Here is a 47,218-nt window from a genome sequence, read left to right as displayed (position 1 = left end):
TGGGGTGTAGGGTGTAGGGTGTAGGGTGTAGGAGTGTAAGGGAGAAAAATTAATTCTTTCTTCTTCCTGAACTCCTGATAGCGCAGCGTGGCGTAAGCCATACTCCTGATAGCGTAGCGTGGCGTTAGCCATACTCCTGAACTCCTGAATTTCCTACTCATCAAAAATTCTTGCTGGTTGCATATCCGTTCTGTGGCGAATTTGCTAAATTGTTGTTCGTGGGTGAAACACAGAGGTTAGGAAGAAATGGGTGTCGAATCAACTACTGATGAGATTGTCAAAGTGCCTCCAAATGGGCATAAAGCTGAATTGAAAAGCCAGAAGTTAAAGAAACTTCTACCATCTCCTGCCACTACGACGACGGGAGATTTACCCCGTGTGTGGAAAATTGAGGATAGTGAAGACTTATACCGGATTGAAGGTTGGGGAAGACCTTATTTTTCGATTAATGCGGCTGGAAACGTGACAGTTTCTCCCAAGGGCGATCGCGGTGGTTCTTTAGATTTGTTTGAATTAGTCAATGCCTTAAAACAGCGTAATTTGGGACTGCCGCTGTTAATTCGCTTTTCTGATATTTTGGAAGACCGAATTGAACGTTTAAATGCTTGTTTTGCTAAAGCGATCGCTCGTTATAACTATCCCGGTGTTTATCGTGGTGTATTTCCCGTCAAATGCAACCAAGAAAGGCACTTAATTGAAGATTTGGTGCGTTTTGGCAAACCTCATCAATTTGGGCTAGAAGCAGGTTCTAAGCCAGAATTAATGATTGCTCTAGCTTTGTTAGATACTCCAGGGGCATTGTTAGTTTGCAATGGTTACAAAGACCGAGAATACATTGAAACAGCAATGTTATCCCAAAGGTTAGGACAAACGGCAATTATTGTCATTGAACAGATTGAAGAAGTTGATTTGGTAATTGCTGCTAACAAGCAATTAGGAATCAAGCCCATTTTAGGGGTACGGGCAAAATTAAGCACCCAAGGCATGGGACGGTGGGGAACTTCCACAGGCGATCGGGCTAAGTTTGGCCTGACGATTCCTGAAATTATGGAAGCAGTTGACAAATTACGGGAAGCTAATTTACTTGACTCCTTACAGTTGTTACACTTCCATATTGGTTCACAAATTTCTGCCATCAATGTGATTAAAGATGCCATCCAAGAAGCCAGTCGTATTTACGTAGAATTGGCGATGTTAGGCGCAGATATGAAATATCTGGATGTTGGTGGTGGCTTGGGTGTAGATTATGACGGTTCTCAAACCAATTTCTACGCCTCCAAAAACTACAATATGCAAAACTATGCTAATGATATTGTGGCAGAGTTAAAAGATACCTGTGCTGAACGTCAAATATCCGTACCTACACTGATTAGCGAAAGTGGCAGAGCGATCGCCTCCCATCAATCAGTCCTCATCTTTGATGTACTTAGCACCAGTGATGTCCCCCTGGAACTTCCAGATCCACCACAAGAGGGAGAATCACCAATCATTAATTATTTGTGGGAAACTTACCACTCTATTAACCAAGAAAACTATCAAGAGTTTTACCACGACGCGGCTCAATTTAAGGAAGAAGCCATTAGCCGTTTTAACTTAGGAATTTTGCGACTCAGAGAACGAGCTAAAGCCGAGCGACTTTACTGGGCTTGTTGTCGGAAAATTTTGGAAATTACCAGACAGCAGGAATACGTACCCGACGAATTGGAAGACCTAGAGAAAATCATGGCTTCCATCTACTACATCAATCTTTCTGTGTTTCAATCAGCACCCGATTGTTGGGCAATTGATCAACTATTTCCGATCATGCCCATACATAAGCTAGATCAAGAACCTACACAACGAGGAATTTTAGCAGACCTAACTTGTGATAGTGATGGTAAAATTGACCGCTTTATTGATTTGCGAGATGTCAAATCAGTTTTAGAACTGCACAAATTTAAACCTGATGAACCCTATTATTTAGGAATGTTCCTCAATGGAGCTTACCAAGAAATTATGGGTAACTTACACAACTTGTTTGGTGATACCAACGCCGTTCACATTCAACTAACACCCAAAGGCTACCAAATTGAACACGTTGTGAAGGGTGATACCATGAGCGAAGTAGTTAGCTACGTGCAGTACGACTCCGAAGACATGGTAGAAAACATCCGCCAACGTTGTGAGAAAGCCCTAGAAGAAAACCGCATCACCTTAGCAGAATCTCAGCGACTGCTACAAACTTATGAGCAAAGCCTCAGAAGATATACTTACCTGAATAGTTAGGATTGGTGCATTGGGCATTGGGCATTGGGCATAGAAAAATTAATCAACTTTTGCCTTTTGCCTTTTGCCTTTTGCCTATTCCCTATTCCCTATTCCCTATTCCCTAAATTGAATTTGTCCCTAACAATTCCGCGATCGCTTGGCGTTCAATAGGAGTATCAGCTGGTGGAGCTTGACGAGCATCTGTAATCAGCCAGTCTAACGCGGCAGCTTGAACATCAATCGCTGCTCCAGTTTTATCCACACAGTAACGTCCAAATACCAATTTATCCACCAACCGCACACCTGGTCCCAAACGCGACCATTCAAAAATCACGCTGTTGTCTACAGTTGCACCACTACAAATCCAGCAATTAGGACCAATCATCGCCGGACCAACTATTTTCGCACCGTCTTCAATTCTGGTCATACCACCAATGTAAACCGGGCCAGTGATATCCACCTTATCCCAGTTAACTGCTACATTTAAGCCAGTGTAAATACCAGGAGCAACTTCATTCCCAGGAATTTGCACATTTTTAATTTCTCCTAGCAATACACCGCGAATTGCTCGCCAATAATCAGGGACTTTCCCAATGTCTACCCATTCAAAATCCATCGGAATGGCATAAAAAGGTGCATTGATTTCCACCAGTTTGGGAAACAAATCACTTCCAATATCATACTCAACCCCAGAGGGAATGTAATTAAACACCTCTGGCTCAAAAATATAAATACCTGTATTGATATTAGTGCTAAGAGCTTCTTCTGTTGAGGGTTTTTCTTGGAAAGCTTTTACCCGATGATCATCATCTGTTACCACCACACCATAACTGGAAACTTCTTCCTTGGGGACAGATTTAGTAATGATAGTAGCAATTGACCCCTTAGCTTTATGCCACTTCACCGCAGCAGTTAAATCTAAATCAATCAAAGCGTCACCACATAACACCACAAAAGTATCATCAAAAAAAGGGGAAAAGTCTTGAATACGCCGCATCCCTCCAGCCGAACCAATTGCTTCTCCTACAAGTTTACCGTCATCATCAATTTTGCCTTCAAAAGAATAAGCAATCTGCACACCAAACCTTTGACCATCGCGGAAATAATTTTCTATTTCCTCAGCCAAATGGCTCACATTGACCATAATTTCGTCAAATCCATGTTGGCGCAGCAGTTCCAATAAAAACTCCATCACTGGCTTTTGCAAGATAGGAATCATTGGTTTGGGAATTATATATGTAATAGGACGTACACGAGTACCTTTACCCGCTGCGAGAATCATTGCTTTCATAAAAAACCTTACGGGAATTTGGACATCCAGTAGCTGTAGCCCTGGGAGAAAAATGGTTCACTAAATATCGGGAAGAACAGTAGGCACAAAGGTTTCAACCGAGTGTTTAGCAGGTCTTTAAGCGACCCAAGAAGAATGAATCTTCTGAAATGGGACTAGTAAAACCGACGTTCAAGCTCGTTTAAAACTAATTATGATAGTCCTCTTTCTAGCGTGACGCTGATGCGAACTGCTTGAGCCAGGGGAGTATCAACGGTCAGTTATCTTTATCAATTTACTAGGATTCTGGGTTTTGCTGACGCAAAAGTTTAGTTGATGGGATTGCAACCGCTGGCTGAAGTAGGTAAACGAATTTTGATCTCCTGGTAAAATTCTTCTTGAAATAGCTCTACTTTCGATTGAGCAGATAACAATAGTAAGGCCCAAAAAACGCTCACTATGTCACCATGTTCTGATTCATGGTACTCGCCGTTTTTATTCGGTTGCTTTGTTTTAGTCCATAACTGTACAAGTTCTTCTAGATTTAAACTTTGTTCATCTAAATTTAGATCCCTTGCGAAAAGATGCAGCACCTGTTCTAGTTCTAAAGCGACTTCTGTCAGATTTTCTTGGTGAGCTAATTCCAGCGCCTCCCGCATAGTTTGCATACTGGGCTGACGCTTAGGACGGTGAGGTTTACTAGCTTTTTCTACCCGTTTTAGCTGGTTAGCCATAATCTGCAATTGCGTGATTAACTCTTGTAGAGTCACACGGCGTTTTGACGGTGGCATTGCTGCTGGACGACGGCGCAACTGTCGCTCTAATTGCAGACGCTGGATAGGATATAATCCCCCATCTTCACCGTCTAATAGGGAATCATCAGACACATCTTCTATAATATTATCTACTGTTGACAATTGCATTAAAGTATTCGCTTTGAATAATACAAGCATTGATGCTGATAAAAAAGCCTGCCCAGATTGGGACAAGTCCGCTTCATAACCTCTTGCTGTTACCTTTGGTGTCATTAATTCTAAGTAGCGGTCAATCACCTCAATCACCTGTACATCCCAAGGATCTATTTCTCCCTTTTCTGCTTGGTCAATCAGGTGTGTAATTGTTTCTAATAGTTGGTTAGCATCCATTCATTTTATGAGAGAATAGGGGATAGTGAAGAAGCAGGGGGAGCAGGGGAAGCAGGGGAAGATGAATAACCTAATGCCCAAGGCCCTATTTATTTATTTTCACTAGATTTTGATTCATAAGTAACCGTAAAATTTGATACGTAATCATTATGTTTGTTGTTTTTAATAGCGTCAAATGTGCCTTTGATAGTACCGGCTACAGGTACAGCAACTAATGTTCCTAATAAACCCGCGATTTCAAATCCCATCAAAATAGATATAAAAATCCATAAAGGGTTGAGTCCAATAAAGTTACCGAGTAACTTGGGTGCTAAGAGATTATCCTTAATTTGCTGCATGATAATTGCCACTGTTGCGACTGGAAATGCTAACCACCAATTTTGCAGTAATACCAAAATTGTGACTAAACCAATCCCTAAAGTCGCTCCAACAAAAGGAATAAGTTCGGAAATACCAATCACAATCGCAAATAATAGGGCAAATGGTACTCTCAGAAATAGGAAAATGGGAGTGAGAACTACCACCATGAACAGTCCCAGCAATATTTGACTGAGGAAAAAGTTCTGGAAATTCAACTGTAATGATTTACTGAAGGGAGTACCAATATTAGAGGGGAGAAGATTAATTAGACCATACCATACACGATCTCCATATAGCAGCATATAAAAAGCTAACACGACTACTAAAACTACGTTCAGTAATCCTGATAAAAGTGTTCCCGCAAATCCCACCGCACCGGAAGCTATCTGTTGCACCAGGCTTTGGATATTCGCATTAATTTGAGTAGTTACTAAACTTAAATCAATATGTATGCGTTTCTGACGCGCTAATATTTGTAATTTTCCCAGGTTATCTTGACTAGAAACTAACCAGTCAGGAATTTTATTTAAAAGCTGGATTGTTTGATCAATTACCATTGGTACAAGGGTGACACCTAAAATTATTAACAAAGTTAAAGTAATGATTAAGACTATAATCACTGCGTGAGTGCGATTAATTCTAGCCTTTTCCAATAATTTAACTGGGTAATTGAGCAAAAACGCCAAAATAGCTGCAATACTCAGGATAGTAATTGGGTGCTGAAAATAACGAAACAGCATTGACAGTAGCCAGACATTAAGAGCGATAATCGGGCCACTCAGACCATAAATTAATAAAGTTTGAAGGGAAGCTGAACGGCGCATCTGATGTAATGTCTAGGCAGGTGACAGGTGACAGGTGACAGGTGACAGTGAATAATTAAATTAATTACCAATTACTAATTACCAATGGATAGAAGCATTGCTGACCTTCGCAAAGACTATACTTTGCAAGATTTGAATGAAAAAGAAGTTGACCCTAATCCTTTTATACAATTTAAATTCTGGTTTGAGCAGGCTCTAGCAGCACAATTACCTGAACCTAACGCTATGACTTTGGCTACATCTTCTCCAGATGGTAAACCCTCAGCCAGAATGGTACTGTTAAAAAATTTTGATGAACGGGGCTTTGTGTTATTTACTAACTATAATAGTAACAAAGGCCAAGAAATCGCTGCAAATCCCCATGCTGCCTTAGTTTTCTGGTGGGCGGAATTAGAACGCCAAGTGAGAATTTTGGGGACTGTAGAAAAGATTTCCTCAGAGGAGTCTGATGGTTATTTTGAGATGCGTCCACCAGGAAGTCGCTTAGGTGCATGGGCTTCTAATCAAAGTGAAGTAATTCCCAGTCGGGAAATTTTAGAAGCACAATTGCAGGAATTTCAGCGCAAATATGAAAATCAGGAAGTTCCTAGACCACCTCACTGGGGAGGTTTTCGGGTTATTCCCCAGGAAATTGAATTTTGGCAGGGACGTTCTAGCCGTTTACATGACAGGTTGCTTTATACTCGTTTGAATGATGGGGGTTGGAAGATAGAACGGTTGTCACCCTAATTTTTTGTAGCGGGCAAGATGCCCGTACCACAATTTCATAAAATACTATTGGGGTCAATTCCTAGTTCCCGTAAGATGCCCGTACCACAATTTCATAAAATACTATTGGGTGTCCAATCTGGAGAAATTAAAAAATTATTGGGTACTTCATCTTCAGCAGTAAAGGGAATATTTGACCATGTAAAAACTGCGATATCAGGAACTACTGAACGGACACCAAAACTACAACGCAACTCAGGAAAAGCATAAGCTATTTTTTCAGATTCGGTGATATCATTAATACTATTGCTTAGTCTTAATTGTAATCGGCTATGTTTTCCTTTAGGCATGGGTTTAGTGATAATTTTCCCATTGATATATTCTTTAACTGGTTTTGTTTCTGGTAGGTTGAGAAATTCTGCTAAAGTGAGGGATTGATTAATTACTAAGGAAAGAGGTTGCAGACGAAATTTTGCAATTTCATCCTCTACATCCCTAAATGTTGGTTGTCCTGATTCTCACCATCTGCATCTATCTGCGTTCATATCCTGAAAATCCTGATTCAGACAAAATACAACTTCTGAAAATTTAGATCAATCTTCAAAAACCATCCTGGACATCCTGATTCAGACTACTCTAACCGCCAAATTTTGATAGTGTTGTCCCAACTCCCACTAACCAAAGTCTGACCATCGGGACTGATAGCTAGGAACCAAACCAAGCCAGAATGACCAGTGAGGGTAGATTTCAATTCTCCTGTGGCTAAGTTCCAAATTTTGATAGTGTCGCTAACCCTATTTTTTGAGTTGTGCGATCGCTTAACCAAATTTACGGAAACTTTTTTAACTCTTAGCGTCTTAGCGTCTTAACGTCAGCTACCTTAATAATTCTTAACTTCATTTCCCCAAAAAAGCCAGATCAAGGGTTTTACCTCAAAAATTATTGAGAATAGTGTCAATAAACCCAGCGCAATTACAAGGGTCTTGACTTCTTACAGGGTCATGTTATGATGGTATTGAAAATAATCCAAGGGTTGCTTATTGCTAAAATCAGGATACCCAGGATTTTAGGAATTATCAGGATGTTGTTTGATAATAGTAGGTTTTTCTAAAAGGATTTTTTTGTCAGAATCAGGTGGTTATCTGCCTTCCCAAAATTCCCATCCAGAAAATTAAAAACCATATATATAGGCGCGCACAGATTCCCACTTATAGCATCAGTGTACAAAATTATTTACAACTTGTCAAGTCGAAAAGGAGCGATTGCGCGGAGCGTAGTCCTGGAGGCGATTAGCTACGCCAGTGCCGGAGGCAATCACTAAAATCCTGTAAATCCTCAAATCCTGGATATCCTGATTCAGACAATAAAATTCTTTTAATCCTTTAATCCTGATGCTAACAATGTATATCTCAAATAAAAACCGCCCCACACAAACAGAATAATTAATAAAGCCCCGATCCCCAATAAATTAGGAAGCCAAAAAACTACTTCAATGTGGTTTAACTCACCTGGTTTGAGTTTCCATACTAGCTGATTTCCATTTTTTTCTGGTTGGATAGCATCTGCGGTTTGTGGAATATTCTTCATTCCCCAAGGTGTCTGCAAGCTAAAATCTAAATTAATAATTGAACCTGTACCTGTTAACCCAGTTGCTTTGCTGGTAAGTGCAGAAAGAGAACGCAAATCTAAATCATATATTAAATGATTTCTCGATAAAAGTAAAAAGTTATTATCCTTTACGATTAAGTTGGAAGCAATTGTTGGTATTTCTGAATCTTCAGAGACTGTCTGGGATTTTTGAGAAATGCGATAATTAAAAAAACCACTAAATTTGTCTTGCAACTCTTGACTGTTAGTAAAGGGAATTTTCACAATTACTTCTTCTGGAGAAATGCGCTTTGCTGAACCTGCTAATTTCCGCGCTCTATTTTCTAAACTATTTAACCAATCGTAAACATAATCACCACTAAAACTAGTTAAGTTTTCAGATAGTTTAATATGCTGTACAAATTCACCATTATTAGTGTTATTAAAGTCAATTCCTAAATCATATTGAACACAACCTGATAATATTAAAGATGTACATATTATCAAAAATGAAAAAATATGTATTGGCAATGGCAAACTTCTTTTAAAACCTAATTTAAATAAATTTATGAATCTCAACTTAAATACTTTTTTGGAAAAATTAGCTATGTTCATAAATTTTATTCTCCATTCACCTCTTTACTGTCATCTGTCATACCAATTTTCTGTGAGGCTGCATAGAATTATTACATCTATTAATCAATCTTTATCTGTGTTCATCGGCGTTCATCAGCGTTCAATTATTCTGAATATTTTCTTCTATTTGGTATCATCTACTTAAAAACTTAACCAACCTAGATAGAAAATTGTTAACCCAACAGCAATTAAAGCTACCCAGATAAAACGATTATCCTTTGTATTGACTTGACTGAGATCAACATATTCTGGTTCTTTCAACTTCTGTGGAGAGGTAGATTTTTTAGACTTGGCCGTGACAAATTTTTTGGAGTCGTTATCAGCAATTGTGCCAAAATCTGGAATTTCCGTCATCCACTCTTTTGGTCTTTTCAGCTTAGGAGCTTTTAAAATATAGACCAATCTCTTAGCTTGTGACCTAGTTTCGTAATGGGGATGACGGGAGAGTTGTTGACAAAGTGCGATCGCATCTTCAGAACGTCCAGCAGCTTCATAAGCATTCACCAACCAAATATCTACTTCACCGGCGAAGCGTGTATTCTTGGCTAATAACGCACTAGCTTGTTCTAAATTATCCACTGCTTGACGATATTGTCCATTTTCAAAGGCATTTTTTCCAGCTTGGTAACGAGATTGAGCAATTTCTATACTTTCTGTAGTCATGAGTCAGTTGTCAGTTGTCAGTTGTCAGTGGGAAAAGGCAAAAGACAAAAGGTAGAATGTTAATTTCCCCAGTCCCCAATCACCAATCACCAATCCCCAATTACTAAAATTATGATTTAAACTGAGAACCGAGAATCATTGTGCCAATCCCTACATCTGTAAAGATTTCTAACAGTAAGGCGTGGGGAATGCGACCATCAATGATGTGTGCTGCTTTAACTCCTTGAGCGAGCGATCGCACACAGCAATTTACTTTAGGAATCATACCCCCACTAACTATTCCATCGTTAATCAATTGACGAGCTTCTGGAATATCTACTTTGGGAATTAGGGTAGATGGATCTTTGTAATTTTTTAATATGCCTCTGGTATCAGTCAGTAAAATTAACTTCTCTGCTCCTAATGCAGCCGCTATTTCCCCAGCTACAGTATCAGCATTAATGTTATATGCTTGTCCATTATCGTCAGCAGCAACACTAGAAACTACGGGAATATAGCCATTACTAGCTAAAGTTTCTAATATCTTGATGTTAACATTACTAACTTCCCCAACAAAACCGATACCTTCATCACCTTGGGGACGAGCAGTAATTAAGTGTCCATCTTTACCACAAAGTCCCACAGCCTTACCACCAGCTTGGTTAATTAAAGCGACAATTTCTTTATTCACACGACCGACTAACACCATTTCTACCACATCCATTGTCGGTGCATCAGTAACGCGCAAACCATTCTTAAACTGTGCTTCAATTCCCAGTTTATCCAACCAACTGTTAATTTCTGGGCCACCACCATGTACTAAAATTGGTCGCAGGCCGACGCAGGATAGAAATACGATATCGCGGATAACTTTATCTTTGAGGGTGCTATCTTTCATAGCCGCACCTCCGTATTTGACTACAACGGTGCGACCTGCGAATTGTTGAATGTAAGGTAGTGCTTCGCTGAGGATTTCTACGCGATTCGCTTCAGCTTGCCTGATATACTCGGTATCATTCACCATCATGAAAATTTGTGCAAGACGTAGATTACCAATACATTTTAGACAAAAGCGTGCATTATCTCTTATCTACACCCTACACCCTACCCTCAGATGATTGTGAATCTTGAGTTTTGAGAACACTAGGAATTGCTTCTAGAATGCGCGTGGCAATTTGTTCTGGTGTTTCTGATGGGGTGATGGTAATGTGTAAGTCTGCTTGAGAATAAAGCGGTTGACGTTGTTGGAGGAGCGATAGCAATTTTCCTTCAGGGTCAGAATCTTGTAAAAGCGGTCTTGTATCATCCTCCGCTAGACGATTTAACAAGATTTCCACTGAGGCATCCAGCCACACTATCAACCCATGACGCAAATAGCCCCAATTTTCTTGACGGAGAATAATACCCCCACCGGTAGCTATAACCAATTTAGTATAGGCACAAACTTGACCTAAAACATCGCTTTCTAACTGTCGAAATGCTGCTTCTCCTTCGGTGGTAAATATCTCATTGATAGATTTTCCCGCAGCTTTAACTATCACATCATCAGTATCTATAAATCCATAACCAAGTTGCTGTGCTAGTAACCTTCCTACAGTCGTTTTACCAACACCCATCATGCCAATTAAATACAGGTTGACTCCTCTTAATAAGTTATTCACTAATGTCTTCACTCCCGTTAACCACCCCTAATTTTATCTGATCAACTGCACTTAGTTTCAGTAAGTAGTAGATTGAGAGTCTTTTTCTTTTAAGCGTTCAATTATATAGTCTCTCCAGACTTGACTGGGGGCTAAACTTGCTGCTTTGGTATCAATAAATGATCGTCGCTGGAGTAATTCTAGCGTTTCCAAAATTAATATTTTTCCTAATCTTGGTGACGTTCCGGGTATAATGTGAGTTGTTAAAGTTATTACAGAATTACACTCTGGATTAAGTACCAGCCAGTACATAATATATTTTTCTAACTCAGACAAGCGATTAAACTGCTGGTCTAAAATTCTGCGAATATCGCCAAAAACCGGAGTACCCTGTTTTATAAACTGATAAATACTACCACCAAATAAATCTTGAATGGTGGTGGCCACTAATTTCAAAAATAACGGATTACCAGCATACCAATCAATCAATACGTCAGATTCTGTAGAGTCTAATTTTGCCAATCCTTTAGCTTCAAGGATCTCCAAGCTTTCTATTTTGTTTAAACCAGTCAATTTTAAAGAGCGCACAGGCAGTTTTTTACCTTCTATTACCGCAATTTCTGGTAGTTTTTCCCGACTAGTTAACAATAAGCAGCTTTGATGTTGGGATTCTCCTATTCTTCTAATTAACTCACCGTAACCTTCATAACCTCGTCGATATTGAATTTCTGTCGGCAGATCAAGTTTACTGGTTGTTACAGAATTACCACTATTACTGGATAAAATCGAGTCAACATGATCGAAAACTAGCAGACAACGTACTTTGCGTAAAGCATTAATCAATTGAGAAATTTTAGTATTGAGAGTTGCGGTTGTGTCTATCTGCCAGTTTGGTGATAATGTCTGCATCAGTTCTAGTAACATTGCATCTATCTTAGGGCAGAGATGTAGCGATCGCCAAATCACAAATTCAAACTTATCTTCAACCTCTTGAGCTAACTTGACAGAAAAAGCAGTTTTCCCAATTCCACCCATCCCCAAAACTACAACCAACCGACAACCTTGTTGTACAATCCATTCTGAGACTCTGGTGAGTTCCATTTTCCTACCACAGAACCTAGTGACATCAACCGCCTCACCCCAATCTTGAATTTTTGTCACTTCCACATTCAGTAAACCAGCTTCTTGTACTTTGGTATTGTTGAGCAAAGTAGTGATTGGTTTGACTGGAAACCAATTTTTTTTATACCCTGCTTTTTCTAATAAATGAGTTACATGACTCCAATTTTTTACCTTAACTGAATATCCTGTTTGGTTACTCAGCAAATCTTCTATGTATTTATATACTCCATTAGAAAGATAAACTCTGACAGTGCTGCTATTGCGACTTTGATAAACTTTAGTTGCTATTTCCGCAGGACTACAACCACAAAGCAAACCTCTCAGCAATTTCTTTTCCACAGGTGTGAGAGCTTTTCTCTTTGCAGAAGCTAAGTCTACATACAATTTCTCTAAATCCCAATTATTTTGTGCTTCTATAAATTCTTCTTCTGTTGGTCGGGAATCTACTAACGGCATTATTGTTAATATTTTCGTGATAGCTACGTTAGCGATATACTAACGTTTATTCTATAAAGACCTGATAAACTAATGATAAATTTATAACGAATTTAATAACAGTTGTTAGGTGCATTTTTATTTATTACTTAGGTATCCTTAAACTTAACGTAAATTTCATATATCTTGTTGGAAACTTTAAGGAAATAAATTCTGTCCATATAAAAAGGTGAAATGAGTTTTACATAAAAGAGAGTTGTCAATAACACAGTGTTATAGTTCTCAAATCCTAGTGTTACGAGATAACGGGTTATCACCTACCTAGTCAGATATCTGGGAAAAGTGCGTTTGGGAAGACTGAGAAAAGGTTAAAGCATTAGCTCTTTACTCCCTCTCTAATACCTCTTCCTACACTTCTGTGACAGGTCTGATGGCTAAATGTCTTATACCGTTTCTTTATGAGGCGGCGCTAAATTTCTTTAGCTCTTTCTTTGTGTACTTTGCGTCCTTTGCGGTTAGTTATAGAATTCGGCGCATCTTTATACAACCACGTTTTGATCAGGATAAGCGTTAATTAATAAATGTGATATGAATGAGGTATCAACGATGACTCGAATTCGAGACATTGTGCAAACAGCTTTTACAACTGGCTATTTAACTTTGCAAGCAGAAAACCAACTCAGACAACTGTTATCTACCCGATATGACTTTGAAGATTTTAATGCCTTTATGGCTTTGCAGGAAGCGGCAATGATGGGTGAAATTAAGCAGGAGTCACGGGAGTATCGGGAGCAGCGTCAATTGAAGACGGTGAGGTAACACAACTTGGGATTTTAGATCGGAAATTGTAAAAGAGGAAAACTGTTTTTCTCTTCCTCATCAACCGTAAATCACTTGCGTGGTTTCTCTGTTCTAGCGTCGAGTAGGTTTGTTGTCATCATCAAAATCGTCGTCTTCAAAAAAATCCCAATCATCATCTGTTGGATCAGCAGTTGTCTTGGTTGGTGGTTGATAAGGAGGGATAATTACTCGGTAATCAGCATCGTAAATGGATTCACTCTTTCCCACCCCAGTATTTTTAGGTTCTTGGGAACTGTAGGAGTAAACTGAATCAGAATGGGAACTATTTTTAGGTGGTTGCTGAGGTGCGTAGGTTTTAGAACTTGCGGTTTGTGGTGATTGATCAAAATCCCAATCGTTATTTTGGTTAGGATCTATATCCCAATCGTCAAACTCGTTATTGGTAGTGTAATCGGTCGTACTTGCTGGTTTACGTGGATTTTCTTCCCTCGCATTTTTATTGATACGCGGTGCAGTGGCTGTTGATTTAAACGAGGTGGTTGATGTCTGTTGACCGAAATAATTACCTACTTTCAACAAGGTAACTATCAAAACAGATGTAAAACCGCCAGCAACAATACTAAATAAAATCCATAAACTTAATGGTAATGGTTGAGTTCGCATCCCCAAAAATACCAGGGCAAGAGCAGGCGAAAAATTTTGGACTAATAACAGTGTTAGTCCTGCCAGCACCACTAGTAATAAAATTAAGCGAATTATAGACATTTTTATCAGTTGTTCATAAATAGGCAACAGGGAACAGGGAACAGGGAACAGCTAGAAGACAAAACAGTTTTTTTCTCCTACACCCCACACCCTACACCCTACACCCTTTAACGATGACCTTCCCAACGTTGAATAGGGATACAATCAATATCTAATTGATCTAAAGCACGGGCAACTACAAAATCAACTAAATCTTCTATAGTTTTGGGGTTGTGATACCAAGCGGGAATAGCGGGAACAACTCTAACTCCTGCTTCTGCTAGGGTTGTTAAGTTCCGCAGGTGAATCAGGCTAAAAGGTGTTTCCCTGGGGACAATAACTAGCTTACGTCCTTCTTTCATTTGCACATCGGCCGCCCTTTCTAGTAAGTCTGAACTTAAACCTACTGCGAGTTTTGCTACCGTACTCATGCTGCATGGCATGATGATCATCCCCAGAGTTTTGAAAGAACCACTAGCAATACCAGCACCCACATCACTCCAAGAATGACAGCGTAGTTTCCCAGATAAGTTAACTCCCGCTTGTTCTCGCCAAAATCGCTCTTGTGCTTCAATATCTGCTGGCATCCGGATATCTTGCTCCGCTTGCCAGACCATATAAGTTGATTTTGAAGCCACAAGTTCAATGTTGTACTCGGCTTCCAGCAGAAATTTGAGAGCGCGAACGGCGTAAATCAGGCCAGATGCACCTGATATGCCTAATATTAGTGGTCTTGTATTAGTTGACACGCAATTATTGGGAAACTGATCAAATTAATTGAGGCATTAGGCATTAGGCATTAGGCATTAGGCATTGGGCATTGGGCATTGGGCATTGGGCATGGGATAGAGGAGGAATTTTTACCTCCTGCCTCCTGCCTCCTGCCTTCTGCCTCCTGCCTTCCTTAAGCAAGAAATCTATTCATCTTCGTCGTATAAATCCAAGTCCAGCGCATCTATCTGATCTGGTAAATAGGTATCTGATGTATCTTGATTGCCTATTCCCACTCCCAAGCCTTTAGCTATACCATCGGCACCAACTGTAACTAAATCTATTTGCTGGCGATAGTAATCTACGCTTTTGACTTGTACGGAGACGCGATCGCCCAGTCGATAGGAGGCACGATTTTTGCGGCCAAACAGTGCTTGTTGTCTAGCCCGGTATTCGTACCAGTCATCTTTGAGAGAACTGACGTGAACTAGTCCTTCTACCCGTAAAGGTGTACTCAGTTTAGAGCCGATTTCTAACTCTGTGGCTGGGACTTCGATTTCGACAAAGAAGCCGTAGGATTGAACTCCAGTAATTACACCGGGAAAGACTTGACCAATCCGCTGTTTCATCAATTGAGCTTTTTGTAATCCGGCTAAATCGGCTTCAGCTTCTTGGACTTCTTTTTCTCTGTCATTAATCTGAACCAGCACCCTGGTTAAATCACTTTGCAGTTCTTGTTGCAGTTCTGGAGGGAGGACGTTCCAGTTAATTTCCAGATGAGAAGAGGAATGGCGCAGGTTCACACGCTCTTTCACACGGGTGTTGCGGCGATCGCGCCCGTATTCCAGTAAAGCATGATACACTCTTTGCATCAGTAAATCGGGATAACGCCGCAAGGGAGAGCTAAAGTGTAGATACTGTGGTAGAGCTAAACCAAAGTGTGTACTTCTGGCAGTGCTGTATACAGATGGCTTGAGAGTATCTTGTAATAAGTAAGTGAGGACTTGCTCTGATGGTGATTCAGTAAAAGCTCTAGTTAAGTGTTGATAATCTAGAGGTTGAATTTCCAACTCTGGATCGAGTGTCAACTCTACACCTAAATTAATGGCTAACTTCAGCATTTCTTGAACATCTTCAGGATCTGGTGTTCCTTGGACTCGCCAAATAGCGGGAACTCCCAAGGCGCTGAGGTGATCTGCCATCAGTTCATTGACCAACAGCACATACTCTGTGAATAGCGATCGCACGGGTGAGTCATTCAGTACCACAGCCCCCATGATCCCCTCATCATGGTAAGGATTTTGGCTGGGTGGTAAATTCAATTGCAAGCTACCACGAGACAGCCGAGCTTGTTTAGCTGCTTTAGCCAAGGTGGCCAAGTCATTTAATATCTCGATACTTTGGGCAGATACTTTTGTGGATTCACCGCTGATAACTGCTTGTGCTTGTTCTTTGCTGACTGCGGTGTCTACATTCATGACACTGGGTTGTATTTCCCATTCCAGCACTTCTCCCGATTGGGGATCAATTGTGATCACAAAGGATAAACAGAGGCGATCGCTACCTGGTATTAAGGAACAACGTTCTCCTACCGCATCAGGTAACATCGGCAAAATTAAGTCTCCGAGATACACTGACCTACCCCGCTTGAGTGCTTCTCTGTCTAATATCTCATCTGCTTGAATATAATGAGATAAATCCGTGACATGAACAATCAACCGCCAAGGGCCACTAGGGTTTTTCTCCAAGCTAAAAGCATTTTCTATCACCCGATCATCGCCGTTTAACCCTTCAATTATCAGGGTAAACAAATTCCGTAAATCTACGCGGTCTTTTAAATCTGCTTTCAGTAACTTTTTCGGCAACCTAGCTGCTGCATCCAATACGTTTTCTGAAAAATTACGTGATAAATCGTGTTTGCAAGTTACTAAGTCTATATCAGCGGCTGCTTCTGCATCACTACCTAGAATTTGTACCACTCGCCCCAAAGGTGGATACTGAGCCAGAGGGTAACGTAGGACTTCGACATGAGCCAGGTGGTCAATAGCTTCCTCTAGTTTGATGCCATTAGTGAGCAGTTTCAATTCAAACAGCAGACGATCATCCAAAGGTACAGCACGGAAACCCCCTTCTACTTGCTTGATCCGTGCCAGCAAAGTGTGATTAGAACGCTCCAGAATCAACTTCACCTCACCTTCAGGAGAGCGGCGACGACTACCTTCTTTTAGCACTCTCACCAAAACGCGATCGCCATTCCAGGCATTACTCAGATGACTTTCCCGGATATAAATATCTTCAGATCCTTCTGTATCTTGAATTGCAAAGCAAAACCCCTTACTAGAACAGCGGAGTTTAGCTTCTATCAGCCCCTCTTCTGATACACGACGATACTTACCACGTTCTTTGACTAACAGTCCAATTTTTTCCAGCACCTCCAAAGCAATGTGAAGTTTTTCTAAACTGTCTTCATCCTCACAACCCAGTTTCTTTTCCAAAACCTTACGAGCTACCAATTTATCATCAGTAAAATTGGCAAGGAGTGTAGCGATTGAAAATTCCATGCAGTGAACCGACCTTTGGTCAAAACATCATTTTTCTTGTAATCTGGTTCTTCCCTGTATATCCTCACAGCCTACAGACACTTGTTGCCAACGAATTACCCGTTTGCGTAGCATCTCGTAGAGAAGGCAAGGTTGCCGAAGTTCATATCAGAGTAACTCTCTGTTGGGACTTCTCACTGCTCGGACTTCTCACTGCACGACACTCTCAGACTTCACCTGGATTAAACTTTCTGCACCTAACCAATCGAGAAAAGCACTCCTGATACTCGATTTCCACCTGGTAATTACGCAATGGGTTGTTGAGAGGTTTGATTTAAAGAATCCTCTATCTCACCCACAAGCCTCTACACAAGCCAAGGAACAGGTGTTTGATTGTCTAGATTTCAGCAGGTACTACCATGATAATCTGAGTTTTAACTAGCAGAAACTGCCGATTAACCTAATTTTCCCATTTGTAGAATCGGTAACAATCAGGTAAGCAGCTTAACAAGCAATGAGGGCGAACCTTATCTTTATTATTGTAGATTTAGAGCGTACTTCCAGAAAATACTTCTAGATATCGAATTGGGTAATTAGTATAGCATCGAATGGAAGAACACCCAGAGTTAGTGATTTTGCCAACAGTAGCCAAAAATTTATGCAACCAGCGGCTACTGCTACAATCGTGACATACTATCATACCGCAAAAAGTACCTGGAAGCCCTATTAAGAATAGCAGGTGACAGGTAACAGATGACAGGAGTTCTTAATTTTGGATTCTGAGGTTGTATGGCTACGCCACGCAAGCTATCAAAAATCAAATAAGAGTCCTCTATAAAAATAAAATTAAACAAAAATTAAACAAAAGTTAAACAGATGAAGATGGGTGGCAATATTATGTTGGCTCAATTCCAGAGCTTGTATCCTAACGGCAGTATTATTTCTGAATTAGTACAGATTTTTCAGGGCAAATATATCGTCCGAGTCAGCGTCCAAATTGAAGGTATCACCCGCGCCACTGGTATGTCAGCAGCAGAAACGATAGAAGTTGCTGAAGACCAAGCCAGAAATCGGGCGCTCATGGTTTTGGGAATCATTAGTAGCGGCAGTACCCAAGGAACAGTAGCTTCGCTTCCAAAAGGCGTTTCTGCGGCTCAAGAAAATCCCTCCACAAATACCCCAAATGTCTTAAATGAGTCTGTCTCTACATCCAGTGATGTTGTTAGCAGTCAATGGTCACTGCCCAATCACAGGGAAAAATCACCACTCCCTATCATTGGAAATAACAGCAACACAACACAGGATATCTATAACCCGGACTTAAGTCAAAGTTTTTCTGTAACTCATACCAGAGAAGAACCAAATAATGCATCAGCACCAAGCCTGGAAATTTTATCCAGTCCAGAACCTGAACCGCAACCGTTACCAGAAATTTCTGCCAGTAACGTCACACCATTTACTCCACGCAGTTATTCTCCTCCAGAAGACATTGGCTTACAGTCAGGTGTAGCTAAAAGAAAGAAGAAAAGTGAACCGGTAAATTTATCTGATGTGATTGCCCAAACCGATGTGCAGATAGAACGTTTAGGCTGGACAAAAGAACAGGGTAGAGAACATCTCAAAAAAACCTATGGTAAGTTAGGGCGTTCTTTACTTAGTGAAGAAGAGTTACTAGATTTTCTCAATTACCTCAAATCCCAACCAGACCCTATAGCTGGATTTTAAAAGAAGGTGACAGGTGACAGGTGACAGGTGACAGTTAAGAGGGAATAGGGAATAGGGAATGGGGAATAGAAGTATGGCTAAGGCCAAGCTGCGCTATCAGGAAGAAGAAAGAAGTAATTTTTCCTCTGCTCCCCCACACCCTACACCCTACACCCTACACCCTACACCCCTACACTACAGCCATAGGACGGCTACCTGCGGAGTGACGGTCAATAACTTGGTCAATCAAGCCGTATTCTTGTGCTTCTTCTGGAGACATGAAGAAGTCACGTTCTGTATCTTCAGCAATACGGTCAAGTGGCTGACCTGTATGTTCAGCTAAATACTCATTCAGCTTGCGCTTGTGGTATAAAATTTCCCGTGCCTGAATTTCAATATCCGTTGCTTGTCCTTGAGCGCCGCCTAGCGGTTGGTGAATCATAATGCGTGAATGGGGTAAGCTCATTCTTTTACCCTTGGTTCCAGCACTGAGAAGGAAAGCACCCATACTTGCTGCTAGTCCAGTACAAATAGTACAGACATCGGGGCGGATGTTCTTCATGGTATCAAAAATGCCCATCCCCGCCGTCACTGAACCACCAGGAGAGTTGATGTACATATATATGTCTTTCTCCGGGTCTTCAGCATCTAAAAACAGTAATTGGGCAACAATCAAGTTAGCTAAACTGCTATCTACCTGTTGTCCCAAAAAGATAATGCGCTCACGTAACAGCCGTGAGTAGATATCAAAGGCGCGTTCGCCTCGACCCGATTGTTCAATAACGATAGGAATCATTAGCGTGTTTGTAGCTATTTGTCATTTATTCTATCTAACGTCAGTTGCTACTGTCAGAAATGGCTACGCCAAGCGCCCTAAATTCTAAAATCTAAATTCTAAAATCTAAAATTTTTTTCACTGGCACTTTTTGAGGCTGATAGGAGTCTAAGTAACTATGGTGATGTGAAAAGAAGGTGAAATATAAGGTTAATCAACACTTGATTAAGTTTATGATCTCTCTTTTACACAGCGCCCCAATTATTCACGAATAACTTGACTTGCCTAGATTTGGCAACAACGGTTTAGTTAAAATCTTTTTCAGGTATTAGTAACTTTTTTCACATTTTTTAACTTTTTTCTGGTTAATTATCCGGACATATTTTGCCAATCCGGTAAATCGGGACTATGAGGTGTATTTAGAATAACCAGTTCTACTTGAAATCCTATTCATCAAGAGAGAAGTGCTATGCTGGAAAGACTTATGCAAGCTGCTTTAATAACCTTTTTACTCCATCTGATTGCAGGACTAAATGCTAGTAATCAAATTCCTGCTAAGTCTGTATCACCTATATCAGAAATGCCTACGCCAGTTCTGGGTTCAACTTTTCACTTGTTTAAGTAAAATAGCAGGTGACAGGTGATAGGTGACAGAGTTGAAAGTCATGTGAAGCGACGTAAAAAATATAGTTTTCTTTCTGACTGTTAGCTGTTAACTCTTAATTGCAAACAGGCTAGACTGGTCAGGAAAGAGAACTAACTTTTGATTATGACTAATCGCCTTGCTGAAGCAAAGAGCCTGTATCTCCGCAAACACGCCGAAAATCCCATTGATTGGTGGCCTTGGTGTGACGAAGCACTGGAAACTGCAAGGGCGCAAAATAAACCGATTTTTCTTTCTATTGGTTACTCTAGCTGTCACTGGTGTACGGTGATGGAAGGGGAGGCGTTTTCTGATTTAGCGATCGCTCAATATATGAACGCTAATTTTCTCCCTATCAAGGTAGACCGGGAAGAAAGACCAGATATAGATAGTATTTATATGCAGAGTTTGCAAATGATGAGTGGTCAAGGGGGTTGGCCACTCAATGCTTTTCTCTCTCCTGATGATTTAGTCCCGTTTTACGCTGGTACTTATTTCCCAGTTGATCCCCGTTATGGTCGTCCGGGATTTTTGCAGGTGTTACAAGCTTTACGCCGTTATTACGATACGGAAAAAGAGGAGTTACGTCAGCGTAAAGCGGTAATTCTGGAAGCATTGCTGACATCTGCGGTGTTGGAAAATGGTGGTAATCAGGAAATTGAAGATCGTCAATTATTGCAAACAGGTTGGGAAACTTCCACGGGGATCATCACTTCTAAGCAAGTTGGTAATAGTTTTCCGATGATCCCCTATTGTGAGTTGGTTTTGCGGGGAAGTCGGTTTAATTATCAATCTCGATATGATGGAGAGCAAGTTTATACTCAACGAGGATTAGATTTAGCGTTGGGTGGAATTTATGATCATGTTGGTGGTGGTTTTCACCGCTATACTGTTGATCCGACTTGGACTGTCCCCCATTTTGAAAAGATGCTCTACGATAATGGTCAGATTGTGGAGTATTTAGCAGATTTGTGGAATGCGGGAATTCAAGAACCAGCTTTTGAAAAGGCAGTGGCTGGAACTGTAAAATGGTTACAACGGGAAATGATTGCACCAAGTGGTTATTTTTACGCTGCTCAGGATGCGGATAGCTTCATTAACCCCGCAGATGTTGAACCAGAAGAAGGTGCTTTTTATGTCTGGAGTTATCAGGAATTACAACAACTTTTAACAACTCAAGAATTAACAGAATTACAACAGCAGTTTACTGTTACTGCCAATGGTAATTTTGAAGGTAAGAATGTTTTACAAAGATTGCATCCAGGTGAACTGAGTCAAACACTGGAAATTGCTTTGAGTAAGTTGTTTGTTGCTCGTTATGGTGCTACACCTGATGCACTGGCAACTTTTCCCCCAGCGCGAGATAATCAGGAAGCGAAAACTACTAATTGGCCTGGTCGCATTCCAGCAGTGACTGATACTAAGATGATTGTAGCTTGGAATAGCTTGATGATTTCTGGTTTGGCTAGGGCATCTGTGGTGTTTGGACAACCAAGCTATCTGGAGTTAGCAGCACAAGCAGCAAATTTTATCTTAGATCATCAATTTGTAGATGGACGTTTTCACCGACTGAACTATCAAGGTGAAACTGCGGTGTTAGCTCAATCTGAAGATTACGCATTTTTTATTAAAGCATTACTAGATTTACACCAAGCTGCGGTGGAAAATTCCTATTGGTTAGAAAAAGCTGTTTCTCTCCAAGATGAATTTAACGAATTTCTGTGGAGTGTAGAATTGAGTGGTTACTTTAATACGGCTAGTGATGCTAGTCAAGATTTAATTATCAGGGAGCGGAGTTTTGCGGATAATGCCACACCTGCTGCTAATGGAATTGCGATCGCTAATTTAGTTCGTTTAGCTTTACTGACTGATGATTTGCATTATCTTGATTTAGCTGAATCAGGGTTAAAAGCATTTAAAGGTGTAATGAGTGAATCTCCCCAAGCTTGTCCTAGTTTATTTACTGCTTTAGATTGGTATCGTAATTGTACTTTAATTCGTAGTACCACTGAGCAAATAACATCATTAACACCAAATTATTTACCCAGTGTGGTGTTTGCGGCTGTAGCAGATTTACCAGAAGGAAGTATTGGTTTAGTGTGTCAAGGGTTGAAATGTCTTCCCGCAGCAGCAACTGTAGAACAGTTATTGGAACAGGTACAGCGCAGTCAGAATAGGGTGTAGGGTGTGGGGTGTAGGGTATAGCGGTTATTGCTGTTGTCGCAACAGACGCAAATTCTCTCTCACTGTGACTGTATTCGGATGGTTAACCGCTAACACCCTCTCAAACATCTCTAAAGCTTGAATGTAGAGAGGTTCGGCTTTTGTGTATCGTAGCCTGATTCAGACTCCTGAAAATCCTCAAATCCTGGACATTATCTCGACTTCGCTCGATAACCACCTGATTCTGACAAAATAGGGTGAGCATCACCCACCCTACATTTAAAATTCCTAACCAGCAGCTACCATTTCACTCTCTAAACGAGCTAATCTTTCTGCTAGTAGTTGTTCCAAGGTAATTAAAGCCTTAGTGAAACCATCAATACCTTCTGCTAATTTATCAGATGCCATCCGGTCAGCAGCGTGCATCTTATCAAAGGTGGCTTTATCAACAGAGATTTTTTCAATTGATAAACTTGCTGTTTTTGCAGGATCAAGTTTGCGGGGTAATTCAGCAACAGTATTTTGCAATTCCGTTAACAAACCAGGAGAAATAGTCAACAAATCACAACCAGCAAGTTCAGTAATTTCGCCGATGTTACGGAAGCTTGCGCCCATAACTTCAGTTTTATAACCGAACTTCTTGTAGTAGTTATAAATCTTGGTTACAGACAATACACCAGGGTCTTCCGCAGCAGGATAGCTATCACGTCCGGTATCTTTTTTGTACCAGTCGAGAATGCGACCAACGAAAGGAGAAATGAGAGTGATACCAGCTTCAGCACAAGCGATCGCTTGGTGAACACCAAATAATAGAGTTAAGTTACAGTGAATACCTTCTTTTTCCAAAATTTCCGCAGCCTTGATACCTTCCCAAGTAGCGGCAATTTTAATCAAAACCCGCTCTTTAGAAATACCAGCAGCCTTATACTGAGCAATTAAATCTCGTGCTTTTGCTACAGTTGCATCTGTATCATAGGATAACCGTGCATCTACTTCAGTAGACACCCGACCGGGGATAATTTGCAAAATCTTTAACCCAAAGGATACGGCCAAACGGTCAAAAGCCAAAGAAACTACCTCTGCTTGGGTAGCTTTAGAACCTGCATCTTTTTTCGCTTTAATTAAAGTTTGGTCAACAATATCCTGATATTCCGGCATTTGTGCCGCAGCAGTAATCAGTGAAGGATTGGTAGTAGCGTCTTGGGGCTTAAACTTTTCAATTGCTTGGATGTCCCCAGTATCTGCTACCACAACGGTTACTTCCCGCAACTGTTCCAGTAGATTCTTAGGCATAGCATACTCCGTGAATTTTTTTGGTGTAGGATTTACCAATCCCCAAATATTTAAACTCTTCCATCTTCCACACAATTCCGATTCTGGCAATTTTTCTTAACGATTGCCTAACTTTGCTGAATTGGCTTACGCCTCAGCCCCATTTTAGATATCTCATGCTGTGATTGGCTGTCCAATTGAATGCACTTTGATTAAACTAGTTGTTCCTGATTGACCAACTGGGACACCAGAGGTAATCACCACCTTGTCACCTTTTTTGACAAAACCCCTATCCACAACCGTGTCTACCACATTGGTAAACATCTCCTCTGCATGATGAACAGGTTTTATTAGCAAAGGTTCCACACCCCAAGATAAAGCTAACTGACGATAAGCAATGCACTCCGAGGTGAGGGTAATAATTGGAGTCAGGGGACGATATTTAGAAATTAGTTTGGCGGTACTACCGGAAGTAGTATTACAAAGAATAGCTTTAGCGCCCGTTTCATAAGCAATGCGACAAACCGCTTGGGCGACAGATTCCGTCACACTCAGACAACCCGCTTCACTATTCCAGGTGTGTCTAGCACCCGCCTCCAACACCTTTTCGGTTTGCACAGCGATATTGTGCATAGTCTGAACAGCCGCAATAGGATATTCACCCACCGCAGTTTCTCCAGATAACATCACCGCATCCGTACCATCCAAGATAGAATTCGCAACATCAGTAGCTTCAGCGCGGGTAGGGTCAGGGGCGCTAATCATCGACTCTAACATTTGGGTAGCAGTAATTACCGGCTTACCAGCTAGATTACAGCGACGAGTAATATCTTTTTGAATGAGAGGCACTTGGTGAATAGGCATTTCTACCCCCAAATCACCCCGGGCAATCATAATGGCATCAGCAACTTTCAGGATGTCATCTAACTGTGCCACAGCTTCCGGGCGTTCAATTTTCGCAATCAGGCGAATTTTTGCACCAGCAGCTTCAATCATCCGTTGTGCAGGTTCTAAATCTTGGGGCGATCGCACAAAAGAAACTGCCACCCAGTCTACACCCAACTGGATGCCAAACCGCAAATCCAGCAAATCCTTTTCCGTGATAGAACTCAAAGGTAAAGGAGTAGCAGGTAAATTCACACCCTTGTGAGTAGAAACCAACCCCCCAATATCAACATGGGCGCGAATTTTATCAGCATCACGACTAGTTACAGTTAACTTCACCCGACCATCATTAATTAAAATAGGTTCACCAGGGCGGATCATGGCGAACAAAGTGGGTAGTGGTAAAGGTAATTCATCAATACTTTCACCCTTGTCCTGCAAGAGAAAAGTAACTTCACTACCCTGTTCTAACATCAACCCTTCTGGTGGTAGCTTCCCTAAACGAATCTTGGGACCACACAAATCTTGCAGAATAGCTACTGGTCTTTGTAACTCGTTACTAATGCGCCGCAAATGGTGAAAAGTTTGGGCGTGGACTTCATAAGCCCCATGGGAAAAATTCAACCGTGCTACATTCATTCCCGCTTCTACCAAAGCTTGCAGCTTTTCCGGTGCAGAAGTAGCAGGGCCAACAGTACAGATAATTTTGGTTCGACGCATCATAAAAAGTAGGGAGTAACGGTACAGTAGCGCACCCCGTTAAGCCCATACTGGGGATAATGGAAAATGGACAATTGACAATGGATAATAATTAATTGACGATCCAGAATTGACAATTAAAAATTACCCATTATCAATTATCAATTGTCAATTATCAATTTTTCCTTCTGTGCCATTGACAACATCAAGTCAACAACACGGTTGGAATAACCCCATTCGTTGTCATACCAAGAGACCACTTTAAAGAAATTAGAGTTCAATTCAATTCCTGCACCTGCGTCAAAAATGCTAGAGTGGGTATCACCTTGAAAGTCAGTAGATACCACTTCCTCATCGGTGTAACCCAAAACACCAGCCAAAGCGCCTTCAGCAGCTTGTTTCATTGCCGCGCAGATTTCTTTGTAACTTGTAGCTTTAGTAGTTTTGAAAGTTAAGTCAACTACAGAGACATCAGGAGTAGGAACTCTAAAAGCCATCCCAGTCAATTTACCCTTCAACTCTGGTAACACCAAAGCCACAGCTTTAGCTGCACCTGTGGAAGAGGGAATAATGTTTTGTGCTGCACCACGTCCACCACGCCAGTCTTTTTTACTGGGGCCATCTACCGTGGGTTGGGTGGCTGTCATGGCGTGAACTGTAGTCATCAACCCTTCAGCCAAGCCAAAGTTATCATTAATGACTTTAGCAATAGGGGCTAAACAATTTGTAGTACAACTAGCATTGGAAACAATTAAATCCTTTGCTGGGTCAAAAAACTGGTGATTGACACCCATCACCATTGTTTTTACCTTTTCAGGGTCTTTAGTTGGTGCAGAAATTACAACTCGCTTTGCACCTGCTTTGAGATGATTTTCCGCCCCTGCATAGTCAGTGAAAAGTCCTGTAGATTCCACAACATAATCTACACCTAATTTACCCCAAGGCAATTCCGCCGGATTTCTTACCGACACACAAGGGATAAAATGACCATCAATCACCATGCCATCTTCTCTAGCTTCTACCTTACCTTTTAACATACCGTGTGTAGAGTCGTACTTTAAAAGATAAGCAAGATTATCAGGTGGCACTAGGTCATTAATGCCTACAAATTCGATATTAGGGTTAGTAATACCCGCCCGCAGTACCAGACGGCCGATACGACCAAATCCATTGATACCAACTTTTAACTTCACCACAATTTAACCTCCTGTAGAGATTCAACCTCAGATAATTGGCCGGGTTAATTTTACTCTGACTTAGCTGATTCTTACAGTCAAAAAAGACATAAAGCTAATTTAGCTGGCATATTTTAAGGTTTGGTTATTGGAGGCAGAAGGCAGAAGGCAAAAGGTAGTACAAAAGAGGATTTAAAATGCTTGAACTTTTATAGCAATTATCATTCAAGTGAGGTACAAGCTTTCACAAGTCAAAAGTCAAAAGTCAAAAGTCAAAAGTCAAAAGTATTACCTCTTGATAAATCAAGAGGATTGAACAAGGAATAAGTTTGTTTTTTGTTTTTCCCTTTAAATGGGAGGCTTTTGACCCGTTTTTTTTGGTAATAATTAAACGCAGATAAACGCAGATAAACGCAGATGATTCTGTAATTCACCAGACTAGGAAACTAGATTTACGCTGTTATACTTAGATAATTTTTGAATTTTGGATTTTGCATTTATATTACTTTTTACCTAATTTCCAATCTTCACCACCGGGTAATTGGGTGAGAAGTTCTTTAATACCTGTTGATAAATCTTTTACTGAATAAGCATAAGTCAATTCTATAAATTTCCCAGCCGTAGAAATTATCTGATTTTGATCTACCATTTCTGCTAGTTGAAATTCATTGTAGATACCATTCATAACTTCTACACTTGCATCAGCTATTGCCAGTTCAATTTCATCTTCTAAATAACTATCCCATTCATTTTGATTAATGTATAGGAATCCGGTTTGGTTTCTGAATTTACTTGTGTAGGTAGGCAAAAGGCAAGAGTAAAACCCTTGCTATTATTAGTTTTCAAGGCTCAATAATGTCCTAATCTGGCTGCTATATAACAAAAACCTCCGCGAACCTCCGCGTTTACCTCCGCGTTCCTCTGCGTTTAAATCTTTCCTCCAAAAAAAGTAGAGACGCTGACATCAAACGTCCCTACCTTCCTATTTTAATAAGGCCATTTCCAATCTCGAATTTCCGGCATATCTTCACCGTGTTTCTCAATGTAATGCTTATGTTCAATCAAAGTATCTTGTAACTTTTGCTTCACATAAGCAGCTTTATAACCCAACTTCGGTACACGGTCAATTACATCCATTACCAAATGGAATCTATCTAAATCATTCATCACCACCATATCAAAAGGAGTGGTTGTTGTACCTTCTTCCTTATAACCACGGACATGAAGATTTTTGTGGTTAGTATGGCGATAGGTGAGACGATGAATTAACCAAGGATAACCATGAAAAGCAAAGATAATCGGTTTATCTGTAGTGAAAATAGTATCAAAATCTTTGCTGCTTAAACCGTGGGGATGTTCACTTTGTGGCTGTAGTTTCATTAAATTAACTACATTCACAACCCGCACTTTTAAATCTGGGAAATGCTGACGCAGAATATCTACAGCAGCTAAGGTTTCTAATGTAGGAATATCACCAGCACACGCCATGACTACATCTGGTTCACCATCTTGATCGCTACTTGCCCATTCCCAAATACTCAAACCTTTGGTACAGTGTTTAATGGCTGCGTCCATGTCCAAATATTGTAATGCCGGTTGTTTTCCAGCTACAATGACATTGACATAATTACGACTTCTTAAACAGTGGTCGGTGACAGATAGCAAAGTATTAGCATCAGGTGGCAAATAAACACGAATAATTTCGGCTTTTTTGTTAATTACATGATCAAGAAAACCAGGGTCTTGGTGAGAAAAACCGTTATGATCTTGTCGCCAAACATGGGAAGTGAGAAGATAATTTAAAGATGCAATTGGTCTTCTCCAGGAAATATGACGGGTTGTTTTTAACCATTTGGCGTGTTGGTTAAACATTGAATCAATGATATGAATAAATGCTTCATAACAGGAGAAGAAACCATGTCTTCCTGTTAGCAAATATCCTTCTAACCATCCTTGACAGTTGGTTTCACTTAGCATTTCCATGACTCGACCATTAGGAGATAAATGGTCATCTTCTGGAAGAGTTTCAGCCACCCAAGTGCGGTTTGTAACTTCTAAGACTGGATCGATGCGGTTAGATGCAGTTTCATCGGGTCCAAAAACTCGGAAGTTGCGGCTTTCCAGGTTGAGTTTCATGATATCCCGCAGGAATTTTCCACTCACTTTGGTAGCTTCTGCGTTAACTGTACCTGGTTTGGGTACTTCTACTGCATAGTTGCAAAAGTCTGGCATGATTAAATCACGCAGCAAAATACCACCGTTAGCGTGGGGGTTGTCTCCCATGCGTCGATGTCCCTGGGGTGCGAGTTCTGCAAGTTCGGGAATTAGTGTACCGTTTTGGTCAAAGAGTTCTTCGGGTTTGTAACTCTTCATCCAGTCTTCTAGGAGTTTGAGGTGTTCTGGTTTACCAGCTATATCACCAAAGGGTACTTGGTGCGATCGCCAATAGTCTTCTGTTTTTTTCCCGTCTACTTCCTTGGGGCCAGTCCAACCTTTAGGAGTGCGTAATATAATCATTGGCCATTGCGGTCGTTCTTTGAAACCATGTATCCGTGCTTCTCTTTGGATACCTTGAATTTCCGCAATAATAGTATCTAATGTTGCTGCCATTTGTTGGTGAACATCCGCAGGGTCATGACCTTCGACAAAGTAGGGTTTATAGCCATAGCCGATAAATAGGCTTTCTAGTTCATCATGGGGCAACCGTGCTAAAACTGTAGGATTAGCAATTTTATACCCATTCAAATGCAGAATTGGCAGAACTGCACCATCAGTAACAGGGTTGAGGAATTTGTTAGAATGCCAACTGGTAGCTAGTGCGCCGGTTTCTGCTTCCCCATCACCGACAACAGCCGCAACTAACAGGTCTGGGTTGTCGAAAGCAGCACCGTAGGCGTGAACTAAAGCATAACCGAGTTCTCCCCCTTCGTGAATAGAACCGGGTGTTTCTGGTGCAACGTGGCTGGGAATACCACCAGGGAAGGAGAACTGTTTAAACAGTTTTTGCATCCCCTCTGCATCTTGGGAGATGTTGGGGTAATATTCGCTATATGTTCCTTCTAGGTAGGTGTTGGCGACAAGTCCGGGTCCACCGTGTCCTGGCCCTGCGATGTAAATGGTGCTGAGGTCGTATTTTTTAATGATGCGGTTGAGGTGGACGTAGATAAAGTTCAGTCCTGGTGTTGTTCCCCAATGTCCTAAAAGTCTTGGTTTTACGTGGTCTTGTTTGAGTGGTTCTCTCAGTAGGGGGTTGTCGAGGAGGTATATTTGTCCGACTGAGAGATAGTTGGCTGCACGCCAATATGCGTTAATTTTTTGTAATTCTGTGTCTGATAATGGCTTTATTTGTGGAGTGCTGGCTAATGTCATTGGAAACTCCAAAAAGGTATTTGCACGAATGGAGTCAGTGTATTGGTTTGCTGACTCTGTGTCATCTTACCTGTGATTCATTTTTTCGGTGGGATGTTACAGATTTTTTTTATCTCACGCAAAGACGTAAAGGCGCAAAGGGAGGAGTTAAGAGTTTTGTAGCATTTTTAGAAACTGATGAATTTTTGTGATTTTCCTAGTTAAACATCTTTTAAAAAGACCGTAGGGGAAACATGAAAGAATTTAGCTAGTTTTTCTATGTGGTTTATTGTCATTTGTTGTTTACCACTGAAAACTTTAGATAAAACAGTTTCTTCTTCAAAAATGGGCATTAAATCTTGGGTTTGTAAATTTAATTCTTCTAGTAATACTTTTAATAATTCTACTCCATAAATATTAGGTACAGGATAATTTGTATCTTCATATTCAGCTACTACTAATCCTAATAAATGCAGATAATCTCGTTCATCAGGCGTTAAGGTTTCTTGATCTAATAAGGAATCAATGATATTTTGAGTGGTAGCTAGTTCTTCCTCTGATGTAATTTTTCGAGGAGGAAAAGCGGTAATCAATTCTAGGTAGGTTTTAGGTGTACCAAGGGTCTTGTTTCCAATTCTGTTTGTCATATTCTGCATGGGTAAGGATATGGCGAATATACACTTCTTGATATTGATAGTCTACTAAAGCAATTAGTCGGTAATTGTTACCACTAATATTAAAAACGGTAAAGTTACCAACTAAATCAGCAGATGGTAAGACTTGGCGTAATTCAACGAAATTTTCCCATTTGGCTTTACTAACAATTCTATACCATGTCTGTAGATTTGGTTCAGCTTTTGGATGCTGCTCCCAAAATTCTTTTAGTCTTTTTTTACTAATAATGTGCATTACTATAAATCATGCAATTTTTTGATAAACAACATTAATTTTAGGTTGAGATTTTTCTGCTTGTTGGTTTGTTACCATTATTTCTATATTTTGTCCTAATTTTATTAAGTAAGTTAATAGATTCTCAATTGTAAAATCTTTGAGAATACCGTTACTTAAATCATTTACTTTTTCAAGTTCTAAGCCTAAAATTTGTGCCGCTTGTTGCGGTGTGATTTGTTGTTGTTCTAAAATATCAGCTATGACAGAAGCTAATTTAACTTTGGCTAGTTTTTCTTCTGCATTAGCAAATCCTAAATCTTGAAATATGTTGCCAGAACTGATTGTAGAATCAAACATAATCTTTATTTTATGATTCTCTTATTTGTGAATTTTGTATTGCTGTCTGTAATCGCTGCTGAATTAACTCGATAGTTTGTTTAGGTGTTGTGATAGCATGGAGTGATTTTTTCTTGAAAGCGTGAAGAACATACACAGCAGCATCTATTTTTATAGCATAAACAGTGCGGTAAGTGTCGGTTTGATAATTGCTGCGAATTTCAAATACTCCATTAAAACCTTTTAAGGGTTTTATTTTGGTATGAGTTTGATTAGTTTGCACTCTATAGAGAATATACCCAATTTCATCAATTACATCTTCAGGAAATTCTAAAAGTTCTTCTTTGGCAGAATTTACCCAGATAACTGTTTTAGGTGTATCATTCATCATCTTATATTATCTATCTTCTAAAAATTTACTCCCCCGGTTCAATTCTATTTCAGCATATTTTATTAAGTTTTGAATCATTTGGTCACGGTCTATTTTATCTAATTCTTTTTTTGTTTTCTTTAAAAACAGTTTGTTCATTTGTTTAAGTTCATCATCCGTCATTATTTCTAACTTTTTATGTAGCTCATCTTTTCCATGCTCTTGCAAGTATGCAACTGGAATAATAGGAGGTTCATACTTGTTACTTATTGATTTTGTATATACTGTTTTTTGCTGAATATTTGGTAATGGCTTTTTAACATCATTGCTTAATTCATTAATTTTTTTAATTATTCCTTCTTGCTTGTCTTGAATATCTTTAATTTGTTCTTGAACATCTTTAATTTGTGCAGTTAGAGATTTTTGTAATTCTGTGATTAAGTCAAAAACATGAGATAAGGTAACATCACAGTTTACATCATTTTCTATCTTTTCCTGATCTGGGTTAATTTTTTCATTATTTACACTCAAATTAGTTTTAGATAAATCCTGAGAATTATTATTTTCTGATGATGGTAATTCCTTAAATTGTTCATTATTGTCATCTGAATTTATCTTGCATGAATCCTGAACACCATTATCTTCTGATGATAGTGATTTCTTACTATTGTCATCAGTAAATTTTTCATCTTGAACATTATTATCCAGCATATTGAATAAACTCCTTAGTCATGTCAATTACATATTTATTCAAATTACCATGACCATACTTTTGTTTAAAAGTGGCTTGTTCCGTTTCAACGTCCATAGCTTCTGCAATCTTATTAGCTTGTGGTATCATCGTTTTGAAATTGGGTGCTGGATCTAGATTTAACTTCGTAAAGCTCTCTTTAAATCGTGCAGGTAATTCATAATCTTTCACCTCATTATGCCTAGTAGATCCTTGTTGATATTTAGTAATTACAAGACCTAAGCATTTAATCTTAAGATGCCGTTTCCCTGCAAACGTATGAATACTTTTAATAATTTGAGGTACGCCATATATTGATAGTTTATCCGGAATTGTTGGAATTAAAAAATAATCACTAATTTCAATGCCATTTTTAGTAATATTTCCCAAATTTGGTGGGCAATCTATCAAAACATAATCATAATTATTCAAATAAGGCTTGATGAAATGTTTCAATACTTCAACCGTAGCTATAGTCCCTTCCGTTTTCTCTGAAATATCCTTGAGATTATCCTGAATATCAATTAATTGAATACTTGAAGGTAATAAACTTAATGTCTTTAGTCTTAAATTGGAAACACCTTTTTGAATTGCTTGTTGAACTTGAAAATCAGATGTGTCATCTAATTTATCTTTAAACATTTGAAATACAGTTTGTTTTTTTCTATGCAATTCATCCCATTTATCTTCACCAATCAGAGCAATAGTAGCATTAGTTTGAGGATCAAGGTCTATTACCAATACATTTTTACTAAATTGACTAGCCAGACACTCAGCTAATTGAACGGTAGTAGTTGTTTTAGCGACTCCACCTTTGAGATTAATTAGACTAACAACTTTAGCTGACATAGTTTAAATTTACAAGTGGGTTTAGAATGGACATTTTGAATCTTACGACACATCTTTTATTGTATATGATAGCACATAGTCTTAGTTAAAGATACAAAAAGATACAAAATGAGTGTCAAACTAGGAAATTCGACTTCTTTAAAAAATTGAGCATTTGGGAAAATTTACTGATTATTATAAAACCTGAAGAATTACAAATTAACACATTACCAAAAAACGAAAAATGCAAATCGTTAAACGCAATATCGAATTAAGAGTTGATGATAGTTTAATGCGGGTTTATGTCGCTTCTCCTAAACCAGAGGGTAAATATCCAGGAATTGTTTTTTACAGTGATATTTATCAATTAGGTGATGCCATAATTCGCTTAGTTAATTATTTAGCTGGGTTTGGTTATGTTGTCGCAGCACCGGAAATTTTTCACCGTATTGAACCGATAGGTTCTGTTATTGAACCTAACGATTTGGGGAGAATGCGCGGGAATGATGATGCACGACGGACGTTAATTTCAGAATATGATGCTGATACTCGTGCTGTAATTGATTTTCTCAAAAATGACAATTCAGTTATAGATGAAAAAATCGGAACTTTGGGTTTTTGTATTGGTGGACATTTAGCTTTTCGGGCTGCTTTTGAAAGTGAGATTAAAGCTTGTGTTTCTTGTTATCCTACGGGTATTCCTAGCGGAAAATTAGGTAGAGGTGTGGCGGATACTATTCACAGGTTTGCAGAAATTAAAGGGGAAATGTTGTTAGTTTTTGGCACTCAAGATCCACATATTCCTGAACAGGATAGACATACTATTATTAAGGGTTTAGAAGCTGCAAAAATACCTCATCAATATTTCTGTTATGAAGCGGAACATACTTTCATGAGGGATGATGGATATCGTTATGATGCTGCTGCTGCTACTTCTGCATGGTGGGAAATTATCGCTTTTTTGGAAAGGAAGTTTAAAAGGTAATTCTTAAACCTAGATCATAAAAATATATCCCCGATTTCTTAAAGGAGTGGGGGATTTTGTTGTTTATGTATCAAAATAACCGTTAAAATAGAATTTAAGGAAGCGAAATTTATTGAATCTATTTATGACTTTCTCCCCTCCCCAGATTTTACAATCAGAACCACCCCTTCCCCCTTGGGAAAACTTACCCACAATGTATGATTTACCTAGTGAAAATCCAGAGGAAAAAGGCTTGCCAGACGAATTTCATTTTTTACAACCTTTACTGTTATACCTAACATTTCAACCAATAAACTGGCCTTCAGAACTGGTTTATAGTGCTGCTGATTTGAATCTTTATTATGATCTAGAACATCCTTTATGGTATAAACGTCCTGATTGGTTTGGTGTGGTGGGAGTTTCTAGGTTATTTCAAGGTAGAGATTTACGTTTAAGTTATGTCACTTGGCAAGAAAAAGTAAATCCTTTTGTAGTGGTTGAATTATTATCTCCTGGTACAGAGGATGAGGATTTAGGGAATAAAGAAACTGAAAAAGATAAACCACCGACAAAATGGGAAGTTTATGAACGTATTTTGCGGATTCCTTATTATATTGTATTTAGTCGTTATACCAATGAACTCCGGGCATTTAATTTAGTTGGTGGTCATTATGAACCGATAAATTTAACGGCAAATCTTTTACCCATGCCAGAATTAAGATTAAGTTTAGGACTGTGGGAAGGTTCATTTCGTGGAGTTTCTCAGTTGTGGTTAAGGTGGTTTACTTTAGAAGGTGAATTAATTCCTGAACCGACGGAAGAAGCGACTGCGGCAAAAGAACGAGTTATTATTGCTGAACAGGAAGCTAATACAGCGAAAAGAAAAGCAGAAATATTAGCTGAAAAACTGCGTCAGTTGGGTATTAATCCTGATGAAATTGAGGATTTATAAGAGTAAAGGTTTAGCATTGCTAAACCCCTACAAAAATTTCTAATCATTAATTGACAACAAACCAGGAGGAGGAGTAATTTCCACTCGACGATTTTCTAAATCAACAACAGGAACAATTTCCATCACAAAAGGAATTAAAACAGTTTTTCCGGCTTTATCTTCAGCAAAATTAGCATCAAATTTCACCTCTAATAAATCATGACCAGAAGGTAATAAATCCACAACTGTTCCTATTAACTCCCCAGATTCTTGCATAAAAACAGGCAACCCGATCAAATCTATAACATGAAATTCCCCTTCTTCCAATTGAGGGCGATCGCTTATCGGCACAAACAACCGACAATCTCGCATATTTTCCGCAGCAGTGCGATCGCTCACCCCCTTTAATTTAATCACATATAGATTCTTCCCCTCAAGATACCGCCCATTTAATAACTCTATCGGTTGCGGTGCCATCTCCCCAGGTCGCAATAACCACCGAGTACCCGCCTCCTCAAACCGTTCAGGAAAATCAGTATTCTGATAAACCCGCAACTCCCCATTTAAACCTTGAGGTGCGACAATTTTACCAATTTCCAACCAATCATCAAGATTGGGGACTGGGGACTGGGGACTGGGGACTGGGGAAGATTTTATACTTCTCTCCCCCTTTCCCTTCCTTCTCTTCTCTTGCTTCTTCTTCGTATTCTTCGTGTCTTCGTGGTTCATTAAACCCTCTTACCTCCTACCTTTTACCTCCTGCTTCTTACCTTCTGCCTTCTGCCTCCTGCCTCCTGCCTTCTGCCTTCTGCCTCCTACCTTCTTACACACTCACAGATGCACATTGATAAACCTGTTCAGCCACCTTAGCTAAACGTTGCATACCGATAGTAATTTCCTCATCACTACCAGTCAAACTGATACGCAGACATTGATGCTTGTGTTCCCACTCCTCTTTTAAACCAGGGAAGAAACTACTACCAGGAACAACAATCACACCCACTTTCTTCAATTCCTGGTAAAATTCCCAATCAGTCATAGGTAAATCCTGCAACCATAACCACCCAAAAATTGCCCCTTCACCACGATGCAAAAACCAAGGTATATTCTTAGGCATTGCTGCTTCTAGCGTGCTTTCTAATACATCAAACTTTTGCTGATAAAAAGGTCTAATCACACTTTCTGCAATATCCGCTAATGCCCCTGATTCTATCGCACGAGCAGCGATCGCTTGACCATACCTAGAAGAATGAATTCCCGCATTCGTTTGGAAACACTCTAAAGGTTGCAACAGCTTTTCATCACCTATAGCAATACCAATTCTTTCCCCTGGTAATCCTGCCTTTGATAAACTCATACAATGCAGAATATTCTCACCAAATACAGGTTTCATATCCGTAAAATTCAATGCCGGGAAAGGAGGTGCATAAGCCGAGTCTATCAACACAGGTACATTAAATGGTGCAGCTAAAGCCGCGATTTTCTCAACTTCCTCATTAGTTAAAACGTTACCTGTGGGGTTGCAAGGACGGGAAAAAATCACACAGCCGGTTGCTTGTGTAATTGAAAGTTGGCTAAAATCAGGACGATATTTAAAACGGTGATTTGCCTGATCAATATCAAGAGTTGGTTTATAAGCAATTAAGGCTTCTGGGCATAAACCAACCCCACCATAACCAGTGTAATCGGGACTTAAAGGCAGAACAATTTGTTTTAAATCTCCATCATCAGTATATCCACCGTAAGCATTAGCCGCGTAAAAGTAGATAGTTTGACTACCAGCAGTAACTAAAATATTTCGTTCTGTTAAATTTAACCCATAACGCTGGTTAAAATCCTTAACAATAACCTCAATAAAAGGTGCATAACCCTGGGAAGAACCGTAGCGACAAACAACTTCACCATACTCTGCACTAGCTAATAAATCTGCGGTGCAATCCCGCCATAACTGCTCTACCTCTGGTAAAATCAACGGGTTGCCGGCACTTAAATTATATAATTCCTGCCCCTGATTAGCTCTCAGAGTTTCATTAATATCTTTCATAATCGCTCTTACGCCAGTTAAGTTAGACATTTGAGCGCCAATTTTCGTAAGGGCAGGTTTCATCATGTTTGTTACAGACTAAATTAAGATCAAAAGTGGATACATTACTGGATGATTGCGGCAGCAAAAAATCTGACGCTTTTATCTAAACTTAAACCAGTGAATGAGATTGTAACAAAATCAAGGTAATTTGAACAATCTTATACCAATTTTTTGTAACCTTATTTGTATGGATATTGCCCAGCTTATACCATTTTGGATTTTGGATTTTAGATTTTGGATTGGGAATCACCTGCTGCATTTGTGTTCTACCTCATCATCTGTCACATTCATTTTTCAAATTGGTGTTAGTTTGAATTTCCAAAATCAAATAGAAATATTGACAATTCACAACAATGAATAATGACATCAAACTGCAAGTTTCAGAGATGAAAAAAGGGCAGGTATTCAACCTACCCTCAACACAACTCGTAAGTTGTAATTATCATCAGGAATTAATTTCCAATTGTTGGCGCACTCAAAGAAACAGTTTCCACTGCTTTGTCTGCTGTCAAAGTTGGGACAGAATCACGCAATCTTGCTGTTAGTTGTACTGTTGTAGCGTCGTACATTTGTGTTAGCAACTTGGGATAAAAACCAATTCCGATAATTGGTATCAACAAACAAGCAATGATAAAGACTTCGCGGGGTTCAGCATCAATCAAAGCTTGGTGAGAAACTAACTCTTCGTTTTCTTGACCATAGAAAATTTCTCGCAACATTGACAACAGATAAATTGGAGTCAAAATTACACCAACTGCCATCAAAAATACCACGATGACTTTAAAGGTGGGGTTATAAGCATCGCTGGTAGCAAAGCCCACAAATACCATTAATTCTGCTACAAAACCACTCATCCCTGGCAGTGCTAAAGAAGCCATTGAACAAGCGGTAAACATAGCAAAAATTTTCTTCATCCGCTTACCAACACCACCCATTTCATCTAACATCAGGGTGTGTGTGCGGTCATAAGTTGCACCGACTAAAAAGAACAAACTAGCCCCAATTAATCCGTGAGAAACCATTTGTAACATTGCCCCGCTTAACCCCAAATCAGTGAAGGAGGCAATACCAATGAGAACAAAGCCCATGTGGGAAATAGAAGAGTAGGCAATTTTCCGTTTTAAGTTCCTTTGGGCAAAGGACGTTAAAGCAGCGTAGATGATATTTACTACCCCCAAAACCACCAGCGCAGGTGCAACATAAGCATGGGCATCAGGCAACATTTGGGCATTCATGCGAATTAAAGCATAACCACCCATTTTCAACAAAATACCTGCTAGTAACATATGCACAGGTGCTGTAGCTTCACCGTGGGCATCTGGTAGCCAGGTATGCAGAGGAATAATAGGCAACTTGACAGCGTAGGCAATCAGGAAACCAGCGTACAGTAAAAGTTGTAAATTTAGTCCAAAATCTTTTAATGCGAGCGATCGCATATCAAAGGTAACTGTATCACCATAAAATCCCATTGTCAGGGCAGACAACAAAATAAACAGCGAACCACCCGCAGTATATAAAATAAACTTCGTCGCTGCATATTGTCGCTTTTTACCACCCCAAATCGACAATAGGAAGTAGATGGGTACAAGTTCCAATTCCCACACCAGGAAAAATAACAGCATATCCTGGACAGCGAACACCGCAATCTGACCGCCATACATGGCCAAAATCAAGAAATAAAATAATTTCGGCTTCAGCGTGACAGGCCAAGCTGCTAAAACTGCCAGAGTGGTAATGAAACCAGTCAGCAAAATCAGGGGCATAGACAAGCCATCAGCGCCCACTGACCAGTTTAAACCCAACTGCGGAACCCAGGGGTAACTCTCCACCAGTTGCAAATCGGGATTAGAAAAATCGTAACCAGTATAAAAAGCGTAAACAATCAGCGCGAAATCTATCAGCCCGACAATCAGGGAATACCAGCGCACTGTTTTGCCATCTTTATCTGGGATGATGGGAATTAGTAGTGACGCGGCTATTGGGAACAAAATAATCGTCGTCAACCACGGAAAATTAGCTATATTCATCACAATCAGTCAGCAATTAAAATCATGTTTGGCAAAAAGTCACAGTTAATAACTAACAGCTTTTTGGCAGTTTTGCCTTCATTGTTAGGTTGATTTAATTAAATTGGCAATACCCCACCCTCCCAGATGCACCATTAGACTAAGTAGGTAGGCGTTAAAAATTGTCGTTATAACAAGGCAAGAGGCAGTGGTTCGACTTCGCTCACCAACCGGAGGCAAAAGGCAAGAGAGAAGAGGTTTTTAGGTTAATTTACTTTTCTTTACATACTTTGGTTTTTTCCCGTCGTTCTACTTTCTTCTTGTTGTGCATCTGGCAGGTAAACCGCCCGCCAATTGGCTCAAATTGAGCAATTATGGCATCTGTACGACATTAAATGGCAAATTTATCAGAATCAGGTGGTTATCGAGCGAAGTCGAGATAACGTACAGGATTTAAGGATTTACAAGATGATATTTTTCTAGAGTTAAATGTTATACAAGGTTTGTGCCATCAGCTTGATGAATTGTTACAGTATATCCTCGACGATCAGCTTGGTAATGTTTTCCACGTACACCACCTGTAAAATTGTATTCTGGGAGCATTTTGTTATCTGTGATATCTGACTGTTCAGATTTAATATTGTTCATAATTTTGATTGAGTTATTTTTAGTAGAATAAACTGGTAAAGTTTAAAAGGAAATTAGATTATGTCAGCTTTTTATCTACAATCCTGGTGGGTTGGGTAGAATGAAATGCAGAAAAACATTAATCATCTACCTCAACACTATAGGACTGAAGCATTGACAAAATCTATCAAATTCAAATATAGATTATGAATTGTATCTCTTGTAGGGTGCGTCAGACCCGATAATTGAGCATCTAACAGATTTTCTCCTATCTGACGCACCGCCCTAATATGCTATTCCAAAAGCCTAAAAATAGGCGATTTTGTTCATACATATCATCTGAAGTTTGTACAGTGCGTAAGTCCTAACTATTATTTATTGCTCCTGATTTTGTTGCAACCAGTTGATTAAATCATCAACAGCAGTAAAATCTAATAAAGATTCTCCCAAAGATTCTAACTGATCAATAGATAATTCAGTAATTGCTCGCTGGATATCTTCTGAAATTTCTCCAAATCGTTTTTTAAGTTGTTTCAGAACTAAATTTTGCTCACCTTTTTCATAACCAATGCGTTCACCGGTGGTAACATAAGTCATAGTGATCTCCTGTTCAAACGCTTTAAAATCTTCCCACAATTCCCTTTCTAATGGTTTTGGTAATAACATTACCCAGTCTATAAAGCGGTAAAGGTTACGGATGTCTTTTTCCTGTAAACTTCGTTCATAAAGTCTATAATCATTTCGCGCAAAGGAGGAAATTTAAGCTGCATATCTAATAATTTCTAATTCTGCTCCTTTAGTAATTGCTAATTCTGCTTTTTCTAAAACTTGTTCGGTAACTGCATCACTTAAATAATATTCACCACAGTTATCACAAATTTCTGCGGGAACTTTTTTTAAGACAATAATACATTCATCTCTTTCTAAGGTGACGGTGACTAAACCGGGTTTGGTTTCTCCATGTTTACAAATTACGCATTTCATTATCTTTGTCTCCTAGTTGTAAAACCATCTAACCAAATATTAGCATCAGGGATATAAGCTGTTACTACATATCCTGTGTCTGTAGCTTCATCGTAGGAAAATACAACATGAATCGGTTTACCTTCTACAAAATCTAATATTAAATAACTGGGGTATGGTGTATCATCAGGATTTTCTTCTATTATTTGTCCATAAGCTATTACGGTTTCTACTTCTTTTTTACTGATGCGACGATAAAACATTTGCTGGATAGCATGACGGGAGAAGTTGATATTTTGACAATACATCAATTATTTTTTAATCTTAATTAATGATAACTTATTTTTGTCTGAATCAGGATGTCCAGGATTAAAGGATTTACAGGATGTTTGATATATCAATAATTATTGAACGCAGATGAACGCAGATAGACGCAGATGCTAGAAGATGAATGAACCACGAAGACACGAAGGACACGAAGGAAGAAGAGAAGAAGATAGTTAATGTTAGAGTGGGAAGAATATCAATTTTTATTCTCATCCTGTACATCCTCTAATCCTGGTTATCCTGATTCAGACAGTTATATGTTACAGGTTATAAGTCTGGACGTGAGAGAAGAGACCACAAAGAGAAACGATCTATCCCATATTCCATACTAAGTCTTATTTTTATTTCTTCATCACCTCCATTTGGTAGGTGGCCTTTTGGTGCAGTTGCATCAAAAATCATCTCATCACAGTACAGCCACTCTCCTCCTTTCCTCCATCCTACCTCTTCCCCAAACTTCTTCCAGACTTCCCTGTTATCGTCTCTTGTTCCCCCCAGACTTTGATAAATGCGCTTTTGAACAGAAAAACCAAATTTACCATTACTGTATTTTACCCATAACTGGTCAATGGTGCGGAGGTCTTCACAGGGAAATTTATCAACACTTTCATTATCTAACCAACCCTTTTCTTCCCTTTCTGCAACCAATAACATGACTCTTTTTGTTTCCTCATCAGCATATTTCCACATTCCCGCTGCAAGAAAATCACGCAGTTTTGTATAATCCATCCCTACTGCTGATTTCAACTCTACATCTTCTTTTTTTTGATTAACTAAACCCAATAATTCCCTAAACTCTCCCACAGTCTGAGGACGGTTTTCTATTTCCAATTCCATCCCCTTCATAATTGCATTATTAACTCTCTTGCTAATGTGAGAATTATAATATTGTGGTGGTGGTAACTCTACATGTCCCAACTTGCGAACAACAGATGGTTGTATATATTCATCCTTTTCTTTTAAACCATCAACAGTTAATAAATAATATAAAGTTGCAGCTAAAGCATAAACATCTGTATAAAAACCTAACTTGTCACCTGGATTATATTGTTCTGGTGGTGCATAACTAGGGGTACGTCCATCCCTAGTTGTGAATTTATCAATATTACAAGCTAAACCAAAATCAACTAAAACCGCTTCTTTCTTACCACGACGTAAAATAATATTATGGGGTTTAATATCCCTGTGAATCATCCCATCTTGTTGATGAATATATTCTAAAGCTTGTCCGATTTGGTCAATATATAAAAGTGCATCATCTTCCGATAATTGCCCATATTCATCAACATAATCATTCAAATCTACACCATCAATAAATTCCATCACCATACCCCAAAGTCCATCTTCCTGAATCATCTTATAGACTTTGACAATGTGGGGATGAGAAAAAGCACGGAGATTTAAAGCCTCATTCACAAATCTTTCTTGCTGCTTAGGAAAATCCTTAGCCCTTTGTCGCTTCCTATTCAAAGTTTTAATAGCAACTAACTCACCCGTACTTTTTTCTATTGCACTATAGGTAATTCCAAAACCACCCTCACCCAAAACACCTTGAATAATATACTTCCCGTCATTAATAACTTGATTGGGAGTCCACATAGTAGATGAAAATAAATTGAAAATAAATTATTTTATACCTTACATAAAAATCTTAACTCAAAAAAACCACATTCAAAAATATCTTTCTTTCTTCCTCTTCCCCTCTTCCCTTCGCTTCCTTCGTATCTTCGTAGTTCAATAACTCTGCGTCCTCTGCGCCTCTGCGGTTCGTTAAAAAATAATCCAGGGGCGGACAAACCGCCCCCATTAAAATCAGGTAACACCAAAAACGATCACCAAGCCCAAAACAGCCCCAAAAACGATCAAGGCATAGAATTGAACCCGACCGCTTTCCAGGTATTTCAGACCTTCACCGCTAACAAGAGTAAAGAAACCAGTCAGATTAACCGCACCGTCAACAACGCGGAAATCAACTTCCATAACTTGTCTGGCCACACGACGCAAACCAAGCACAAACACACGGTGATAAATATCGTCAAAATACCATTTGTTCAACGATAATTCATACAATGGTTTGATTTTAGATGCGATCGCAGCGGGGTCAATTTTCCGGGCTAAATACATCAGCACCGCCAAAGTAATACCCACAACAGAAATAGCAATAGAACTACCCGCCATGATGTAAAACTCATGGGGGTCAAATTCCGCAGCTTTTTCCATTACTTCAGCTAAGTTTTCATTAGGAGAAAAGATAAACTGCTCAAAATAATTAGCGTAGGGAGTACCTATCAAACCAATTAACATCGAAGGTACAGCCAACACCAACAATGGTAGAGTCATCGTCCAAGGAGACTCGTGAGGAGAACTGCTGTGGTGTCCGTGGGAGTCGTGAGAGTGACTATCCAGTTCGCCTTTTTTCATCGCCCCAGGGCCAAAGTTAGGCGCTAGTTCCGCAGCACCTAGTTTTTCAGCAGCCGCCGCCGCAGCATTTTTGAGTTGGGTTTTGATTTTTTCGTCATTACCCCGGAATTTGCCTTCAAATGTCGAGAAATACATTCTAAACATATAGAAAGCAGTAATTCCGGCTGTTACCCAACCAATGAACCACAGCAGGGGGTTAGCTGCAAAAGCCGCACCGAGAATTTCATCTTTTGACCAGAAACCAGCAAAAGGAGGAATCCCGGAAATTGCCAAGCAACCAATTAAGAAGGTGATACCAGTGGCGGGCATATATTTCCGCAGCCCACCCATTAAACGCATATCCTGCGCTAATACAGCATCATGACCAACTACGCCTTCCATACCGTGAATTACCGAACCTGAACCCAGGAATAGCATCGCCTTAAAATAGGCGTGGGTCATCAGGTGGAATAATCCCGCACTGTAAGCGCCTACTCCCATCGCCATCACCATGTAACCGAGTTGGGAAATGGTGGAGTAAGCCAAACCTTTTTTGATGTCGTTTTGGGTAATAGCGATAGTCGCGCCCAAAAATGCTGTAAATGCCCCAGTGAAAGCAATCACGTTCATTGCGGCGGGGACGTGTTCAAATACTGGGTACATCCGCGCAATTAGGAAGACACCTGCTGCCACCATTGTTGCCGCGTGGATGAGGGCAGAAATCGGTGTAGGACCTTCCATCGCATCTGGTAGCCAGACGTGAAGGGGAAATTGGGCAGATTTGGCAACTGGACCGAGGAAAACTAAAATCGCTAACAGGATGGCGAGGAAATTGCTCACAGAACCGGTTTCTACCAGTTCAGCTAGGCGATCGCCCATGATCATAAAATCAAAGCTGCCTGTAGCCCAAAATAACCCCAAAATACCCAGTAATAGACCAAAGTCGCCCACGCGGTTAGTGACAAATGCCTTTTGACAAGCATCTGCGGCTGCTTTGCGATCGTACCAAAAGCCAACTAGGAGGTAGGAACACATCCCTACCAATTCCCAGAAGATATAAATTTGTACCAGGTTGGGACTGACCACCAACCCTAACATTGAAGAGCCAAACAAGCTGAGATAGGCGTAAAACCGCACGTAACCGGGGTCATGCGCCATATAGCCATCAGTGTAAATCATCACCAAAAAGGCTACCGTTGTGACAATCACCAACATCAGGGCTGTGAGGTGGTCAATTGTGTAGCCCATCGTCAGATGAAAATTCCCTGCTGCTGCCCATTCCAAGGTACGGAGATAAGGCTCATGTCCTTGAAATTGACTCCACAACAAGGCCATCGACAGCCCCATAGCTGCTCCCATGAGGGAGATAATGACCACAGCGTTAAGCTGTCGCAGGCGGTTCGTCACCTGATTGATCGAGATTAGCCCTAGCCCGACCAGCATTGCTCCTAAAAGGGGTAATACTGGAATCAGCCAGGCATACTGATAGATTACTTCCATCACTGATGCCTACTTTTAGAATTCTTGACAAATTTAGGACAGTGCTGTATTGAGTTTTTCCACAAGCAACTGTCCAGGTCGGAACTATTAATAATTGTGACAGCTATAATTTTATTGGATCAATCAGGATAAACCAAATCAGCTTCATTCTATTTGAACAAATACCAAATACAATCATGTCGGTGATGTCGGCCTGATTGATTATAAAATACCCCACCCAATTAGATTCGGGAGGGGTATTAAGCATGGTTTTAGAATTGGGTAAGTAGGATTGAGGGTTGGGAGTGATGGCCAGCAGAGGCGCATAGGAGAAAATTTCTACTCAGCAGTCGGTACTAAATTGCCTCCTGCCTCCAATTACACCGGACGGCACTCCAAGTCGGCTGTTTTTTGGGAATTGTAAATTTTATGACTACTGCTGTAGCTAAGTTTTATTTCTTCTAATGCCATGCGTAAGTCGTCTCTACTACGAAATCCTTCTAGGCGTTGCCGGACTATACCTTTTTCAATCAGCAGTAAAGTTGGTAATGACTTCAGTCTATAAGTGGTAGATAGTTTGAAGTTTTGGTCGGCGTTAACCCTCACAAGTTTGATTTCATCGCTACATTGACTTTGAAATTGTAGTAACAGTGGGTGGATGATTCGACACAAGCCACACCAAGGAGCTTCAAAATTAACCAAAACAGGAATTGAAGATTCTAAAACTTCTTGAGTAAATGTCCGTTCACTGACCGACAACACCATGACGCCTCTTGAATTATAAGGTTTTTATATCAAAGTTAACTACCAGTAGCAGGGATTGGCAAGTGAGTCTGTTATGATTTGACTGACAAAAAAGCCAGCGCAATAATTTTCATGGTGGCTTTTTATGCTCAACTTCTGACTGCGCCTTCCTGCTATTCCAATTTTATTTGCTTGTAAATTGTGATTGACGCTTCCTTGAGAGTATGGAAGCAATGTCAAAGCGAAAGATGAGCGTCATAGCTAATACTTTCTTAATTCGGGGAGTAAAACCATCAAGACTAAAAATTGCTGAGGCATTTGTGCCAAAGCTTTAGCTTTCATACCCTGCGGCAAAGACATCAAACTATGTAAAACCAAAAAGTCTCTAGGTTTTAACTCTGCGATTTTTAGCTTGTTCTTTGCTCAAGGTTGCTTGGGTTTACTCTCTCATGACTGATATTTTAGACCAGAAGTATGATCTGAGTCAATATGAACAAAAGTAAGTAATTAATAGGAAATTTCTTACTTTTAATTAATGCTTACTGAAATATTTGAGTCTATCTTAACATTGATATGGTGGTAATTGAGCAGAGGAAATTTTGATGCAATTAGTATTTTCTGTTTATGTCAGGGATCACTCAAAACTACCATGCTAACCTGCTAGTGGCTACGATTAATAGGGGGTGTAACCACCAAAGCAGAATTACAAAAATACCAACTCCCAGGTAAGCAGGACGAACAAATTCTTGCCATTGGAGAGATTGACGGCCATCCAGAATTGCTAGAAAGGGAATGATTGACGTGCGCTGTTTGACTGCAACAAAGGCTTCACCATAACGGTTTGTCAAACGGCGATCGCCATGCCAAACGCCGAATAAATGATGTAACACCAAACCTATGGATGTGACAAGGGTAAAGGTAGTACCCAGCCACAGAGTATGGGCAATACACCAAATTACTTGTCCTACCATCTGCGGATGCCGAGTAATACGAATAATTCCTGTCTCGTAGAGATGGACTTGGGGCTTTTGAATAGCAGCAATTTCTAGTAGATTGAAGGTAGCAGGATATAAAAACAAAAACGAAATCGCTGATAATACCCAAACTACTGCTTTTACACCCGGTATGCCCTGCACTTGCCAAAGTTGCCAGCCATCATAACGGTGATTAAAAAAGTAAGTAATTAATATCACTGCTAAGGGTAGGCTGACTAATGCAAACAAAATGCGATAAAGCCTTGGTCCTATGTATTTTTCTGCCCAAGGACGCAAAGCAGCGCCTCCGCTGTGGGCGATCGCAAAAGCTAATTGTAACCCCAGCATCACAAAATGACTGGTGGTGAACCAAGGATTCGGCATCATAAACACAACCCAATTCAAAAATTAAAATTCAAAATGAAAGAAGCTACTATTGGTAAGCATCTTGACCAAAGACAGGGTGTGGGGTGTGGGGTGTGGGGT

44 protein-coding genes and 2 pseudogenes are annotated in these 47,218 nt (G+C 39.8%); 9 read left to right on the top strand and 37 right to left on the bottom strand.

The features are described from left to right. Window positions 1–246: 246 nt before the first annotated feature. Window positions 247–2,265 (top strand): biosynthetic arginine decarboxylase, encoded by a 2,019-nt coding sequence (speA, locus tag A0J48_RS13075; protein ID WP_200323667.1) that lies wholly within the window; start codon window positions 247–249, stop codon window positions 2,263–2,265. Between the two features lie 103 nt (window positions 2,266–2,368). Here speA and A0J48_RS13070 read toward each other — a convergent pair whose 3' ends face one another. The 3 genes from A0J48_RS13070 to A0J48_RS13060 all read right to left on the bottom strand — a co-directional run bounded on the left by A0J48_RS13070 (window position 2,369) and on the right by A0J48_RS13060 (window position 5,846). After that, entirely contained in the window at window positions 2,369–3,538 is a 1,170-nt protein-coding gene (locus A0J48_RS13070; protein ID WP_200323665.1) for a sugar phosphate nucleotidyltransferase, read from the bottom strand. Window positions 3,539–3,846: 308 nt separating this feature from the next. Beyond that, complete coding sequence (locus tag A0J48_RS13065) at window positions 3,847–4,662, bottom strand: segregation/condensation protein A (protein WP_200323664.1); 816 nt, start codon at window positions 4,660–4,662, stop codon at window positions 3,847–3,849. An 89-nt stretch (window positions 4,663–4,751) separates the two neighbouring features. Next, a complete protein-coding gene (locus tag A0J48_RS13060) occupies window positions 4,752–5,846 on the bottom strand; it encodes an AI-2E family transporter (protein WP_200323663.1) in 1,095 nt (364 codons plus the stop codon). A gap of 84 nt (window positions 5,847–5,930) precedes the next feature. On the opposite strand from A0J48_RS13060, the gene pdxH reads away from it, so the two are divergent. Further along, on the top strand, window positions 5,931–6,575 hold the full coding sequence (pdxH, locus tag A0J48_RS13055; RefSeq protein WP_200323662.1) for a pyridoxamine 5'-phosphate oxidase: 645 nt from the start codon (window positions 5,931–5,933) through the stop codon (window positions 6,573–6,575). Window positions 6,576–6,685: 110 nt separating this feature from the next. On the opposite strand, the pseudogene A0J48_RS13050 reads toward pdxH, so the two are convergent. From A0J48_RS13050 to A0J48_RS13020, 7 genes and pseudogenes are all read right to left on the bottom strand, one after another. Continuing rightward, a pseudogene (locus A0J48_RS13050) lies at window positions 6,686–7,018 on the bottom strand (Uma2 family endonuclease); the annotation flags it as partial. 167 nt (window positions 7,019–7,185) lie between these two features. Next, window positions 7,186–7,305 (bottom strand): WD40 repeat domain-containing protein, encoded by a 120-nt coding sequence (locus A0J48_RS13045; RefSeq protein WP_411841131.1) that lies wholly within the window; start codon window positions 7,303–7,305, stop codon window positions 7,186–7,188. A 623-nt stretch (window positions 7,306–7,928) separates the two neighbouring features. Next, window positions 7,929–8,756 carry a DUF3153 domain-containing protein gene (locus tag A0J48_RS13040; protein ID WP_200323660.1) on the bottom strand — a complete coding sequence of 276 codons (828 nt, stop codon included), beginning with the start codon at window positions 8,754–8,756 and terminating at the stop codon, window positions 7,929–7,931. A 162-nt stretch (window positions 8,757–8,918) separates the two neighbouring features. Beyond that, window positions 8,919–9,440: a tetratricopeptide repeat protein gene (locus tag A0J48_RS13035; protein WP_200323659.1), complete on the bottom strand. Its 522-nt coding sequence runs from the start codon at window positions 9,438–9,440 to the stop codon at window positions 8,919–8,921. A gap of 109 nt (window positions 9,441–9,549) precedes the next feature. Continuing rightward, window positions 9,550–10,446, bottom strand: a complete 897-nt coding sequence (gene argB, locus A0J48_RS13030) for an acetylglutamate kinase (protein WP_200323657.1) — start codon at window positions 10,444–10,446, stop codon at window positions 9,550–9,552. A 70-nt stretch (window positions 10,447–10,516) separates the two neighbouring features. Then, complete coding sequence (locus A0J48_RS13025; protein ID WP_200323656.1) at window positions 10,517–11,080, bottom strand: shikimate kinase; 564 nt, start codon at window positions 11,078–11,080, stop codon at window positions 10,517–10,519. Window positions 11,081–11,137: 57 nt separating this feature from the next. After that, window positions 11,138–12,637 (bottom strand): helix-turn-helix transcriptional regulator, encoded by a 1,500-nt coding sequence (locus A0J48_RS13020; protein ID WP_200323655.1) that lies wholly within the window; start codon window positions 12,635–12,637, stop codon window positions 11,138–11,140. Between the two features lie 585 nt (window positions 12,638–13,222). Here A0J48_RS13020 and A0J48_RS13015 point away from each other — a divergent pair. Next, window positions 13,223–13,435: a hypothetical protein gene (locus tag A0J48_RS13015; RefSeq protein WP_200323654.1), complete on the top strand. Its 213-nt coding sequence runs from the start codon at window positions 13,223–13,225 to the stop codon at window positions 13,433–13,435. A 93-nt stretch (window positions 13,436–13,528) separates the two neighbouring features. Here A0J48_RS13015 and A0J48_RS13010 read toward each other — a convergent pair whose 3' ends face one another. The 3 genes from A0J48_RS13010 to A0J48_RS13000 all read right to left on the bottom strand — a co-directional run bounded on the left by A0J48_RS13010 (window position 13,529) and on the right by A0J48_RS13000 (window position 17,433). Further along, the gene (locus tag A0J48_RS13010; protein ID WP_200323653.1) at window positions 13,529–14,182 is read right to left on the bottom strand and encodes a LapA family protein; all 654 of its coding nucleotides are present in this window, start codon (window positions 14,180–14,182) and stop codon (window positions 13,529–13,531) included. 107 nt (window positions 14,183–14,289) lie between these two features. Then, complete coding sequence (locus tag A0J48_RS13005; protein WP_200323652.1) at window positions 14,290–14,910, bottom strand: flavin prenyltransferase UbiX; 621 nt, start codon at window positions 14,908–14,910, stop codon at window positions 14,290–14,292. Between the two features lie 168 nt (window positions 14,911–15,078). Continuing rightward, entirely contained in the window at window positions 15,079–17,433 is a 2,355-nt protein-coding gene (locus tag A0J48_RS13000; protein WP_200323651.1) for a ribonuclease R family protein, read from the bottom strand. Between the two features lie 861 nt (window positions 17,434–18,294). On the opposite strand from A0J48_RS13000, the gene A0J48_RS12995 reads away from it, so the two are divergent. After that, complete coding sequence (locus tag A0J48_RS12995) at window positions 18,295–19,137, top strand: hypothetical protein (protein ID WP_234300898.1); 843 nt, start codon at window positions 18,295–18,297, stop codon at window positions 19,135–19,137. Window positions 19,138–19,306: 169 nt separating this feature from the next. On the opposite strand, the gene clpP is transcribed toward A0J48_RS12995, so the two are convergent. Beyond that, window positions 19,307–19,912: an ATP-dependent Clp endopeptidase proteolytic subunit ClpP gene (clpP, locus tag A0J48_RS12990; RefSeq protein WP_200323650.1), complete on the bottom strand. Its 606-nt coding sequence runs from the start codon at window positions 19,910–19,912 to the stop codon at window positions 19,307–19,309. 448 nt (window positions 19,913–20,360) lie between these two features. On the opposite strand from clpP, the gene A0J48_RS12985 reads away from it, so the two are divergent. Both A0J48_RS12985 and A0J48_RS12980 read left to right on the top strand, forming a co-directional pair. Beyond that, a complete protein-coding gene (locus tag A0J48_RS12985) occupies window positions 20,361–20,516 on the top strand; it encodes a hypothetical protein (RefSeq protein WP_200323648.1) in 156 nt (51 codons plus the stop codon). A 144-nt stretch (window positions 20,517–20,660) separates the two neighbouring features. Further along, window positions 20,661–22,718, top strand: a complete 2,058-nt coding sequence (locus A0J48_RS12980; RefSeq protein WP_200323646.1) for a thioredoxin domain-containing protein — start codon at window positions 20,661–20,663, stop codon at window positions 22,716–22,718. A gap of 24 nt (window positions 22,719–22,742) precedes the next feature. Here the strand turns inward: A0J48_RS12980 and A0J48_RS27745 are convergent. From A0J48_RS27745 to A0J48_RS12955, 6 genes and pseudogenes are all read right to left on the bottom strand, one after another. Then, window positions 22,743–22,868, bottom strand: a pseudogene (locus A0J48_RS27745) (tetratricopeptide repeat protein); the annotation flags it as partial. Between the two features lie 117 nt (window positions 22,869–22,985). Beyond that, window positions 22,986–23,990, bottom strand: coding sequence for a transaldolase (locus tag A0J48_RS12975; protein ID WP_200323644.1), 1,005 nt, complete (start codon window positions 23,988–23,990; stop codon window positions 22,986–22,988). A 153-nt stretch (window positions 23,991–24,143) separates the two neighbouring features. Next, window positions 24,144–25,574, bottom strand: coding sequence for a pyruvate kinase (gene pyk / locus A0J48_RS12970; RefSeq protein ID WP_200323673.1), 1,431 nt, complete (start codon window positions 25,572–25,574; stop codon window positions 24,144–24,146). A gap of 140 nt (window positions 25,575–25,714) precedes the next feature. Next, the gene (gene gap / locus A0J48_RS12965) at window positions 25,715–26,749 is read right to left on the bottom strand and encodes a type I glyceraldehyde-3-phosphate dehydrogenase (RefSeq protein ID WP_200323643.1); all 1,035 of its coding nucleotides are present in this window, start codon (window positions 26,747–26,749) and stop codon (window positions 25,715–25,717) included. A gap of 481 nt (window positions 26,750–27,230) precedes the next feature. Then, on the bottom strand, window positions 27,231–27,536 hold the full coding sequence (locus A0J48_RS12960) for a hypothetical protein (protein WP_200323642.1): 306 nt from the start codon (window positions 27,534–27,536) through the stop codon (window positions 27,231–27,233). A gap of 179 nt (window positions 27,537–27,715) precedes the next feature. Beyond that, a complete protein-coding gene (locus A0J48_RS12955; RefSeq protein ID WP_200323641.1) occupies window positions 27,716–30,097 on the bottom strand; it encodes a phosphoketolase family protein in 2,382 nt (793 codons plus the stop codon). Between A0J48_RS12955 and A0J48_RS12950 the strand changes: the two genes are divergently transcribed. Further along, window positions 30,091–30,288, top strand: a complete 198-nt coding sequence (locus A0J48_RS12950) for a hypothetical protein (RefSeq protein ID WP_200323640.1) — start codon at window positions 30,091–30,093, stop codon at window positions 30,286–30,288. The two genes, A0J48_RS12955 and A0J48_RS12950, sit on opposite strands and share 7 nt — an antisense overlap. A gap of 9 nt (window positions 30,289–30,297) precedes the next feature. Here A0J48_RS12950 and A0J48_RS12945 read toward each other — a convergent pair whose 3' ends face one another. From A0J48_RS12945 to A0J48_RS12920, 6 genes are read right to left on the bottom strand one after another with little or no spacing between them, the layout of a single operon-like run. Then, window positions 30,298–30,723 carry a helix-turn-helix domain-containing protein gene (locus A0J48_RS12945; protein ID WP_200323639.1) on the bottom strand — a complete coding sequence of 142 codons (426 nt, stop codon included), beginning with the start codon at window positions 30,721–30,723 and terminating at the stop codon, window positions 30,298–30,300. Then, window positions 30,683–30,985, bottom strand: a complete 303-nt coding sequence (locus tag A0J48_RS12940; protein ID WP_200323638.1) for a type II toxin-antitoxin system HigB family toxin — start codon at window positions 30,983–30,985, stop codon at window positions 30,683–30,685. The genes A0J48_RS12945 and A0J48_RS12940 overlap by 41 nt, the downstream gene beginning before the upstream one ends. A gap of 9 nt (window positions 30,986–30,994) precedes the next feature. Further along, window positions 30,995–31,324, bottom strand: a complete 330-nt coding sequence (locus A0J48_RS12935) for a helix-turn-helix domain-containing protein (RefSeq protein ID WP_200323637.1) — start codon at window positions 31,322–31,324, stop codon at window positions 30,995–30,997. 10 nt (window positions 31,325–31,334) lie between these two features. After that, window positions 31,335–31,694, bottom strand: a complete 360-nt coding sequence (locus A0J48_RS12930) for a type II toxin-antitoxin system RelE/ParE family toxin (RefSeq protein WP_234300896.1) — start codon at window positions 31,692–31,694, stop codon at window positions 31,335–31,337. Between the two features lie 6 nt (window positions 31,695–31,700). Then, window positions 31,701–32,384, bottom strand: coding sequence for a hypothetical protein (locus A0J48_RS12925; RefSeq protein ID WP_200323635.1), 684 nt, complete (start codon window positions 32,382–32,384; stop codon window positions 31,701–31,703). After that, entirely contained in the window at window positions 32,374–33,252 is an 879-nt protein-coding gene (locus A0J48_RS12920; RefSeq protein WP_200323633.1) for a ParA family protein, read from the bottom strand. Before A0J48_RS12920 ends, A0J48_RS12925 begins: the two co-directional genes overlap by 11 nt. A 223-nt stretch (window positions 33,253–33,475) precedes the next feature. Here A0J48_RS12920 and A0J48_RS12915 point away from each other — a divergent pair, with 223 nt between their 5' ends. Both A0J48_RS12915 and A0J48_RS12910 read left to right on the top strand, forming a co-directional pair. After that, the gene (locus tag A0J48_RS12915; RefSeq protein WP_200323631.1) at window positions 33,476–34,216 is read left to right on the top strand and encodes a dienelactone hydrolase family protein; all 741 of its coding nucleotides are present in this window, start codon (window positions 33,476–33,478) and stop codon (window positions 34,214–34,216) included. Window positions 34,217–34,340: 124 nt separating this feature from the next. After that, window positions 34,341–35,147: a Uma2 family endonuclease gene (locus A0J48_RS12910; protein WP_200323629.1), complete on the top strand. Its 807-nt coding sequence runs from the start codon at window positions 34,341–34,343 to the stop codon at window positions 35,145–35,147. 39 nt (window positions 35,148–35,186) lie between these two features. Here A0J48_RS12910 and rimM read toward each other — a convergent pair whose 3' ends face one another. From rimM to A0J48_RS12855, 11 genes are all read right to left on the bottom strand, one after another. Beyond that, on the bottom strand, window positions 35,187–35,855 hold the full coding sequence (gene rimM / locus A0J48_RS12905; protein ID WP_200323627.1) for a ribosome maturation factor RimM: 669 nt from the start codon (window positions 35,853–35,855) through the stop codon (window positions 35,187–35,189). A 94-nt stretch (window positions 35,856–35,949) separates the two neighbouring features. Continuing rightward, window positions 35,950–37,233 (bottom strand): valine--pyruvate transaminase, encoded by a 1,284-nt coding sequence (locus A0J48_RS12900; protein WP_200323669.1) that lies wholly within the window; start codon window positions 37,231–37,233, stop codon window positions 35,950–35,952. 431 nt (window positions 37,234–37,664) lie between these two features. Further along, entirely contained in the window at window positions 37,665–39,239 is a 1,575-nt protein-coding gene (gene ndhD1 / locus A0J48_RS12895) for a photosynthetic/respiratory NAD(P)H-quinone oxidoreductase subunit D1 (protein ID WP_200323625.1), read from the bottom strand. 471 nt (window positions 39,240–39,710) lie between these two features. Then, the gene (locus A0J48_RS12890; protein ID WP_200323624.1) at window positions 39,711–39,866 is read right to left on the bottom strand and encodes a hypothetical protein; all 156 of its coding nucleotides are present in this window, start codon (window positions 39,864–39,866) and stop codon (window positions 39,711–39,713) included. A 354-nt stretch (window positions 39,867–40,220) separates the two neighbouring features. Then, window positions 40,221–40,442: a DUF4351 domain-containing protein gene (locus A0J48_RS27600; RefSeq protein WP_325078802.1), complete on the bottom strand. Its 222-nt coding sequence runs from the start codon at window positions 40,440–40,442 to the stop codon at window positions 40,221–40,223. Between the two features lie 162 nt (window positions 40,443–40,604). Further along, the gene (locus tag A0J48_RS12880) at window positions 40,605–40,829 is read right to left on the bottom strand and encodes a type II toxin-antitoxin system MqsA family antitoxin (RefSeq protein WP_168491989.1); all 225 of its coding nucleotides are present in this window, start codon (window positions 40,827–40,829) and stop codon (window positions 40,605–40,607) included. Beyond that, the gene (locus A0J48_RS12875; protein WP_200323622.1) at window positions 40,829–41,116 is read right to left on the bottom strand and encodes a DUF4258 domain-containing protein; all 288 of its coding nucleotides are present in this window, start codon (window positions 41,114–41,116) and stop codon (window positions 40,829–40,831) included. The genes A0J48_RS12880 and A0J48_RS12875 overlap by 1 nt, the downstream gene beginning before the upstream one ends. 286 nt (window positions 41,117–41,402) lie before the next feature. Next, on the bottom strand, window positions 41,403–42,734 hold the full coding sequence (locus tag A0J48_RS12870) for a serine/threonine-protein kinase (RefSeq protein ID WP_200323621.1): 1,332 nt from the start codon (window positions 42,732–42,734) through the stop codon (window positions 41,403–41,405). A 213-nt stretch (window positions 42,735–42,947) separates the two neighbouring features. After that, window positions 42,948–45,035 carry an NAD(P)H-quinone oxidoreductase subunit 5 gene (locus tag A0J48_RS12865; RefSeq protein WP_200323620.1) on the bottom strand — a complete coding sequence of 696 codons (2,088 nt, stop codon included), beginning with the start codon at window positions 45,033–45,035 and terminating at the stop codon, window positions 42,948–42,950. A 357-nt stretch (window positions 45,036–45,392) separates the two neighbouring features. Then, a complete protein-coding gene (locus tag A0J48_RS12860; protein ID WP_200323619.1) occupies window positions 45,393–45,779 on the bottom strand; it encodes a thioredoxin family protein in 387 nt (128 codons plus the stop codon). Between the two features lie 623 nt (window positions 45,780–46,402). After that, window positions 46,403–47,119, bottom strand: coding sequence for an NnrU family protein (locus A0J48_RS12855; RefSeq protein ID WP_200323618.1), 717 nt, complete (start codon window positions 47,117–47,119; stop codon window positions 46,403–46,405). Between the last annotated feature and the right edge of the window lie 99 nt (window positions 47,120–47,218).

The organism is Sphaerospermopsis aphanizomenoides BCCUSP55 (assembly GCF_001586785.1).
In the GTDB taxonomy this organism is placed as follows: domain Bacteria; phylum Cyanobacteriota; class Cyanobacteriia; order Cyanobacteriales; family Nostocaceae; genus Sphaerospermopsis_A; species Sphaerospermopsis_A aphanizomenoides_A.
The sequence above is the reverse complement of the archived record's forward strand: the minus strand, read 5'-3'. Positions and strand labels throughout refer to the sequence as shown.

Bases quoted from the DNA above. Each gene is read 5' to 3' on its own strand.
- ndhD1 (WP_200323625.1), bottom strand. From the start codon at position 39,239: ATGAATATAGCTAATTTTCCGTGGTTGACGACGATTATTTTGTTCCCA.
- A0J48_RS12880 (WP_168491989.1), bottom strand. From the start codon at position 40,829: ATGAAATGCGTAATTTGTAAACATGGAGAAACCAAACCCGGTTTAGTC.
- A0J48_RS12995 (WP_234300898.1), top strand. From the start codon at position 18,295: ATGGGTGGCAATATTATGTTGGCTCAATTCCAGAGCTTGTATCCTAAC.
- A0J48_RS12920 (WP_200323633.1), bottom strand. From the start codon at position 33,252: ATGTCAGCTAAAGTTGTTAGTCTAATTAATCTCAAAGGTGGAGTCGCT.
- A0J48_RS12925 (WP_200323635.1), bottom strand. From the start codon at position 32,384: ATGCTGGATAATAATGTTCAAGATGAAAAATTTACTGATGACAATAGT.
- A0J48_RS12860 (WP_200323619.1), bottom strand. From the start codon at position 45,779: ATGGTGTTGTCGGTCAGTGAACGGACATTTACTCAAGAAGTTTTAGAA.
- A0J48_RS12950 (WP_200323640.1), top strand. From the start codon at position 30,091: ATGTCATTGGAAACTCCAAAAAGGTATTTGCACGAATGGAGTCAGTGT.
- A0J48_RS12940 (WP_200323638.1), bottom strand. From the start codon at position 30,985: ATGCACATTATTAGTAAAAAAAGACTAAAAGAATTTTGGGAGCAGCAT.
- A0J48_RS12855 (WP_200323618.1), bottom strand. From the start codon at position 47,119: ATGATGCCGAATCCTTGGTTCACCACCAGTCATTTTGTGATGCTGGGG.
- A0J48_RS12980 (WP_200323646.1), top strand. From the start codon at position 20,661: ATGACTAATCGCCTTGCTGAAGCAAAGAGCCTGTATCTCCGCAAACAC.
- A0J48_RS12890 (WP_200323624.1), bottom strand. From the start codon at position 39,866: ATGAACAATATTAAATCTGAACAGTCAGATATCACAGATAACAAAATG.
- A0J48_RS13020 (WP_200323655.1), bottom strand. From the start codon at position 12,637: ATGCCGTTAGTAGATTCCCGACCAACAGAAGAAGAATTTATAGAAGCA.
- speA (WP_200323667.1), top strand. From the start codon at position 247: ATGGGTGTCGAATCAACTACTGATGAGATTGTCAAAGTGCCTCCAAAT.
- A0J48_RS13040 (WP_200323660.1), bottom strand. From the start codon at position 8,756: ATGAACATAGCTAATTTTTCCAAAAAAGTATTTAAGTTGAGATTCATA.
- A0J48_RS13070 (WP_200323665.1), bottom strand. From the start codon at position 3,538: ATGAAAGCAATGATTCTCGCAGCGGGTAAAGGTACTCGTGTACGTCCT.
- A0J48_RS13015 (WP_200323654.1), top strand. From the start codon at position 13,223: ATGACTCGAATTCGAGACATTGTGCAAACAGCTTTTACAACTGGCTAT.
- A0J48_RS12935 (WP_200323637.1), bottom strand. From the start codon at position 31,324: ATGTTTGATTCTACAATCAGTTCTGGCAACATATTTCAAGATTTAGGA.
- pdxH (WP_200323662.1), top strand. From the start codon at position 5,931: ATGGATAGAAGCATTGCTGACCTTCGCAAAGACTATACTTTGCAAGAT.
- argB (WP_200323657.1), bottom strand. From the start codon at position 10,446: ATGATGGTGAATGATACCGAGTATATCAGGCAAGCTGAAGCGAATCGC.
- A0J48_RS12985 (WP_200323648.1), top strand. From the start codon at position 20,361: ATGCTGGAAAGACTTATGCAAGCTGCTTTAATAACCTTTTTACTCCAT.
- A0J48_RS13060 (WP_200323663.1), bottom strand. From the start codon at position 5,846: ATGCGCCGTTCAGCTTCCCTTCAAACTTTATTAATTTATGGTCTGAGT.
- A0J48_RS12945 (WP_200323639.1), bottom strand. From the start codon at position 30,723: ATGACAAACAGAATTGGAAACAAGACCCTTGGTACACCTAAAACCTAC.
- A0J48_RS12975 (WP_200323644.1), bottom strand. From the start codon at position 23,990: ATGCCTAAGAATCTACTGGAACAGTTGCGGGAAGTAACCGTTGTGGTA.
- A0J48_RS12915 (WP_200323631.1), top strand. From the start codon at position 33,476: ATGCAAATCGTTAAACGCAATATCGAATTAAGAGTTGATGATAGTTTA.
- A0J48_RS27600 (WP_325078802.1), bottom strand. From the start codon at position 40,442: ATGACTTATGTTACCACCGGTGAACGCATTGGTTATGAAAAAGGTGAG.
- A0J48_RS12875 (WP_200323622.1), bottom strand. From the start codon at position 41,116: ATGTATTGTCAAAATATCAACTTCTCCCGTCATGCTATCCAGCAAATG.
- A0J48_RS13065 (WP_200323664.1), bottom strand. From the start codon at position 4,662: ATGGATGCTAACCAACTATTAGAAACAATTACACACCTGATTGACCAA.
- pyk (WP_200323673.1), bottom strand. From the start codon at position 25,574: ATGCGTCGAACCAAAATTATCTGTACTGTTGGCCCTGCTACTTCTGCA.
- rimM (WP_200323627.1), bottom strand. From the start codon at position 35,855: ATGAACCACGAAGACACGAAGAATACGAAGAAGAAGCAAGAGAAGAGA.
- clpP (WP_200323650.1), bottom strand. From the start codon at position 19,912: ATGATTCCTATCGTTATTGAACAATCGGGTCGAGGCGAACGCGCCTTT.
- A0J48_RS12910 (WP_200323629.1), top strand. From the start codon at position 34,341: ATGACTTTCTCCCCTCCCCAGATTTTACAATCAGAACCACCCCTTCCC.
- A0J48_RS12865 (WP_200323620.1), bottom strand. From the start codon at position 45,035: ATGGAAGTAATCTATCAGTATGCCTGGCTGATTCCAGTATTACCCCTT.
- A0J48_RS13035 (WP_200323659.1), bottom strand. From the start codon at position 9,440: ATGACTACAGAAAGTATAGAAATTGCTCAATCTCGTTACCAAGCTGGA.
- A0J48_RS12870 (WP_200323621.1), bottom strand. From the start codon at position 42,734: ATGTGGACTCCCAATCAAGTTATTAATGACGGGAAGTATATTATTCAA.
- A0J48_RS12955 (WP_200323641.1), bottom strand. From the start codon at position 30,097: ATGACATTAGCCAGCACTCCACAAATAAAGCCATTATCAGACACAGAA.
- A0J48_RS13000 (WP_200323651.1), bottom strand. From the start codon at position 17,433: ATGGAATTTTCAATCGCTACACTCCTTGCCAATTTTACTGATGATAAA.
- A0J48_RS12900 (WP_200323669.1), bottom strand. From the start codon at position 37,233: ATGAAACCTGCCCTTACGAAAATTGGCGCTCAAATGTCTAACTTAACT.
- A0J48_RS13010 (WP_200323653.1), bottom strand. From the start codon at position 14,182: ATGTCTATAATTCGCTTAATTTTATTACTAGTGGTGCTGGCAGGACTA.
- A0J48_RS12930 (WP_234300896.1), bottom strand. From the start codon at position 31,694: ATGATGAATGATACACCTAAAACAGTTATCTGGGTAAATTCTGCCAAA.